Consider the following 55,980-nt stretch of genomic DNA (forward strand, 5'->3'; position numbering starts at 1 on the left):
CTGAGCGACGCTGCCCTGCGCACCGTCACCAAGGGCCGCGAAGTCATTCGCAACATTCTTGATGGCACCGACCACCGCCTGTTTGTTGTCATCGGGCCTTGCTCGATCCACGACATCAAGGCTGCCCACGAATACGCCGAGCGCCTGAAGGCGCTTGCGGCCGAAGTGTCCGATACCCTGTATCTGGTCATGCGTGTGTATTTCGAGAAGCCACGCACCACGGTCGGCTGGAAAGGTTTGATCAACGATCCGTACCTGGACGACTCCTTCAAGATTCAGGACGGTCTGCACATCGGTCGTCAATTGTTGCTGGACCTGGCCGAAATGGGCCTGCCGACCGCAACTGAAGCCCTCGACCCGATCTCCCCGCAGTACTTGCAGGACCTGATCAGTTGGTCGGCCATCGGTGCGCGTACGACCGAATCCCAGACTCACCGTGAAATGGCTTCCGGCCTGTCCTCGGCAGTCGGCTTCAAGAACGGCACCGACGGCGGCCTGACGGTCGCTATCAACGCCCTGCAATCGGTTTCCAGCCCTCACCGCTTCCTGGGTATCAACCAGGAAGGTGGCGTGTCGATCGTCACCACCAAGGGCAATGCCTACGGTCACGTGGTACTGCGCGGTGGCAACGGCAAGCCGAACTACGATTCGGTCAGCGTCGCGCTCTGCGAGCAAGCGCTGAACAAAGCGAAGATCAAGCCGAACATCATGGTCGATTGCAGCCACGCCAACTCCAACAAGGACCCGGCCCTGCAACCGCTGGTGATGGAGAACGTCGCCAACCAGATCCTCGAAGGCAACCAGTCGATCATCGGCCTGATGGTCGAAAGTCACTTGAACTGGGGCTGCCAAGCGATCCCGAAAGACCTCGCCGACCTGCAATACGGCGTGTCGATCACCGATGCCTGCATTGACTGGACCGCCACCGAAAACACCTTGCGCAGCATGCACGCCAAGCTCAAGGACGTGCTGCCGAAACGCGATCGCAGCTGATTCCTTTTCGCCGCACACAAAAACGCCGGGCTAAACCCGGCGTTTTTTTATGCGTTCGATTCGAGAAAGGTTACTGGCTCAGCTTGGCTGCATGCCGATGGTGGCGTTCCATGTAGCGTTCCACGTAGGAACACGATGGAATGACGGTGTAACCCATTTCATCAGCGTACTCCAACGCCTTCTCGGTCAAGGCTGCCGCAATGCCGCGGCCACGTAGCGCGTTGGGCACAAACGTGCGATAGATATCCAGGGTCTGTTTCCCCAGATCCATATAGGTCAGGTAGGCACGATGACCGTCCACATTGGTCTCGAACTGATGACCAGCCTGGTCATGGTGGATGGACAACGCCTCGCTCATCACTACTCCTCGCGGGTCTGGAATTCTGACCCCTACCTTACCGATGTTTTTCCGGCGAAGGAACATCTACGCCACCCCGTGCCTGAATGGACACCGAGAAGAACTGCACCATCTCGCGCAACCGAGCACGTATCAAATAGTAGGCACCTTTAGGCAAAAATGCTCAAGGTACGCTCGTCATCACGCTGGGGGGCGGGGGTGCTGCTCCGGGTTACGCAGAGACGGCTCGACCAGGATCTCTGAAGGTCGACTGCCTGAACATTGCCGGATGTTGAGACTTAAGACGAGCGCCCTTTGTTAAAGTCACCTGAACATGGAGAAAGATATGAGAGGCGCCACGCAAAATCCGAACAAAAGTGTGGACGAATCCATCTAGACAGACTTTAGCCAAGACTGGGAAAAGAGCTGTGAGCGCGCGGAACTTTTCTTCGGCGGCTCGCTCAGCTCGGGCCTCCCAGCTGGATATTTTTTAAACAATGCAGTTAAAAGTTGCTCGAAAAAGAATCAACGCCTACAATTTTTTTGGCTTCTTGCTTTACGTCAGTTTACTTACGACAAGTAATGGGTAGTATGTACGCCGGCTATTTCCTCACTCTGAGGAGACAGCTAACTTAATAGAAAGTCCTTGAAGGGGAACACGATGAACAACGTTCTGAAATTCTCTGCTCTGGCTCTGGCCGCAGTTCTGGCTACCGGTTGCAGCAGCGTATCGAAAGAAACCGAAGCACGTCTGACTGCTACTGAAGACGCAGCAGCTCGCTCCCAGGCTCGTGCAGACGAAGCTTACCGTAAAGCTGATGAAGCTCTGGCTGCTGCTCAAAAAGCACAACAGACTGCTGACGAAGCTAACGAGCGTGCTCTGCGCATGCTGGACAAAGCTAGCCGCAAGTAATAATCCTTCGGGATTGTTATCAAGCCGACCCATTTTTTGGGTCGGCTTTTTTATTGCCCGCTGTTTCGTACAGGCAATAAAAAACCCGCCGATGCGGTCAGCATCGGCGGGTTCCTTTCAAGCATTACTGCAACGGGTCGATCGGCGCAGTCGTCACCATCGCCGCCGAGGAATTCGGCACTCCGATTTCCACCGGCAGACCATCTTCGGCCGCAACCACGTCGCGGACCACATCCCAGTTCATGCGCAGGTTGTTGGTGATGTCCTCACGCTTGAGCATCGCGTTGATCACTGCGGTGTGTTTGTCGACCACCGAAGGGTTGCCCTTGTCGTCCAGCGGCGTGTGCGCTTCCAGATACACCTTGCCGCCACTGACACCGAACTTGTACGGGTCGCTGATAATACGCACCGACGTGCCTACCGGCACCATGCTCGCCATTTCCAGCACGTTGTTGTTGAACATGCGGAAGCAACCGTGGCTGGTGCGCATGCCGATGCCGAACTTCTTGTTCGAACCGTGGATCAGGTAGCCCGGCGTGCCCAGCGTGAACTTGAACGGCCCCAGCGGGTTGTCCGGGCCGGCCGGCACCACGTTCGGCAGTGGATCGCCATCGGCGGCGTGCTCGGCCTTGATCGACGCTGGAGGAGTCCAGGTCGGGTTCGGCGTCTTGGCGGTGATGCTGGTATGGGCAATCGGCGAGCCCCAGCCTTCACGGCCGATACCCAGCGGGAAGGTGTACACCACGTTCCGGCCTTTCGGGAAGTAATAGAGGCGGTACTCGGCCAGGTTGATGACGATGCCTTCACGCGGGCCCGGCGGCAGGATGAAACGCGTCGGCAGCACAATTTCGGTGCCTGCGCCCGGTAGCCATGGATCGACGCCAGGGTTGGCCGCGACCATTTCCGAATAGCCCAGATCGTAGGTGGTACCAAGGTCGGCGAAGGTATCTTCGTACTTGGCCTTGATCACCTGGACCTGACCGACGATGTCTTCACCGGGCGGTGGCAGGGGCAGCTCCAATGCTGCTACGGGACCCGCCACACAGAGGGCGGCGAGAGACAGGTAGCGGGTGACGGCAGGAAAGCGCGGCAACATCCGGAAAATCCTTCGCATGATCGACAAGGGTATAAAAATGGAATTGTACACCGACATCTGGAAAATCGGGGAGTTGACCGATAGCAAGCAATCTATCGGGCTTTAAAGCTCGAAACGCAGTTCCGGCCAGATCGGTGATGTGCCGCGTTTTTGCGATTCCAGAATGGCCCGGCATAGAGAACACAGGCGCTGGTCCTGGAACACACGGCGATCGACGCTCGACCAGCGCGGTTGTGCTGGCAACAGGCTGCCGCACAAGGTCCGGTCCGCCGAGCCGCCCAACTCCAGTTGACGGGTCACCAGATGTACCCGCACTTCCTGGCAGGCGAACAAATCCAGCTGTTCGTCAGGCTCGATCAGTTGGTAGGCAAAAAGTGACCAGGCAGGACGCGGCATCGGGGGCTCCAAATCGGGGGCGCCACCTTAGCCGAAACACCGCCGCTAGAAAAGCGTCAAAGCAGCGGTTTCAGTGTAGGCCAGACATTTTCCAGCAACTTGTCCTGAGCCCCGGCAGCCGGGTGCAAGCCGTCGGCTTGCATCAAGTCCGGGTGGCCGCCCACACCGTCGAGAAAAAACGGCACCAGCGGGATCTTTTTCTCCTCGGCCAGCGTGCTGTAGACCTTCGCGAAGGCCTCGGTATAACGAACGCCGTAGTTGGGTGGCAATTGCATGCCGAGCAGCAGCACCTTGGCGCCACTCGCGCGGGAGCTGTCGATCATTGCTGCAAGGTTTTGTTGCAATTGCGTTGGCAGCAATCCACGCAGCCCGTCGTTACCGCCCAACTCGAGGATTACCAGCTCAGGCTTATGCTCTGCAAGCAGCGCAGGCAGGCGCGCCTGGCCTCCGGCGCTGGTGTCGCCGCTGATGGACGCATTGACCACCTTGTCGTCGAAACCTTCGCGCTTGAGCCGTTGCTCGAGCAGCGAGACCCACCCCAACCGGGTATCCAGCCCGAAACCCGCGCTGATACTATCGCCAACGATCAGGACTGTACCCGCCGCTGCGTTCTGGGCCATGCACATCAAGGCCAGGCCAGTACTCAAAAACCACACACGCATCGGACTCTCCATGGGCGCAAGCATTCTCACCGCGAAGAACCTCAGCAAAGTGGTTCCCAGCGCGGAAGGTGAACTGACTATCCTGCACGAACTCAGCCTGGAACTGAACAAGGGCGACAGCCTGGCCATCGTTGGCGCCTCCGGTTCCGGCAAGTCCACCCTCCTCGGCCTGCTCGCCGGCCTCGACCTGCCGAGCAGCGGCGACGTCACCCTCGCCGGGCAAGCCCTGAGCAATCTCGATGAAGACCAGCGCGCCCGCATCCGCGCCGAGCACGTCGGTTTTGTGTTTCAGTCCTTTCAGTTGCTCGACAGTCTCAACGCCCTGGAAAACGTCATGCTGCCGCTGGAACTCGATGGCCGCAAAGACGCCCGCGAACGCGCCACTGAGTTGCTGCAACGGGTCGGCCTGGGCCAGCGGCTGACCCATTCACCACGCCAGCTTTCGGGTGGCGAACAGCAGCGCGTGGCGATTGCCCGTGCGTTTGCCGCCGAACCCGATGTGCTGTTCGCCGATGAACCCACCGGCAACCTCGACAGCCACACCGGCGAGCGCATCAGCGATCTGCTGTTCGAACTCAACCAGGAACGCGGCACAACCCTGGTGCTGGTCACCCACGACGAACGCCTGGCACATCGCTGCCGACGCCTGATCCGCCTTGAAGCCGGCCTGTTGGTCGCCCCTCTGGAGCCTTGATGGCACGCCTGCCACTGTTGCGCCTGTTCAGTCTTGCCTTCCGTCAACTCATGCGCGACGCCCGCGCCGGTGAGTTGCGCGTGTTGTTCTTTGCCTTGCTGGTGGCCGTGGCGGCGAGTACCGCCATCGGTTACTTTGGCGCTCGCCTGAACGGCGCCATGATGCTGCGCGCCACCGAGTTTCTCGGTGCCGACTTGCTGCTTGAAGGCAGCTCTCCCGCGCGGGCCGAACAGATCAAAAGCGGCACGGAGCTGGGCCTCGAACACGCTCAAGTGGTGGAATTCTCCAGCGTCATCGCTACTGACAATGGCATTCAGTTGTCCAGCATCAAGGCTGCCGACGACGTCTACCCACTGCGTGGTGAACTGAAAAGTGCCCCGGCGCCCTTCGCCCCGGAAGAACCCGGTGGCGGGCCGAAACCCGGTGAAGCCTGGGTCGAAGCGCGACTGTTGACTGCGCTGGACTTGAAGATCGGCGACAGCATCGACGTCGGCATGCGAACCCTCAAACTGGCGCGAGTACTGACTTACGAACCGGACCGCGCCGGCAATTTCTACAGCCTGACGCCGCGAGTGCTGATCAACCTCAGCGACCTCGCCGCGACCGGCGTGGTGCAACCCGGCAGCCGGGTCAGTTACCGCGAACTCTGGCGCGGTAAAGCCGAGGCGCTGGAAACCTATCGTCAATTGATCAAACCCGGCCTGGCCGCCAACCAACGTTTGCAGGATGCCCGCGATGGCAACCGACAGATCGGCGGCGCCTTGGGCAAGGCCGAGCGTTACTTGAACATGGCCAGTCTGGTGGCGGTTCTGCTGTCGGGTGTGGCGGTGGCGCTGTCAGCGACGCGCTTCGCCACCCGCCGATTCGATGCCAGTGCATTGCTGCGTTGTCTGGGATTATCGCGGCGGGAAACCATGGTGCTGTTCAGTTTGCAACTGACGGTGCTCGGATTGCTCGCCAGTATCAGCGGCGCCCTTATCGGCTGGTTCGCGCAGCTGGGACTGTTCGCGCTGCTGCATGATTTATTACCGACCGACGTTCCACCGGGCGGTCTGTTTCCTGCCATCGCCGGGATCGGCACCGGATTGGTGGCGCTGGCCGGTTTTGCCTTGCCGCCACTGGCGGCACTGGGTCGGGTACCGCCATTGCGGGTACTGCGCCGGGACATGCTGCCGATTCCATCCAGCACCTGGATGGTCTACGGCGCGGCATTGGGCGCCCTCGGGCTGATCATGTGGCGCCTGAGCCTGGACCTGGTATTGACCTTCGCCCTGCTCGGTGGAGGGGTGATCGCAGCATTGGTGCTTGGTGGCTTGCTGTTGCTGCTTCTGAAGAGCCTGCGTCGAATGCTGGCACGTGCCTCTTTGCCATGGCGCCTCGGGCTGGGCCAACTGCTGCGTCATCCGCTGGCGGCCGCAGGGCAAGCCCTGGCGTTCGGTTTGATTCTGCTGTCCATGGCGCTGATCGCATTGCTGCGCGGCGAGTTGCTGGACACCTGGCAGAACCAGCTGCCGAAAAACGCGCCCAACTATTTCGCGCTGAACATTCTGCCGGCGGACAAACAAGCGTTCATCGATCACCTGATCAAACTGTCGGCGCAATCGGCGCCGCTGTACCCGGTGGTACCGGGACGGCTGATCAGCGTCAACGGCGAGCCGGTGCAGGAAATCGTCAGCAAGGATTCGGCCGGTGATCGAGCGATCCAGCGCGACCTGAGCCTGACCTGGGCGGCGGATTTGCCGGCGGGCAACAAGCTCACGGCGGGCAACTGGTGGGCCGAACAGACGCCGGACGAAATACCCGGCGTATCGGTGGAAGGCAAAGTCGCCGAAAGCCTGAAGCTCAAGCTCGGCGATCACATGGTGTTTACCGTGGGCGGCGTCAATCGCGAAGCGAAAGTCACCAGCCTGCGGGAGATCAACTGGGACAACTTCCAGCCTAACTTCTTCATGATCTTCCAGCCCGGCACACTGAAGGATCTGCCGGCGACCTACCTGACCAGTTTTTATCTGGCGGCCGGTCATGATCAGCAGATCGTGGATCTGTCCCGGGCGTTCCCGGCGGTGACCATCTTGCAAGTCGAAGCCTTGCTCGAACAGCTGCGCAGCATCCTCGCCCAAGTCACCCTGGCGGTGGAATACGTGCTGTTGTTCGTGTTGGCGGCGGGGATGGCGGTGTTGTTTTCAGGCTTGCAAGCGACGCTCGATGAACGCATTCGCCAAGGCGCCTTGTTGCGAGCGCTGGGGGCCGAGCGGCAATTGCTGGTCAAGGCCCGGCGGATCGAGTTCGGTTTGCTTGGGGCGGTCAGCGGATTGCTGGCAGCGCTGGGTTCGGAACTGGTGAGTCTGGTGCTCTACCGCTACGCCTTCGACCTGCCGTGGCACCCGCATCCGTGGTTGCTGGTATTGCCGCTGATCGGCGCAGTGTTGATCGGGGGGGCCGGCGTGTTCGGCACACGTCGCGCGCTGAACGCCAGCCCACTGACAGTCTTGCGCGAGGGTTGATAGACTCAACCTCTCTCCACCACAAGAAGTTGCCATGAGCCGTTATCGCCCTCCCCGCACCGCTGGCACCGCGCTGATCACCCCCGAAGGTGAAGCGCGGATGCGGGCCGAGTTTCATGAGCTCTGGCATGTTCGGCGGCCGCAGGTGACACAGTCAGTCAGCGAGGCCGCGGCTCAGGGCGATCGCTCGGAAAACGCCGAATACACCTATGGCAAAAAGATGCTGCGCGAGATCGACAGTCGCGTGCGTTTTCTCACCAAGCGCCTGGAAGCGCTCAAAGTCGTCAGCGAAAAACCGAGCGATCCAAACAAGGTCTATTTTGGCGCCTGGGTCACGATTGAGGACGAAGACGGCAAAGAGTCGCGCTATCGCATCGTCGGGCCGGATGAACTGGATTTGAAACTGGGTCTGATCAGCATCGATTCGCCGTTGGCGCGCGCCTTGATCGGCAAAGCGCTGGACGCCGAGGTTCGGGTCCAGACACCAACCGGTGAGCAGTGCGTGTATATCGTGGCGATCGAGTATCTCTGAGCCGCAGCGCTCCAAGCCTCAACGGCGGGTGATCAGCCCCTGTCGGGCAACGCGAGTCAATTGCTTGATCACTTCGGGGGCGTCCTCGAGGCTGGGCGATTGAATCACCGCCAGATCGAAACTGTCGCTGGCAAATCGAGCCAGCGACTCACCCTCTTCGACAAACTGGATCAGGAAGGCTGCAGGCCCACCGGTGCGACGTGGCCAGCCATCGAGATAACGCAAAAGTGTCGGCTGATGTTTGCCGCCAAGCAGGATTTTTGGATTGCGCTGGGTGAGATGCGCCGTGATCGGCGCGGGGCGTATAACAGGGCTTAGTGCATTCATTGTGTCGTGTCTCTGCCTCAAAAGTCTGCATGGCAGGTGAGAGGCAACACCGAACCAGCGCTTTAGCGGTATTTCGAAGCCTGTTTCAAGCTTCTATCGGCAACTGAATGAGTCACCTGGCGCCCCGCAAGTAGCTGTTTAAATCGGCGCATGGACAGCATCCTAGAGAAGCCGACCGGACAGTGTCAAGAATGACGAGAACAAAAAAGGCCCGCGCAATGCGAGCCTTTTTATTGAGCCAGAGCGGTCAGCCGGCGATAGCGCGGTCAGCCGAGAGCTTGCCGGCGCCTTCGATCAGCACCGCGATGCTGCCACCGAGCAGGGCCAGGGCGAATTCATAACCGTTGTTGGCCATGAACAACCCGTTAGGCAGGTGCACCGAGAAGATTGCCACCAGCGAGAGGAAGGCCAGGCCCAGCGCTGCCGGGCGAACCAGCAGGCCAATGATCAAGGCCAGACCGGCGAAGAACTCGGTACCGCCCGCCAGCGTCGCCATCAGATAGCCCGGTGCCAGGCCGATGCTTTCCATGTACTGCGCGGTGCCCGCCAGGCCGTAACCACCGAACGCCCCGAAAAGTTTCTGCGAGCCGTGGGCAGCGAAGATGATGCCGACGAAAATCCGCAAGACAGTCAGGCCGTAGCCAGCGCGGGTAAACAGTACCTTGTTGATCAGTGTGCTCATGCTGTGTCATCCGTTGTCAGTGTGTGTTGGTTGGCCGCTATATTAATCAGTAAAGCTCATGTTAAAAGCGCAATTAATCCGCCATAACAATCAGTTTATTCGATTATTTCCGTGAGGCAACTTTCTGCCCCTGGGGCTCCAACGACTCCCGCTCCCGATCGAACGCCAGGTAATACTTGTTCACGCTATTAACATAGCTGACGGCGCCCATTCCCACCTGCTCCATGGCGATGCGTTCGACCTGGAAAAACCACTGATTGGGATTCAAACCGCGCCGACGAGCTTCGGCACGCATGCCCTGAACCCGCTCCGGCCCTATGTTGTAGGCCGCCAGCACGAACGCCATGCGCTCGCGCTCGTTGAGTTTGGGGCTGGCAAAGAACTTGCGGCGAATCATCGCCAGGTACTTCGCCCCGGCCTGCACATTGGCGTCGAGATTCTGAATGTTGTCGACCCCCACTCGCTGGGCGGCGGACGGGGTGATCTGCATCAAACCGGTAGGGCCGCTGCCACTGCGGGCATTGGGTTGCAGGGCCGATTCCTTGAACGCCAGGGCCGCCAGATTCAACCAGTCCATGCCTTGGGCTTCAGCGTGTTTCTGCAGCACCGGGCGAAGTTTCTCGAGGCGCTGGCGATCAGCCTTCGCCAATGGATAGTGCACTTGGTACAGGCGTCGATAGATCCGCAGGAACGCGGCATCCTGATCCGATGGTTGCTTGTAACCGGTCAGGAAGCGATCAATGCTCGCGCGCAACATTGAGGCGTCGCGGCGCACGAACCAGAATTCTTCGCCCGGTTCACTGATGAGCACCTGCCGATCGAAACGCAACTTTGGCAGAATCTTGCCCCAGCGCTCGGCAATGGGTTGTTCGACGATCGTCAGGTGAAAGATTCCGCCCTGGACCATTTCCAGCACATCCTCGACCGCCAGACTGGGATCGACCCACTCGATGGTCACCGGCGGCAGTTTCAGCAGCGCGAGCTTTTGATTGATCTGACTGACCGCGTCCCCGGCCGCACTGCCGGTGGGCAACGCCAGGGTTTTGCCGGAGAGTTGTTCGAGACGGGTATAACGTCGCTCGCCTTTGATCCCGACCAATATCAACGGGATGTTGCTGGCAATCGGTTCACTGGTGCTGACTGCGTGACCCGGTTGCAGGTCCAGCAGTTCGCCCGGCGCGACCAGATCACCCTCGCCACGCTGCAAAGCGCCGATCAGTTGATCCTTGGCCTTGGGAATGATCTTCAGGGTAATTTCCTGACCGTCACGGGCGTGACCGTTGAGGTACTGCTCGAAGGCACGCAAGCGATGGTATTCGACACCGATGGCCTGGCCCTGAACTTCGCCGGAGCTGTTGCGGCTCTGGTTGACCAACACCCGCAGTACACGACTGCTGCGGATTTCCGCCAGGTCGCGCGCTTTGGTCGAAGGCACGGCTTGCAGCGGCCCGGCCAGACGTGCAACCGCCGGCATCGGCAGCAGCAACGAACAACACAGCAGTAGCAAAACCGAGGGACGTGTCATCCACTCTCCAGAAAGAATACTGGGCCGATCTCAAGAATTTTCATGAAATCGAACGACAGAAACAGAGCGCCTTGAGCGCTGGCAAAGTGCGGAAGACTGGCACAGTGATGGCACCTAAGCCACCCTGACCTGTCTCGCGGCATCAAAAGACAGCTTTAACTCGTTGTAGTTCTTGGCTTTTCTTATAAATCTACAGCTCTGATATGCTTTCCGGCCTTTGGTCCGAGGTAGCACCATGCAACTCATCGATATCGGCGTCAACCTGACCAACCCCAGTTTTGCCGACAAACACCAGGCTGTACTCGACCGCGCCTACGCTGCCGGGGTCTGCCAATTGGTGCTCACCGGCACCAGTGTCGAGGGCAGCGAGCAGGCGCTGGAACTGTGCCGGCAACTGGACGAAACGGCTCAACGGCTGTTCGCCACCGCCGGCCTTCATCCCCACAGCGCCAGCGACTGGAACGCCGACAGCGCCCAGCGTCTGCGCAGTTTGCTCAAGGAGCCGAACGTCGTGGCGGTGGGTGAATGCGGGCTGGATTTCAATCGTGATTTCTCACCGCGCCCGCAGCAGGAAAAAGTCCTGGAAAAGCACTTGGAGTTGGCGGTCGAGCTGCAATTGCCGGTGTTCCTCCACGAGCGCGATGCCAGCCAGCGCTTGCTGGAAATCCTTCGTGATTACCGTGATCAATTGCCGGCCGCCGTGGTGCATTGCTTCACGGGCGAAAAGAAGGCGCTGTTCAGTTACCTCGATCTGGATTTGCACATCGGCATCACCGGCTGGATTTGTGACGAGCGCCGGGGCACGCACCTGCATCCACTGGTGAAAGAGATCAAGCAGGGACGGTTAATGCTGGAGAGCGATGCGCCGTATCTGTTGCCGCGCAGTCTGCGACCCAAGCCGAAGAATGGTCGCAACGAACCGGCGTATCTGACCGAAGTGTTGCGGGAAGTGGCGTTGCATCGCGGGGAGAGCGAGGAAGATCTGGCGGCCCACAGCACGGCGTGCGCGCGAGCGTTCTACGGGTTGCCGTCTGTTGATTAATGCAGCCTCAACGCTATCGCGGGCCTGGGTCAGGCCCGCGATACAAGCGTCGCGGTCTTAGTGACTGCTGCGCATCATCTCTTTAGGCACGTACTTGCCGATCTCGAACTTGCCGATCGCTGCGCGGTGCACTTCGTCCGGGCCGTCGGCCAGGCGCAAGGTGCGTTGCATCGCATACATGTAGGCCAGCGGGAAATCGTTGGAAACCCCTGCCCCGCCATGGATCTGGATCGCCCGGTCGATCACCCGTAAGGCCACGTTCGGTGCGACAACCTTGATCTGAGCGATTTCGCTCTTCGCAATCTTGTTGCCAACGGTGTCCATCATGTACGCCGCTTTCAATGTCAGCAGACGCGCCATGTCGATTTCCATCCGCGAGTCGGCGATCTTGTCGATGTTGCCGCCCAGACGTGCCAAAGGTTTACCGAACGCAGTACGGGTTACCGCCCGTTTGCACATCAGTTCCAATGCACGTTCGGCCATGCCGATTGAACGCATGCAGTGGTGAATCCGACCCGGGCCAAGGCGACCCTGAGCGATTTCAAAACCGCGTCCTTCGCCCAACAGGACGTTTTCGTACGGTACGCGGACGTTTTCGAACAGCACTTCGGCGTGGCCGTGTGGTGCGTCGTCGTAACCGAACACTGGCAGCGGACGAACGATCTTCACGCCAGGGGCATCCACCGGTACCAGAATCATCGAGTGCTGCGCATGACGCGGCGCGTCAGGATCGCTCAGGCCCATGAAGATCAGGATCTTGCAACGTGGATCGCAAGCGCCTGAGGTCCACCATTTTTTGCCGTTAATCACCCACTCATCGCCATCACGCACGGCGCGGGCGGCCATGTTGGTGGCGTCGGAAGAGGCCACGTCCGGTTCGGTCATGGCGAACGCCGAGCGGATTTCGCCGCGCAGCAGCGGTTCGAGCCAGCGTTGTTTCTGTTCTTCATTGGCGTAGCGCACCAGCACTTCCATGTTGCCGGTGTCTGGCGCAGAGCAGTTGAACGGCTCAGGGCCCAGCAGCGAACGGCCCATGATTTCGGCCAATGGCGCGTATTCGAGGTTGGTCAGGCCGGCGCCGAGTTCGGACTCAGGCAGAAACAAATTCCACAAACCTTCAGCCTTGGCCTTGAGTTTGAGCTCCTCCATGATTGCGGTCGGCTGCCAGCGATCGCCCTCGGCGACCTGGCGCTCAAACACCGCTTCAGCGGGATAAACGTAGGTGTCCATGAACGCGGTCACGCGCTCACGCAGTTCTTGCACCTTGGGCGAATAAGCGAAATCCATGGGCAGCTCTACCTTTTAACGGAGGGTTTTGATGAGTTGTTCAGGTCATGCAATCGATGCTAGAACAGCTACGAAAATTTACCTAGCCTATTCTCGGCGTGTATTAACATTCATCACCGATATATGATCGGCTGATCGAGAGCCCAACAATAAGAGTGCAGCGCAATGAATCTGAGCAAGGTCGACCTCAACCTTTTCATCGTCTTCGACGCGATCTACACCGAAGCCAACCTGACCCGCGCCGGGCAGATTGTCGGCATTACTCAACCGGCGGTCTCGAACGCGCTGGCCCGTCTGCGCGAGACCTTCAATGACCCGTTGTTCGTGCGCACCGCTCAGGGCATGGTCCCGACGCCCATGGCGCAGAACATAATCGGGCCGGTGCGTAACGCCCTCTCGCTGCTGCGGGTGTCGGTGCAGGAAAGCCGTATTTTCAACCCATTGCAGGCGGTCAAGACTTACCGCATCAGCATGACGGACCTCACCGAAGCGGTGATCCTGCCGCCACTGTTCCAGCGCCTGCGGCGCCTGGCGCCGACGGTGATCATTGAAAGCTTTCTGTCCAAGCGCCGGGAAACCACCAAGGAGCTGGCGGCCGGGCGTCTTGATTTCGCGGTCGATGCGCCGCTCAACACTGACCCGCAAGTGCGCCACGTCAAGTTGATGGAAGACCGTTATGTGTGCGCCATGCGCAAGGGCCATCCGCTGGCGGGTAAAGAGAAATTCACCCTCGATGATTACCTGTCGCTGACCCACATCCACATCTCCAGCCGCCGTAGCGGTCTGGGCCATGTCGACCTGGCTCTGGGCAAGATGGGCATCCAGCGCAAGATCGCCTTGCGATCCCAGCATTACTTGATGGCATCCCAAGTGTTGCAGCAGACCGACATGGTGATGACCGTGCCGGAACGCTTTGCCCGTCGCCATGACCTGTACTCGGTGAACCTGCCGGTCAACGATGTGCCGCCGGTGGAAACCCACCTCTACTGGCACGAAAGCACCGACCAGGACCCGGCCAACCGCTGGATGCGCGAGCAGATGATCGAGTTGTGCCAGCAGGTGACGGCACATGAGAAGAAGCTCGATAAGGTGTAGGAAACACCTGATAGTCGAAGGATCAGGGCGCGATGCTTGACGTAAACGTCAACCTGCCATTAGCTTAGCGCCATGACCTTTTTCGAGCGCTACCATGAGCAGCCAGACCTATAGCATTTCCGACCTCGCCCGCGAGCTCGACATCACCACCCGGGCCATTCGCTTTTATGAAGAGCAAGGCCTGCTCAGCCCTGAGCGACGCGGCCAGGAACGCATCTACTCGCCCCGTGACAAGGTCAGCCTGAAGCTGATCTTGCGGGGCAAGCGCATTGGTTTCTCCCTGGCCGAATGCCGCGAGTTGATCGAACTCTACGATCCCACCGGCGGCAATCAGAAACAGCTGCAAACCATGCTGACCAAAATCGCCGAACGTCGTGAACAGCTCGAGCAGCAAATGCTCGACATCGAGCAGATGAAACTCGAGCTGGACACCGCGCAGGAACGTTGCACCCAGGCGCTGGAGCAGACCATCCAGAACCAGAAGGTCGCCCAGTAAATCAACACAATCCCCTGTAGGAGTGAGCCTGCTCGCGATAGCGGACTGTCAGGCAGCATCAATGTTGAATGCAAGTCCGCCATCGCGAGCAGGCTCACTCCTACAGGGGTATTTGAACATTCAGACAATCAGCACAGGTCCATTGCCATGTCCCTACCCACTCACGTACGCCTGGTCGAAGTCGGCCCGCGCGACGGTCTGCAAAACGAAGCCCAACCCATCAGTGTTGCGGACAAGGTGCAACTGGTCGACGCGCTGACCGCCGCCGGCCTTGGCTATATAGAAGTCGGCAGTTTTGTGTCGCCCAAATGGGTTCCGCAAATGGCCGGTTCCGCCGACGTCTTCGCGCAGATCCAGCGCAAACCGGGCGTGACCTATGGTGCGCTTGCACCGAATATGCGCGGGTTTGAAGACGCCATCGCGGCCGGGGTCAAGGAAGTCGCGGTGTTCGCCGCCGCGTCGGAATCGTTTTCCCAGCGCAACATCAATTGCTCGATCAGCGAAAGCCTGGAGCGTTTCGTGCCGATCATGGACGCCGCCAGGCAACACGGTGTCAGCGTGCGCGGTTACGTGTCTTGTGTGCTGGGCTGCCCTTACGAAGGTAACGTCTCACCGGAACAAGTCGCTCGAGTCGCCCGAGAACTCTACGCGATGGGCTGCTATGAAGTCTCCCTGGGCGACACCATCGGCACCGGCACCGCTGGCGCGACCCGCAAGATGTTCGAGGTGGTGTCGGCCGACGTGCCACGTGAAAAACTGGCCGGGCACTTCCACGACACTTATGGCCAGGCCATGGCCAACATCTACGCCAGCCTGCTGGAAGGCATCTCGGTGTTCGACAGTTCCATCGCCGGCCTCGGTGGCTGCCCGTACGCCAAGGGCGCCAGCGGTAACGTCGCTACCGAAGACGTGGTTTACCTGCTCAATGGCCTGGGTATCGAGACCGGTATCGACCTGGACGCCTTGATTCTGGCCGGTCAGCAGATTTGCACAGTGCTGGGGCGACCGACCGGTTCGCGCGTGGCCAAGGCTCGTAGCGCTCAGTGAGTGCGCGGATGTGTCCGGGTGTTACCGCTGCGTCTGAAACGTGGGGCGCAAGCGAGTAACACGGAAACAAATTGTCGGGTTTTGACTGAACGAAAAACCCGACAAAAACTTAATACGTTGATTTTAAAGACATTTTAAAAGTTGGCACGCCTTCTGCTATCTCTACTGCATAACAAGAACAAAAAAAGCGGCAAACCTAATAAAAATAAGACGTAACGACTCTGACATAACAAAAACAACACGGCAGAGACGCAGCTAACAGATTTTTTTGGAGAGGATGTGCTTTTCAGGGTGCTTTTCGGAGTAACCCGCAACCGGGCAGAGAACAATAAAACTACCTTCAGGTAGCTCCCGAACTGGTTGGATCGCTTAGCGAAAAAGTAGATCAGCGCTCAAAAAAATACGTTTGCTCTTGATCCCGGATGGGGATCGACAAAAACAGCGGTAAAGGGCCACGGTTTCCAAAAACAACAACAGACCGCCCCTCAATAATAAAAAAAGAGCACGCGCAACGAAAAAATTAAAGGGGAGCTTCGGCTCCCCTTTGTGCTTTCTGGCGTTTGTAATTTGCAGCGCCACCCCATGTGGAAGCGATCTCGCTCCCACATGGGATTTTCGTCAAATGTTATTGGCCTTCAACTCCTCGATACTGATCTCGCGCATCCGGAACTTCTGGATCTTCCCCGTCACCGTCATCGGAAACTCATCAACGAACTTAAAGTAACGCGGTGTCTTGAAGTGCGCGATGCGTTCCTTGCACCACGTTTGCAGCTCCTGCTCGGTAGCGCTGTGGCCCGGATGGAACTTGATCCACGCGACAATCTCTTCGCCATACCGCGAGCACGGAATCCCGATCACTTGCACATCCGCCACCGCCGGATGGGTAAAGAAGAACTCTTCCAGCTCCCGCGGGTAAATATTCTCACCGCCGCGGATGATCATGTCTTTGTTACGCCCGGCAATGCATACGTAGCCTTCGTCGTTCATGCTCGCCAGATCACCGGTGTGCATCCAGCCGGCCTGATCGATGGCCTCGGCGGTGCCTTGCGGGTTGTTCCAATAACCGAGCATCACGCTGTAGCCGCGGGTGCACAGTTCGCCGATAGTGCCGCGTGGCACCAGGTTGCCCGCCTCGTCGATGATTTTGCTTTCCAGTTGTGGCTGGGTGCGGCCGACGGTGGTGACGCGCAACTCCAGTTCGTCTGACGGACCGGTCTGCAACGACACTGGACTTGTTTCCGTCATGCCGTAGGCAATCTGCACTTCGCTCATGTGCATTTCACTGATGACCCGACGCATCACTTCGATCGGGCAGGTCGCCCCGGCCATGATCCCGGTGCGCAGGCTCGACAGATCGAATTCAGCGCGTTTGGGCTGATCGAGCATGGCGATGAACATGGTTGGCACGCCGTAGAGCGCGGTGGCCTTTTCTTCGGCGACGGTGGTCAGGGTCTGCAGCGGATCAAACGCATCGTTGGGGTAAATCATGGTGCTGCCATGGGTCATGCAGCCGAGGTTGCCCATGACCATGCCGAAACAGTGATACAGCGGCACCGGGATGACCAGACGATCACTCGCGGTCAGGCCGAGGCTTTCGCCGACCATGTAACCGTTGTTCAGAATGTTGTAGTGACTGAGGGTCGCGCCCTTGGGGAAACCAGTGGTGCCGGAGGTGTACTGGATGTTCACCGCCTGATCGAAATGCAGGCTGTGTTGACGTTCGCTCAGTTGCTCGGCCGACACGCTTCCCGCAAGCTCGGTCAATTGCGACCACGGCAGGAAACCCGAGGGCGGCTGAGTATCAAGGCTGATGACACCGCGCAGTTCCGGCAGTCGTTCGCTCTGCAACTTTCCGATGGAGTGCTCAGCCAGCTCGGGAACGAGGCCTTGCAGCATTCCGTGATAGTCGGAGGTTTTGAAGGCTCCGGCGCAGACCAGCCATTGGCAACCGGATTGCTTCAACACGTATTCGAGTTCGGAGCTGCGGTAGGCCGGGTTGATATTGACCAGAATCACGCCAATTTTCGCGCTGGCGAACTGGCTGATACACCACTGGGCGCAGTTCGGCGCCCAAATGCCGAGACGGTCACCGGCCTGCAAACCCAGCGCCAACAGCGCTTTGGCATGCAGGTCTACGGCTTCGGCCAGTTGCTGCCAGGTGTAACGCAACTGTTGATGACGAACGACCAGCGCCTCCCCGGTCGGATACTTCGCGACGGTCTGATCGAACTTCTCGCCGATGGTCATCGCCAGCAAGGCTTTGTCCTGGGAACCACGGGTATAACTGTGCTGCGGGCTTGCACTGGGTTGATCCATGACGACCCCTATTGTCTTTATTAGTGGGTGTTACGGCGGCCCCCCTGTGGGTTGGCTCACCTACTATGAACTGGCTCTACTCTCGCTCAAGTTGACGTTAACGTAAAGGGTGATTGACAGCCATTCGTCCCAGGCTTACGTTAACGTAAAGGTGAGAACCAAATCACGGCCCTCCCTACCCTACAAAAAAGCCAAAAGGTGACCCATGAGCTACCCATCCCTGAACTTTGCCCTCGGTGAAACCATCGACATGCTGCGCGATCAGGTTCAGTCCTTCGTCGCCAAAGAGATCGCTCCACGCGCCGCTCAGATCGACATCGACAACCTGTTCCCTGCCGACCTGTGGCGTAAATTTGGCGACATGGGCCTGCTGGGCATTACCGTGCCGGAAGAGTACGGCGGTGCCGGCCTTGGTTACCTGGCCCACGTAGTGGCGATGGAAGAAATCAGCCGTGGCTCGGCCTCGGTTGCCCTGTCCTACGGCGCGCACTCCAACCTCTGCGTCAACCAGATCAACCGCAACGGCAATCACGAACAGAAAACCAAATACCTGCCGAAGCTGATCAGCGGCGAACACATCGGCGCCCTGGCCATGAGCGAACCGAATGCCGGTTCCGACGTGGTGTCGATGAAACTGCGCGCCGACAAACGCGGCGATCACTACGTCCTCAACGGCAGCAAGACCTGGATCACCAACGGCCCTGACGCCAACACCTATGTGATCTACGCCAAGACCGACCTGGAAAAAGGTCCCCACGGCATCACCGCGTTCATCGTAGAGCGTGATTCCAAAGGCTTCAGCCGCAGCAACAAATTCGACAAGCTCGGCATGCGCGGTTCCAACACCTGCGAGCTGTTCTTCGACGACGTCGAAGTGCCGGAAGAAAACATTCTCGGCGTGCTCAACGATGGCGTGAAAGTGCTGATGAGCGGTCTCGATTACGAGCGCGTTGTCCTGTCCGGCGGCCCGACCGGGATCATGCAGGCCTGCATGGACCTGATCGTGCCGTACATCCACGACCGCAAGCAGTTCGGCCAAAGCATCGGCGAGTTCCAGCTGATCCAGGGCAAGGTCGCCGACATGTACACCCAACTCAACGCCAGCCGCGCCTACCTCTATGCGGTAGCGCAAGCCTGCGAACGCGGCGAAACCACCCGCAAGGATGCCGCCGGGGTGATCCTTTACAGCGCCGAACGCGCCACACAAATGGCCCTCGACGCGATCCAGATTCTCGGTGGCAATGGCTACATCAACGAATTCCCGGCCGGTCGTCTGTTGCGTGACGCCAAGCTGTACGAAATCGGTGCCGGCACCAGTGAGATCCGTCGCATGCTGATCGGTCGCGAACTGTTCAACGAAACCCGCTAAACGGAGCTGTCCATGGCTATCCTGCATACCCAGCTCAACCCCCGTTCGGCGGAGTTCGCGGCCAACAGCGCGGCGATGCTCAAACAGGTCGACGCCCTGCACACCCTGCTCGCTAAAGTGCAGCAAGGTGGCGGCCCGAAGGCGCAAGAGCGCCACACCTCGCGGGGCAAACTGCTGCCTCGTGAACGGATCAATCGCCTGCTCGATCCGGGCTCGCCGTTTCTCGAGATCAGCCAATTGGCAGCCTACGAGGTGTATGGCGAAGACGTTCCAGCCGCTGGCGTGATTGCCGGGATCGGCCGTGTGGAAGGCGTCGAATGCATGATCGTCGCCAACGATGCCACCGTAAAAGGTGGCTCGTATTACCCGCTGACCGTGAAAAAACACCTGCGCGCCCAAACCATCGCCCAGCAGAATCGCTTGCCGTGCATCTACCTGGTGGACTCGGGCGGCGCCAACCTGCCACGTCAGGATGAAGTGTTCCCGGACCGTGAGCACTTCGGACGGATCTTCTTCAACCAGGCCAACATGAGCGCCATGGGCATCCCGCAAATCGCGGTGGTCATGGGTTCCTGCACCGCCGGTGGCGCGTACGTGCCGGCCATGGCCGACGAAGCAATCATGGTGCGTGAACAAGCGACGATTTTCCTCGCTGGGCCACCGCTGGTAAAAGCTGCGACCGGTGAAGTGGTCAGCGCCGAAGACCTCGGCGGGGCCGATGTGCATTGCAAGATTTCCGGGGTAGCCGACCATTACGCCGAGAGCGACGAACACGCCTTGGCCATTGCGCGACGCAGCATTGCCAACCTCAACTGGCGCAAACTCGGTGAACTGCAACAGCGCACGCCCATCGCCCCGCTCTACGCCAGCGACGAGTTGTACGGCGTGGTGTCGGCGGACGCCAAGCAGCCGTTCGACGTGCGCGAAGTCATCTCGCGGCTGGTCGACGGGTCGGTGTTCGACGAATTCAAAGCGCTGTTCGGGACGACCCTGGTGTGCGGCTTTGCCCACCTGCACGGTTACCCGATCGCGATCCTCGCCAACAACGGCATTCTGTTCGCCGAAGCCGCGCAGAAAGGCGCGCACTTTATCGAACTGGCCTGCCAGCGCGGCATTCCGCTGCTGTTCCTGCAAAACATCACCGGTTTCATGGTCGGCCAGAAGTACGAGGCCGGCGGCATCGCCAAGCACGGCGCCAAACTGGTGACCGCCGTGGCGTGCGCCAAGGTGCCGAAATTTACCGTGATCATCGGCGGCAGTTTCGGTGCCGGTAACTACGGCATGTGTGGGCGGGCTTACGATCCACGTTTCCTGTGGATGTGGCCGAACGCACGCATCGGCGTGATGGGCGCCGAGCAGGCGGCGGGTGTTTTGGTGCAGGTGAAACGCGAACAGGCCGAACGCAGTGGCCATGGTTTCAGCGCTGAGCAGGAAGCCGAGATCAAGCAACCGATCCTCGACCAGTACGAAGAACAGGGTCATCCCTACTACTCCAGCGCCCGGTTGTGGGACGACGGTGTCATCGACCCGGCGCAAACCCGCGATGTATTGGCCCTGGCCTTGTCGGCATCGCTGAATGCGCCTGTCGAACAGAGCCGCTTCGGCGTGTTCCGGATGTGATCGGGAGAAAATCATGAGCGACTTCAACACCCTTGAACTGCTGAGCGACCCGCGTGGCTTTGCCACCCTGTGGCTCAGCCGTGAAGAAAAGAACAACGCGTTCAACGCCGAAATGATCCGCGAACTGATCCTCGCGCTGGACAAAGTGTCGAGCGACACCAGCCTGCGGTTTCTGCTGGTGCGCGGACGCGGCAAGCATTTCAGTGCCGGCGCGGATCTGGCCTGGATGCAGCAATCGGCCGAACTCGATTACCACACCAACCTCGACGACGCCCGGGAACTGGCGGAGTTGATGTACAACCTCGCCAAGCTGAAGGTCCCGACGCTGGCGGTGGTGCAAGGCGCTGCATTCGGTGGTGCGCTGGGCCTGATCAGTTGCTGCGACATGGCAATTGGCGCCGATGACGCGCAGTTCTGCCTGTCGGAAGTGCGCATCGGCCTGGCCCCGGCGGTGATCAGTCCGTTCGTGGTGCAAGCCATCGGCGAACGCGCAGCACGTCGCTACGCGCTGACCGCCGAGCGTTTCGGCGGACAACGGGCACGGGAAATCGGTTTGTTGTCGGAGAGCTATCCGATCGCTGAGCTGGAACAGAAAGTCGAACAGTGGATCGACAACCTGTTGCTCAACAGCCCGGCCGCCATGCGCGCCAGCAAGGACTTGCTGCGCGAAGTCGGCCACGGCGCGCTGACCCCGGCGCTACGCCGCTACACCGAAAACGCCATCGCCCGCATCCGCGTCAGCCCCGAAGGTCAGGAAGGCTTGCGGGCCTTTCTGCAAAAACGTCCGCCGAGCTGGCAAGCCGAAACCACCACCAAGGAGCCGCGTTGATGAGCGCACCTGTTCTCACCACCCTGCTGGTGGCCAACCGCGGCGAAATCGCTTGCCGGGTGATGCGCACCGCCAAAGCCCTGGGCCTGACCACTGTGGCCGTTCATAGCGCCACTGACCGTGAAGCCCGACACAGCCGCGAAGCGGATATCCGCGTCGACCTCGGTGGCAGCAAAGCCGCCGACAGCTACCTGCAAATCGACAAACTGATAGCCGCCGCCAAGGCCAGCGGCGCTCAGGCGATTCATCCGGGTTATGGCTTCCTTTCCGAGAACGCCGGGTTCGCCCGTGCTATCGAAGAAGCTGGCCTGATTTTCCTCGGCCCGCCCGCCTCGGCCATCGATGCGATGGGCAGCAAATCTGCGGCCAAAGCCTTGATGGAGACGGCCGGCGTGCCGCTGGTGCCCGGTTATCACGGCGAAGCTCAGGACCTCGACACCTTCCGCGACGCCTGCGAACGCATTGGTTATCCGGTGCTGCTCAAGGCCACCGCGGGCGGTGGCGGCAAGGGTATGAAAGTGGTCGAGGATGTCAGCCAGTTGGCCGAAGCTTTGGCCTCAGCCCAACGTGAAGCGAAATCCTCGTTCGGCGACTCGCGGATGCTGGTGGAGAAGTACCTGCTCAAACCGCGCCACGTGGAAATCCAGGTTTTCGCCGACCAGCACGGCAACTGCCTGTACCTCAACGAACGTGATTGCTCGATCCAGCGTCGACACCAAAAAGTCGTTGAAGAAGCACCTGCTCCAGGCTTGAGCCCGGAACTGCGTCGCGCCATGGGCGAAGCCGCCGTGCGTTCGGCGCAAGCCATCGGTTATGTCGGCGCCGGCACCGTGGAGTTTCTTTTGGATTCGCGCGGGGAGTTCTTCTTTATGGAGATGAACACCCGTCTACAAGTCGAACACCCGGTCACCGAAGCCATCACCGGCCTCGACCTGGTGGCCTGGCAGATTCGTGTGGCCCGCGGCGAAGCGCTGCCGATGACTCAAGATCAGGTTCCGCTGATCGGCCATGCCATCGAAGTGCGGTTGTATGCCGAAGACCCGGGCAATGATTTCCTGCCGGCGACCGGTCGACTGGAGCTGTATCGCGAATCCGCGCAAGGTCCGGGACGACGGGTGGACAGTGGCGTAGAAGAAGGCGACGAGATCTCGCCGTTCTACGACCCGATGCTCGGCAAACTGATTGCCTGGGGCGAGGATCGTGAACAGGCGCGACTGCGGCTGCTGAGCATGCTCGATGAGTTTGCCATTGGCGGTCTCAAGACCAACATCAACTTCCTGCGCCGGATCGTCGGCCATCCGGCGTTTGCTGCGGCCGAACTGGATACCGGGTTCATTCCGCGTTATCAGGAAGAACTGCTGCCAGTCGCCTCGGACCTCAGTGACGATTTCTGGCAAGCCGCCGCTCAGGCGTTTGCCCAAAGTCAGCCGAGTTCTCCACGAGCCGATGACCCGGTTTCACCTTGGGCCAACAGCAATGGTTTCCGTGCCGGACTGCCGACAGAAATCACCCTGCATTTGAGTTGTGAAGGCCAGGATCGTGCACTGACGTTGGGCGACACTGATGCCCACACCGCTCAACTCAAGGGTGAGCAACTGCTGACCGAGCACAATGGCCTGCGCCGCCAGCATCGGGCAATCCGCCATGGCGACGTTGTGTATCTGCAATGGGAAGGTGAATTGCGCCGCATCGAGTCCTACGACCCGATCAGTGCCGTCGAAGCCAGTCATAGCCATCACGGCGGGCTGACCGCCCCCATGAATGGCAGCATCGTGCGGGTATTGGTGGAAGCCGGGCAAACGGTCGAAGCCGGAGCGCAATTGGTGGTGCTGGAGGCGATGAAGATGGAGCACAGCATTCGTGCGCCACACGCCGGGGTGATCAAGGCGCTGTATTGCCAGGAAGGCGAGATGGTCAGTGAAGGCAGTGCGTTGGTCGAGTTTGAAGAAGCATGAAATGAAGATCGGTCCTACGCCTTGCGGGGACCGATCTGATTAGAACCTGGCTGTCGCCTGAACCACCACGCCGATAATTCGGCACTCTTTGGTGTAAAGGGCTTTCGGATAGGTCGGATTGAGCGGGACCAGGTAACGCTGCCCGCCCTCTTCTATCAGTTTGCGAAAAGTCGCCTCGGCGCTGTCCGGCCACTGGGCGATCACCAGCTTTCCGGGCTCCGGCACAATGGCCGGGTCCACCAGGATCATCATGCCCTCGGCGATGCTGATTCCCGTGGGCGCGGTCATCGCATCGCCCACCACACTCAGCCAGAAGGCCGGGCCCTGGGCGTGGTAGTCGGTCAGCTCGAAGCGTTCCTCCTTGCGATACACCGTCAGCTCACCATCGCGCAGCTGCGCCGGCTCCTTCCAGTCACTGACCGGGTAGCGGAAGTACGGGTTGTACTTTAGCGCCAGAGGCAACTCCTCCTCTTCCAGGATGAGTGGTTCGCGGATCACCAGCGCCACTTCGAGAAAGTCCATGCCCAGCGCCTTCAACACACGGTTCATGTTGACGACGCCGGGGTCGCGGCGTTTGTTTAGCCAGTGGCCGACGCCGCCCTGGGACATCCCGAGGCGATCTGCGAGTTCGTCTTGAGTGACTTTGAGTTCACTCATCTTGGCCTTGACCAATTCAATCCATTTATCCATGTGCGGCACGATACGTGGGCGCCTCCGGCCGTCAAAACACAAATTGTAGTATTTAATCTCTCGTCATAAATACAGTACGTACTAGGATGGGTTCACGGATCTGAATCTATCACGGAGTTTGCCATCGCCATGTCCATCCCCTGCAACGACCTGCCTGACATGCAAATCGACACGTCCCTCACCTCGCCAAAAGGCTCTGCCGCCGCGCAACGAGCGCTGGACTATTACTTGAAACCAGCTGTTTCAGAGGAAGCGGTCGAAGAACGTTTCTTTGACGTAAACCGCAACATCAGTGGCGAAGAGGCGCTGGTCCATGCCACGGATTTGCTACGTTGTGCCGCCGCCATCGCGTACGAGTCAGCCAGCAATTTGCAGGGCGCAAGTCGGGACCTGGCGTTTTCGGCGGTGCACATGATCGACATGGCCAGGGCGATGGTGGATCGATCCCTGGAGGGCGATCAGAACGGGTGACACACGGGTGCTTGCGAGGAGGACGGGAAAGATTTTTCCAATCGCGCAGATAAAAGCATTTGACTTGCAAACGAGAATGATTATTATTGCATGCAACTGATCGCGAGATCAGTCGATTGTCCAAGTAACCTTAGGTCGGTCTCCTGGACTATCTCCTCATCAGGCTAATCACGGTTTTTGACCCGGCTTTTTGCCGGGTCTTTTTTTTGCCAGTTAATCTGGCTTTACCTTCAGGCTAATGAAGTCTTTAGTGCTGCAAATTCGAATGGCGCGGATGATATCAAAAGAATATTCGTTAGCAAGAGAAGCCCGGCATCATTGGCCCAAACTAATAAAAAATAGCGCTTGAGAATCAATCACACAGTCTCTAAGCTGCGTCGGCGTCAAGGAGGACGCCCCCCGCTTCAGCCCAGAATTTCCCCCTGTTTTTCCCTTCCCAGCGTGTAAAGTAGCAGCCATAAAATCATATTCAGGAATCGACTATGACCGTGGCTAAATCCTCTTTCGACATCAGTGCCGACTTCGACAGTGGCAACATTGAAGTGCTGGACATCAGCAATCCGTTGCAAGCCCTGCTGGCCATCAAGCCAGACACCCGCAGCCAGCACTTTCAGTGGTTCCACTTCAAGGCCAGCGGTCTGCACGTCGGTCAGGAACACTGGTTTCGTCTGAACAATGCCAGCAAGTCCTCCTACAACAAAGCCTGGGATGGTTATCAGGCGGTGGCGTCCTACGACCACGTCAACTGGTTCCGGGTGCCGACCATTTTCGAAGGTGACTGCCTGCGCTTCAGCCTTGAAGCCACCGCCACCCATGCCTGGTTTGCTTACTTCGAACCCTACAGCCGCGGTCGCCATGACTGGTTGATCGAGCAAGCGCTGACCAAGGCCGGCACCGAACTGCTGGCCACCGGCAAAAGTGTCGAAGGTCGGGACATCCAGCTGCTGCGTAAAGGCACGGGCGCCGAAGGTCAGCGCAAGGTCTGGATCATCGCCCAGCAACACCCCGGCGAACACATGGCCGAGTGGTTCATGGAAGGCGTGATCGAACGTCTCGAAAAACACGACGATCCGGTATTGAACAAACTACTGGCCAGTGCCGATCTGTACCTGGTTCCGAACATGAATCCGGACGGCGCTTTCCACGGTCACCTGCGCACCAACGCCATGGGCCAGGACCTGAACCGCGCCTGGCAGAGCGCCAGCCAGGAAGTCAGCCCGGAAGTGCTGTTCGCTCAGCAGCAGATGGAAAAATACGGCGTGGACCTGTTCCTCGACGTCCATGGCGATGAAGAAATCCCCTACGTGTTCACCGCCGGTTGCGAAGGTAACCCGGGGTACACGCCACGGATCGAAAAACTCGAAGAGCATTTCCGCAGTCATCTGAAGCACCTGACCAAGGACTTCCAGACCAAGCACGGCTACACCCGCGACGAACCGGGCAAAGCCAACATGACCCTGGCGTGCAATGCCGTCGGCGAGAAATTCGACTGCCTGTCGCTGACCCTCGAAATGCCCTTCAAGGACAACAATGATGCGCCGAATGCGCTGACTGGCTGGTCTGGCAAGCGCTCGAAGCAGTTGGCCAAGGATGTGCTGACCACCGTGGCTGACATGATCAATACCTTGCGTTGATCACGTTCGATGGCTGCATGCACGGCATGCAGCCATGCTTCACTCGGCGGCGATCCGCACGCAATCCTCAGGTCCCAGCAAGCGCCCATCCTCGGCGCGTAATTCCAGCGTCTGCACCGGTCGGCCGTTCTCTCGGTCAACAACCCGCGAGTGCGCCTCCCCTGCCTCATAGAAAAACGCTTCGCCCCATTGGCGCAGTCCGATGATCAACGGGAACAGGCCTTTGCCTTTCTCGGTCAGCACATATTCCTGATACGCACTGCCGTCCGATGCCGGCACCAGGTCGAAAATGCCGTGGGCCACCAGGGTGCGCAGCCGCACAGACAAAATATTCTTGGCCATGCCCAAACTGCGCTGAAACTCCCCGAACCGGCGCATGCCGTCAAATGCATCGCGCACGATCAGCAACGACCACCAATCACCAATGGCATCCAGGGAACGGGCAACCGGGCATTCGGCGTTTTCCATGCTTGTACGTTTAGCCATGAGCGCGCTCACATCCATCAAATGTAGTTGCAATATAAAACCAGCTTCCTTACCGTACAACTGGTTTCAATTTGAAACCACATAAGGAAGCCCGTCATGAAACCTGATCATCCATTGAGCGGCGCCGTGGTGCTGCTGTTTGCCATCGCCTGTGGCTTGGCCGTCGGCAATGTTTACTACGCACAGCCGCTGCTCGATGCCATGGCCGAGGCCTTCGCCATGGACCCCGCCGCCATCGGCATCGTCGTCACGCTGACTCAAGTCGGTTACGGCGCAGGCCTGGTGTTGCTGGTGCCGCTGGGTGACCTGTTCAATCGCCGACGCCTGATCGTTACGCAAACGGTGCTTTCGTCGCTGGCCTTGCTCGCGATTGCACTGGCGCCTAATAACATCTGGCTACTGATCGGCATGACATTGACCGGTTTTTTGGCTGTCGTAACCCAAGTGCTGGTGGCCTACGCCGCGACATTGGCCATCCCGGAACAGCGAGGGCGTGTGGTCGGAGTGGTCACCAGCGGCATCGTCGTCGGCATTCTGCTCGCCCGGACAGTGGCTGGCGGCATGGCTGACCTCGCCGGTTGGCGTTCGATTTATCTGTTGTCCGCAGGTTTGACGCTGGTGATGGCGTTGCTGCTGTTTCGTGTGTTGCCCAAACATGAAGATGTGCAACCCGCCAGTTCCTACAGCGCCTTGCTGGGCTCGGTGTTCACGCTGTTCAAGGAAGAACCGGTGCTGCGCCAGCGGGCGGTGCTCGCGCTACTGACCTTCGCCAGCGCCATGGTGTTGTGGACGCCCATGGTGCTGCCGCTGAGCGCCCCGCCGCTGTCGTTGTCCCACACACAAATCGGATTATTCGGACTGGCAGGTGCCGCCGGTGCACTGGCCGCCGCTCGCGCCGGGCATCTGGCTGATCGTGGCCTGGGACAATGGACCAGCGGTTTGTCACTCTTGTTGATGCTGGTTTCCTGGCTGCCGATTGCCTTCACCCAGTCCTCATTGTGGGCCTTGCTGCTTGGCGTGATTACCTTGGATCTGGGTCTGCAGGCCGTGCACGTCACCAGCCAGAGCATGATCTACAGCGTGCGCCCCGAAGCCCAAAGCCGACTTACCGCCGGCTACATGCTGTTCTATTCAATTGGCAGCGCCTTGGGGTCAATCGGTTCGACGGCAATGTACGCGTGGGCCGGGTGGCTCGGCGTATGCCTGCTGGGAGCAGGCATCAATGCTGTGGCGTTGATTTATTGGTGGCTGACACTCGCCCCCCAGACACTTGAATCCTGTGGCGAGGGAGCTTGCTCCCGCTCGCCTGCGTAGCAGGCGCAAAACCTGTATCTGCGTGGTTTCCGACACTACTGTGTTGCAATTGATGGGGCTGCTTCGCAGCCCAGCGGGAGCAAGCTCCCTCGCCACAATGTTGTGCCAACCTTTAGATCAGCCGCGATCCTTGCCCCGCAACATGCTGTCCAGCACCTCATCGCGGCGCACCCAGCCGTGAAACAACGCCGCCGCCAAATGCAGCAGCACCGTCAGGAACAGCAAGTACGCCAGGTACCCGTGAGCCTTGCGCAGGAACGCAAACACTTGCGCATTCGCCGGGACAATCGACGGCAACTGCAAGGAGCTGCTGAGCATCACCGGATCCCCCGCCGCCGAAATCATTGCCCAACCCAGCAACGGCAGAATCAGCATCAATGCGTACAGCAAGACATGCGAAGCCTTGGCTGCCAGTGCTTGCCAACCCGGCAGATCTGCCGGCAGCGGTGGCTGTTGCGTGGAAAAGCGCACGGCCAGGCGCACGATCACCAGCAACAGAATCGCGACGCCCAAAGGTTTGTGCAGATGAATCAGCCACTCATGACGCTCGGACACTGAAGCGGCCATGCCCGCGCCGATAAACAGCATGGCAATGATCATCAGCGCCATCAGCCAGTGCAGCAATCGCGCTAAAGGCGCGAAATGGTTCGGTTGAGCGCTCATTGATGAGACTCCTGTTTATTAGCGGCGGGCAACTGGCTGACTTCACTGGTACGACGCAAGTAGGAAGTGGCGTACCCCGCCGAACGAGCGGCGAGCAATGGGTCGTCGGAACCTTCTATGCCGGCGGGCAGTACCAGCGGGTCGTAGTTGATATCACGGCATTCGCCATTGAGTTGCGGCTGGGTGCTTTCGAGCACCAGGGTGCCGGCGTTCAACACTTTGCGACCCTCGGGCCAGGACTTGCTGGCGTCGTTGACTGGATCACCGGGATTGGCCAGTGTGATGTTCAGCTGCCAACGCAGCGGCCCTGCGGAAATCCGCTGAACCAGGTCCTTTTCCAGGAAATCTCCACCCTCAGGCGCCGTAGCACCTGCGGCATCCTGAGCGACGGGCACCATGCTCCAGCGCACCGCTTGCCGTTGCCCGGCCGCGTTCACCAGGTAAAACGCATTGACGCTGTTGTAGGTTTCCGTCACGTAACTGGCCGACGGCTTGGCGGTTTTGATCCAGGCCAGGAACGGTCCAGCTTCCGGGTGCGAGCCGAAGAACGCCGGCACCGCAGCCGGGTTCGGCTTGCCGGTGGCCGGGTCCGGTGACTGGGCTTGTTGCAATTGGTAGAACGCTTCGGGCGTACCCACCGGGAACACCGGCATGCTGTTCATCCCGGTGCGCCATTGCTGGCCGTTGGCCTGGGTGAATCGCAACGCCAGGCTACGGATCGGCACGCTGTTGTCCGGCGCATAAGGATTACCGGCCGGCAATGCGAAACGCCCGACCACCGGGGTCCGCGCTACATTGAACACTTGAGCGCTGGAATAGCTGCGCGCCTCACCGCTGCTCTCGAAATGCCCGATCACGCACACGCCTTTGGAGTGGTTACGCCGGAAACCCGGGTGCACGCCGTTGTTGGTCTCCAGCACATTGATCAGTTTTTTCGGCGTCAGGCGCTGTGGGTCGAAGGTGCCGTTAACGTAGGCAAAAGCCCCGGCCAGGACGGCAACCACCACAGCGATACCGGCCAGACGTAATGTCAGGCTCGCCGCACTCAAGGGTGGCCGGGTGGGCGGTGATGAGCGATCTACCATGAAAGACTCCAGGGCCATCGGCCACAAGTGAGAAGGATCAAGCAGACGAACCCCATGGCGGTTTATTCCATCGCGCGGTGTTTATTTTTTCGGGCGTGGAATAACCTCGCATGCCGGGCGTCTTCCTAGTCCACAGCGTAGTGACTAGCCAGAATTTCATGAACGATATCGACGAACAGCTGCGAGAAATCATTCCCCGATTGCGCCGGTTTGCCCTGTCGTTGACGCGCAATCCCAGCAGCGCCGACGACCTGGTGCAATCTTGCCTTGAGCGCGCGCTGTCGAGTTGGGGCGACAAACGCCCCGAGGGCGACTTGCGCGCCTGGTTGTTTTCGATTCTGTATCGGCAGTTTCTCGATGCTCACCGGCGCTCCCGGCGTTATGCGCGGATGCTCGAATTCTTTACCGGGCGAGACGATTCACAGCCGTCGGTGGAACGCACCGTGATCGCCCAATCGACCCTGAAAGCCTTCGATCAACTCACCACTGAACAGCGCGCCCTGCTGCTCTGGGTCTCGGTCGAAGGCTTGAGTTACAAAGAGGTCGCCGAGATTCTCGACGTCCCTACCGGCACCGTAATGTCCCGCCTGTCCCGTGCCCGCCAGGCCTTGCGCCAGTTGAGCGACGGCGAAATCACCCGCCCTTCTCTGCGGAGACTCAAATGATCAGCCTGCCCCCAAGCGAGCGTGACCTGCACGCTTATGTCGACCAGCAACTCAGCGAGGCCGACCGACGTCTGGTGGAGACTTTTCTGGCCAGCAACGCTGAGGTGGCTGCCCAAGTGCGCGCCTGGCAGCAGGACGCCCAGCAATTGCGCGCGGCATTGAGCGGCGCCCTGCAGCAACCGGCCAACCCGAACCTCGACCCGGCGCTGATTCGTCAACGCCTCAAACGACAATCCCGCCGTCACCTGGCCAGCGCCGCGGTGTTGCTGATCGCGGTCAGCGTCGGCGGGCTCGGCGGTTGGCAAGCCCGGGAGATGATGCTCATCAGTGCCATGCCGCCGATGACCGATGCCCTGCAGGCCTATCGCCTGATTGCCCAGCAAGGCATCCTGCCGGCTGATTACAAAGTCAGCGACGACGGCGACATGCAGGGTTGGCTCGACCGCTATTTCACTCAAGCCAATCGCTTGCCTGACCTCTCGGGCGCCGGTTTCAAACCGGTCAGCGGGCGCTTGCTGAGCACCGAGCAAGGGCCGGCGGCGATGGTGGTCTACGAGGATCAAAGCGGCCATAAAGTCAGCTTCTACGTCCGTCCACCGGGTCCGAAAAACTACCTGTTGCCGAGGGGCAGTCGCAGCGATGGCGAGTTGCAGGCCGAGTACTGGTCAGGGGGCGGATACAACTACGCGATGGTCAGCCCGAGTGATACGCCGGCGGCGCAGATGCTCAAGCAAACCTCCCAGTTCTGATCACACCACTAATCCCCTGTAGGAGTGAGCCTGCTCGCGATGAGGCCGGTACATCCAATATTGATGTCGACTGACCCACCGCTATCGTCGGAACGCCGCCCGGAGCCGGCTCACTCCTACAAAGGGGCTCTGCGATTACTTGTCGATGTGTTCAGCCCTGCCCGAACACTTGCGAAGGCCTGCGCAGCAACGGGTCGAACGGGTTGATCCGCGGCCCGATCAGTGCCGCTTCGCGCTTGAGCAATTCCACCACCGTCGGCAAGCGATCCGGCCCCAGCCGATCACTCACGGTCGCCACACTCAGTGCCGCGACTGCCCGCCCTTCACGATCCAGAATCGGCACCGCCACCCCGGCCATGCCCTGCAACACGCCCGTGTTGCGCCCGGCATAACCGAGCTTGCGCACGTTCTCGACTTCCGAGCGCAGGAACACTTCGTCGTACAGGTGGAAATCCTTGAGCCGCGGCAAGTTGTAGTGAATCACCGTGTCGCGCTCTTCTTCCGGCAAAAACGCCAGAATCGCCAGGCTGCCCTGCCCCACGCCCAGCGCCACCCGCCCGCCGATGTCACCGGTAAAGGTGCGGATCGGAAACGGCCCTTCGCTGCGATCCAGGCAGATCGCATCAAACCCACTGCGCGCCAGCAAGAACAACGAATCCCCCAACGACGCTGACAGCCGCAGCAGCGCCGGACGCACCAGTTCGCGCAGGTTTCCGGTGTTCCCGGCGCGGGCCGCCAGAGCAAAGAACTCCAGACTCAAGCGATAGCGTTTGCTGCGCGCATCCTGCTCGACCATGCCCTCATCCATCAGGCTGCGCAGCAATCGGTGCGTGGTCGGTTGCGACAGGCCAATGCGCTGGGCCAGTTGCGTCACGCGTTCCCCGCCCTCGACGGTGTCACCCAGACTGCGCAGCACGGCAAACAGTCTGGAGACCGCGCCAACACCGACATCACTTTTACTTTCATTCCGCTCAATGGAATCTGTCATGGGTTTTCCCGAGTATTAATTTACTCACCGAATGAAACTGAAAATAGTCATCGCTTCAGTGAAATAGGCCATTGAGCCCATCCTATTCTTCGTCCTACTCTGCGTCCAGACAGGGGCGATTCGAACAACAGCGGCAGCCGACAGAAGTCGAGCGCCAACGCACCCAGAAACATTTTTTCGTATCTGCCCATACAAAAAAGCGCGCCTTCGGGCGACGCATAACAATCTCAGGTGGAGCGCAGTTATGGCTTTTGTGCAACTTGAAGGACTCGGCAAACGTTACGGTGAAATCGACGCCGTCGTTGCCACCAACCTCTCGGTCGAGAAAGGCGAGTTTGTCTCGCTGCTCGGCCCTTCCGGATGCGGTAAAACCACCACCCTGCAAATGATCGCCGGCTTCGTCGAAGTCACGAGCGGTCGCATTGTGCTGGACGGTCGCGACATCACCCACGCCAAACCCGCCAGCCGTGGTCTGGGCGTGGTGTTCCAGAGCTACGCGCTGTTCCCGCACATGACCGTGAAAGACAACGTCGCCTTCGGCCTGCGCATGCGCAAAGTGCCCGGTGCCGAGTTGCAGCAGCGAGTGGAGCGGGTGCTGAAACTGGTACGCCTCAACCAGCATGCAGAGCGTTACCCCCGAGAACTCTCCGGCGGTCAGCGTCAACGCGTTGCATTGGCTCGGGCCCTGGTGATCGAACCGCCGGTGCTGCTGCTCGATGAGCCGCTGTCCAACCTCGACGCCAACCTGCGCGAAGAGATGCAATTCGAGATCCGCCGCATTCAGCGCGAAGTCGGAATCACCACACTGATGGTCACCCATGACCAGTCCGAAGCGCTGTCCATCAGCGACCGCGTGGTGGTGATGCAGGCCGGGCGCATCACCCAAATCGACGCGCCCTACACCCTCTACGAACACCCACGCACCGAGTTCATTTCCGGTTTCGTCGGCAAAGCCAATCTGCTGCCGGGTGAGCGTGATGGCGCGGGAGTGGTCCAGGTTCGCAGTGGCGGCGAACTGACCCTGAGTCTGCGTCCGGAAAAAATCGATCTGCGGGACAAAGGTCAGGGTCGCTTGCAAGGCAACATCGTCAGCCGCTTCTTTCTAGGCAGCCAATGGCTGTACGGCGTATCGACCACTCTGGGCGAACTCAGCGTAGTACGCCGCAACGACGGTTCGGCACCGCTGACTGAAGGCACGGCGGTCGGCCTCGATTGGGACGCGGCGCTGTTGCGGGTACTGAGTGTCGACGAGGTGCCGGCATGAGTACGCTTGTCGCCATTCGTCAGGGACGCCAGGGTTACTGGCTGTCGGCACCGGCCCTGGCCTTATACCTCAGCCTGCTGGTTATCCCGCTGCTGCTGACCTTGGTGCTGTCGTTCAACGTCTTCGACTACAGCTCGGGGATCAACGGCGACGCCTTCACCCTCGATCATTACAGCAGCCTGTTGGGTGACTCGTACTTCTACGAAATCTTTTTGCGCACGATGTGGATCAGCGCCCTGACCACCCTGCTCTGCGTGGTGATCGGCGTACCCGAGGCCTACATCCTCAGCCGCATGGGCACGCCGTGGCGCTCGATTTTCCTGATTCTGATCCTCACCCCGCTGCTGATTTCGGTGGTGGTGCGCGCCTTCGGCTGGAGCCTGTTGCTCGGCGCCGACGGCCTGGTCAACCAGACCCTGCAAGCCTTCGGCGGCTCGCCGATGAAACTGCTCTACACGCCGTTCGCGGTGGTGATTGCGCTGGTCCACGTGATGCTGCCGTTCATGATCATTCCGGTCTGGACCTCGTTGCAAAAACTCGACCCGGCCGCCGAGCAGGCCGCGATGTCCCTCGGTGCCAGCCACTTCACCGTGATGCGCCAAGTGGTGTTGCCGCAAATCATGCCCGGCGTGCTCTCGGGCACCTTGATCGTGTTTGGCCTTGCCGCCAGCTCCTTCGCGATCCCCGGCCTGCTCGGCGGACGCCGGATAAAAATGGTCGCCACGCTGATCTACGACCAATACCTGTCGGAGCTCAACTGGCCGATGGGCGCGGCCATCGCCGTGGCCCTGCTGTTGCTCAACCTGCTGATCATGCTGTCGTGGAACCGGATGATCGAAGGCCGCTACAAGAAGTCATTGGGATAACTCGTCATGTCCAAGAACGGTCCTTTCGCCCTGCTGTTCCATACCCTGGTGGTGCTGTTCATGCTGGCGCCGCTGGTAGTGGTCTGCCTCGTGGCCTTCACCCCGGAAAACACCCTGAGCCTGCCAACCACCGAGTTTTCCCTGCGCTGGTTCCGCGCGGTGTTCGAGCGTGCTGACTTTGTCGATTCGTTCTACAACAGCCTGATCCTGGCCTTTTGCGCGGCCAGTCTGGCGACGTTGATTGCGGTGCCGGCGGCGCTGGCGATCACGCGCTTCGAGTTCCCCGGCCGGGATTTTCTCAACGGTCTGTTCCTGTCGCCGATCATCATTCCGCACTTGGTGCTGGGGGTGGCGTTACTGCGCTTGTTTGCGTTGATGGGCGTCAACGGCAGCTTCGCCTGGCTGATCTTCGCCCATGTGCTGGTGATCACGCCCTATGTGCTGCGGCTGGTGCTGGCGTCGGCCATCGGCCTGGATCGCAGCGCCGAACACGCCGCGCAATCCCTCGGTGCCGGGCGCTTCACACTGTTCAGGGAAATCACCTTGCCGATGATTCTGCCGGGGGTGGCCGGTGGCTGGCTGCTGGCGTTCATCAACAGTTTCGATGAGGTCACGCTGTCGATTTTCGTCACCTCGCCGGCCACGCAAACCTTGCCGGTGCGGATGTACGTTTACGCCACCGAATCCATCGATCCGATGATGGCGGCGGTGTCGGCACTGGTGATTGGGCTGACCGCGCTGACGATGATTTTGCTCGACCGGGTCTACGGCCTCGATCGGGTTCTGGTGGGCAAACAATGAGGGCGCCATGGCTCTGCTGAAACGACTGGCCGAAGGCGACCGCCCGGCCCTGGACTTTACCCTCGATGGCCAACCGGCCACCGGCCTGCTTGGCGACACCTTGCTGACGGCGGTGCTGACCTGCAGCGAACACTTGCGCGGCAGCGACTTCAGCGCCGAACCCCGCGCCGGGTTTTGCATGATGGGTGCCTGTCAGGACTGCTGGGTTCGACTGGGCGACGGTCGACGCGTGCGCGCCTGCTCGACGTTGCTCGAAGCCGGGCAGCAGATCAGCCGCGAACCGGGGCGACACTTATGAGCACACCCTTGGTGGTCATCATCGGCGCCGGTCCGGCCGGTATACGTGCGGCGCAGACGCTGGTTGCACATGGCATTCGCCCGATTTTGCTGGACGAAGCAGCACGCGGTGGCGGGCAGATTTATCGACGCCAACCGGCAAACTTCAAGCGCTCACCGGTCAAGCTGTATGGCTTCGAAGCCGGCAAGGCCAGCGCGTTGCATCAGACGATTGATGAGCTGCGCGAGCACCTCGACTACCGCCCCGAAACCCTGGTATGGAACGCCGAGGACGGCGCGCTCGACACCTTGCATGAGGGCCGCGCCGCGCGGCTGGCGTTCTCTCGAGTGATCGTCGCCACAGGCGCCACCGACCGGATTCTGCCGGTACCGGGCTGGACCCTTCCGGGGGTCTACAGCCTTGGCGCCGCGCAGATCGCCCTCAAGTTTCAAGGCTGCGCCATCGGTGAACGGGTGGTGTTCGCTGGCAGCGGGCCGTTGCTGTACCTGGTGGCGTATCAATACGCCAAGGCCGGTGCGAATGTCGTCGCGGTGCTCGACAGTTCGCCCTTCCGCGCTCAGGCCCGCGCCCTGCCCGGCCTGCTCTCGCAACCGGCCACCCTGGCCAAAGGCATCTATTACCGCAGCTGGCTGACCGCCCACGGCATCCCGGTGCATCAGGGTGCCAGCCTGAAACGCATCAATGGCGAACAACGTGTGCAATCGCTGAATTGGTCCAACTCCAAGGGTGAACAGCAATTCGATTGCGACGCCGTCGCCTTCGCCCACGGCCTGCGCAGTGAAACCCAACTCGCCGACCTGCTCGGCTGTGAATTCACCTGGAACCCGCTCAACCGTGCCTGGCTGCCGCAACGTGACAGCGCCGGTCGCAGCAGTGTCGCCGAGGTCTACCTGGCCGGTGACGGCGCCGGCATCATGGGCGCCGACGCGGCGGAAATGGCCGGTGAACGCGCGGCCCTGGCGTTGCTCGAAGACATCGGATACCTGATCCCAGCGCAACGTGGGGCGCAATTGGAGCAGGCGCTGGGACGGATCGATACCTTCCGCCAAGGTCTGGAGCGGGCCTTCATCTTTCCCGAGCATTGGGCCGCCGATGCGCCGAATGACGTGATGATCTGCCGCTGCGAAGAAGTGCGGGCCGGCGACATCCGCCAGGTCGTGCGCGAGGGCCATTGGGAGATCAACCGGGTCAAGGCGCATTGCCGGGTCGGCATGGGGCGTTGCCAGGGGCGGATGTGTGGCGCCGCCGCTGCGGAAATCATTGCCTGCGAAAGCCAGCGCTGCGTGTCCGACATCGGCAGGCTTCGGGCTCAGGCGCCGATAAAACCCCTGCCGTTTGGTCTGGAGGTCGAGCCATGATCGAAGTCGATGCCGTCATCATTGGCGGCGGTATTGTCGGTGCCTCTGCCGCGCTTTTTCTGAGCAAGGCCGGGCGTCGCGTGGCGCTGCTGGAGCGGGACTTCTGTGGCTCGCATTCCAGCGGCGTGAACTACGGCGGCGTACGGCGTCAGGGGCGACCGTTGTCGCAACTGGCGCTGTCGCAACGGGCCCACGACCTCTGGGGGCAACTGCCGCAGCTGATTGGCATTGACGGTGAATATCAGCGCAGCGGCCACCTGAAACTGGCCCGCAGCCTCAACGACCTGCACGCCTTGCAAGACTATGCCGCCAGCAGTCGGGGCTTTGGCCTCGACTTGCAGGTACTCGAACGCAGTGAATTGCGCGCACGTTTTCCGTGGGTCGGCGAGGTGGCGGTCGGTGCCTCGTTTTGCCCCGATGACGGTCATGCCAACCCGCGACTGGTCTCCCCGGCGTTTGCCCGGGCGGCGCGGCGACATGGCGCACAAGTCCTTGAACAATGCCCGGTGACGACGGTGGAACACGACGGGCGACGCTTTCGCGTCAGCACGCAAACCGGTCTGGCGTTGCAGGCGCCCTGGCTGCTGAATTGCGCCGGAGCCTGGGCCGGCAGCCTCGCAGAACAGTTCGGTGAGGGGGTGCCGATGCACGCCGGGCACCCGGCGATGCTGGTCACCGAGCCGTTGCCACTGGTGATGAATGCCAGCACCGGGGTCGAGGGTGGCGGTATCTATGCCCGCCAGGTCGCGCGCGGCAATTGTGTGTTGGGTGGCGGTCAGGGTTTTGCCCTCGACGGCGCCCGCGCCCGGCCGGGTCAGCACGCGGTGATCGAGATCCTGCGTCAGGCCGTCGAGCTTTATCCGTTTCTTGAAGGCGCCCAGGCGATTCGCACCTGGAGCGGCACCGAAGGTTACCTGCCCGATCGCCAACCGGTGATCGGCCACAGCGGCACTCAACCCGGTCTGTTGCACGCGTTCGGCTTTGCCGGCGCAGGTTTTCAGATCGGCCCTGCGGTGGGCCAGGCGCTCACCGAGATCATCTGTAGCGGCGCGTCAAAGACGCCGCTGGATGTGTTTTCCATCACCCGTTTTCACTCCATCTCCGTAGCTTGATAGAGGAAGGTCGCGCCAATGAATAACCTCAAACGCACTGCACTGCTCGGTTTGTCCTGCATGAGCGCCCTGCTCACGGTCACCCAGGCCCACGCCGAACCGACGCTTTACCTGGGCATGAACGGCGGAACCATGGAGCGGCTCTACGCCGACAAGGTGCTGCCGGTTTTCGAGAAGGCCAATAACGTCAAAGTGGTGATTGTGCCCGGCACCTCCGCCGACATTCTGGCCAAGGTCCAGGCCAGCAAAGGCAACCCGCAGATGCACGTGATGTTCCTCGACGACGGCATCATGTACCGCGCCATCGCCATGGGGCTGTGCGACAAACTCGAAGACAGCGCACCGCTGGCGCAGATTCCGGCCAAGGGCCGCATCAAGGATCAAGCGGTGGCGGTCAGCCTCGGCGTGACCGGGCTGGCGTACAACACGCGGTTGTTCAAGGAGAAAGGCTGGACCGCGCCGACCTCGTGGATGGACATGGCCGACCCGCGTTTCAAGGACAAACTGGTGTTCCAGTCGATGGCATCGTCGACCTTTGGCCTGCACGGGTTCCTGATGTTCAACCGGATTCAGGGCGGCAGCGAAACCGACGTCGAGCCGGGCTTCAAGGCGTGGCCGAACACCGTCGGGCGCAACGTGCTGGAGTACATCCCGAGTTCGGCGAAGATTTCCGAAATGCTTCAGACCGACGAAGCCGCGCTGTTCCCGCTGACGCCGACCCAGGTCACCGCCCTGAAACTCAAGGGCATGCCGGTGGAGTATGCGCAACCGAAGGAAGGCGCCGTGGTGCTCAACGTGGCCGAATGCGCCATCGCCAACAACACTCAGCCGGAACTGGCGCAGAAACTCGCAGCCTTCTTGCTGACGCCTGAAGCGCAGGCCGCCGCGCTTGAAGACGGCGACCAGATCCCGTCCAACCCCAATACCCCGACCACCGACAAGACTCGCGGTCAGGTCGAGGCAATGAAGCAGTACCTGACCACTGCCATTGCGATCGATTGGGATCAGGTCAACGAACAGCGCCCGGCGTGGAATGCGCGGTGGAATCGCAGTATCGAACGCTAACTGACAAACGCCCAACGCAACCGATGTAGCAGCTGTCGAGCCTGCGAGGCTGCGTTCGGCTGCGAAGCAGTCGTAAAACCAAACACCGCGGTGCATCAGATAGACCGTGCGTTCAGGTTTTACGACTGCTTCGCAGCCGAACGGGGATAAATCCCCTCGCCACAGCGCAGCTGCTACAGGTTGGAGGGTGCACAGGCCGACGCAACTGGAATGGAAATTCCCCCTTTGGTTACACTACGTCGCGGCAACTCGGGGAGCTGCCTGACGATTACGGGGTAACCTCACAGTGGCCGTTCGACCGCCCAACCGTTCGCGACTCACACCACGCTGGCCTGCGCTACGCCGCTTGTTCGGCAAGTCATCGGCGGCATCCGCCGGTGCCACCGCGACCGGTCGAGTCATCCACGACTACTTCCACCGCAAGGCCCACTCCCAGGGCTACACCCTCAGCCATAGCCAACTGCGCGTCATCGACTGCATGGCACAACACGCCGCAGCACTGGTGGGCACCTCGGCAAAAACGCTTCCCGGCTTATACCTGCACGGCGCTGTGGGTCGCGGCAAGAGCTGGCTGCTCGACGGGTTTTTCCAGGCCCTCCCCATCGCGGAAAAACAGCGCCTGCATTTTCATCAGTTTTTTGCGCACCTTCACCAAGGAATGTTCAGTCATCGCGATCAATCCGACGCGCTGGAAATCACCCTCGACGAACAGCTGCGCGATTGCCGGGTGCTGTGTTTCGACGAGTTTCACGTCCATGACATCGGCGACGCGATGCTCATCAGCCGGCTGTTCAAGGCATTGTTCCGCCGAGGCATCCTGCTGTTGGTCACTTCCAACTATCCACCGGAGGGACTGCTGCCCAACCCGCTGTACCACGCGCGCTTCAAACCAGTGATCGACCTGATCAACGCTCGCATGCAGGTCATGGAGGTCGGCGGCCCCCACGACTACCGCAGTCAGGTCAGAACCCATGCCCAGCAGCTGTTTACCCAGGGACAGTACGTCTGGCCCGCTACCGCAACGCAGCGTCAATCGTTGAACCTGCCCGAACGCGCCGCGCCGGCCATTCAACTGCCCGTCGGGACACGCCACCTTCAGGCCCGACACTGCGAAGGGCGAACCATCGGTTTCACCTTCGGCGATCTGTGCGACCACCCCACTGCGGTGATGGATTACCTGGAGCTGTGCCAACGTTTCGATCACTGGTTCATCGATGAACTGCCCAACCTCGCCGATTGTTCCATCGCCGCCCAACAGCGGTTCATCAATCTGGTCGACGTCCTGTACGACCAGGACAAGCACCTGATTCTGCTCGGCCATCAGTCTTTGCGCGAAAGCCTGGGTGGCGATGCCATCGATCTGACGCGCACCCGCAGCCGCTTGGGGCAGTTGGTCGAAGTCAGGGAACCGGTCTGACACGTCCCCGGCCTTTGCCGGTATCATGTCGCCCGTTTCCAGGCCTCCGCGCCCTCCTCCCGATCAAAGTGAATCTGTTCATGGATACCCTTGCCCAACTGCGCGCCGGCCAACTGTCGGGCGTTACCCGCCTGGACCTCACCGGCGGCCTGACGGAGTTTCCGCGAGAAATCTTCGACCTGGCGGACTCGCTGGAAGTCCTCGAACTCAGCGGCAATGCCTTGAGTAGCCTGCCGGACGACTTGTACCGCCTGACCCGTTTGCGCGTGCTGTTCTGCGCGGACAATCTGTTCACCGAACTGCCCGACTGCCTGGGCCAATGCGCTGCACTGACGATGGTCAGTTTCAGGGGCAACCGCATCGAACGCGTGCCCGGCGCCGCCCTGTCACCGTTGCTGCGCTGGCTGATCCTGACCGATAACTGCATCACTGAATTGCCGGCCGAGCTGGGTGAACGCCCGAACCTGCAAAAACTCATGCTCGCCGGCAACCGTTTGCAAGGTTTGCCCGAGAGCTTGCGTCATTGCCATCGACTCGAACTGATCCGCATCGCCGCCAACCAGTTGACCGAGTTGCCCGAGTGGCTGCTGACCCTGCCGAGCCTGGCTTGGCTGGCGTACGCCGGTAACCCGCTGGAGACCGAAGCCGATGCGGCCGCCCTCGAAGCCACGCCTCACATTCCCTGGACCGAACTGCGTCTGGCGCAGCAACTGGGCGAAGGCGCGTCGGGGGTGATTCATCGGGCTGATTGGGATCGACAGGGCCAACCGGCCACTCAGGTCGCGGTCAAACTCTACAAAGGCGAAATGACCAGCGATGGCTCGCCGTTGCACGAAATGAACGCCTGCATCACCGCCGCTAGTCACCCCAACCTGATCCGGGTTGAAGGGCGCGTCGTCGGGCATCCGCAAGCCCAGGCCGGGCTGGTGATGCAACTGATCGATCCGAGCTATCGCAATCTGGCCGGGCTGCCGAGCCTGGCGTCATGTACCCGCGACGTTTACGCCAATGACACCCGGCTCAGCGCTGGCGTGGCATTGCGCATCGCCTGTGGCGTCGCCTCGGCAGCCGAGCATTTGCACCAGCATGGCATCACCCACGGCGACCTCTACGGTCACAACATTCTGTGGAACGAGCACGGTGATTGCCTGCTGGGGGATTTTGGCGCGGCGTCGTTCCATGCCACCTCGGACAGCCTTGAAAGCCGTGCGCTGCAACGGATCGAAGTGCGGGCGTTTGGTATTTTGCTGGGGGAATTGTTGGAGCGGATCGACTCGGGGTTGAGCGATGAGGGTCGTGTGCAGCTGGAGCAATTGCAGCAGCGCTGCTGTCAGCCGCAGGTGCTGACGCGACCGGGGTTCGGCGAGATTATTCAGGCGCTGGCGGTAATCAACACAAATCTTTAGAGAAAAACGAAACCTGTGGCGAGGGAGCTTGCTCCCGCTGGACGGCGAAGCCGTCTCCAAAAGCGACGGCTGCTGCGCAACCGAGCGGGAGCAAGCTCCCTCGCCACAAGTCAGATCACAAACAGTCCGGTTTAACCCGCCAACCCGACAAACATGTCCTGCACGTCATCGTGGTTATCGAGGCCTTCGAGGAAGGCTTCGACTTCAGCCATCTGCTCATCGCTCAGGCCGCTGACCGGGTTTTTCGGCTGGTAACCCAACTTGGCCGACAACACGGTGAACCCTTGCTCGGGCAGGGCTTTCTGCACGGCGTCCAGGTCCCCAGGCTCGGTCAGGAACAGGGTCGCGCCCTCTTCTTCGCCCGGTTCGAAATCCTGGGCGCCGGCTTCGATGGCGGCCATTTCCGGATCGGCGTCAGGGCTGTCCGGGGACGCCTCGATCATGCCGACATGGTTGAAGTCCCACGCCACCGAACCGGAAGCGCCCAACTGGCCCTTGCGGAACGCCACGCGGATTTCCGCCACGGTGCGGTTGATGTTGTCGGTGACACACTCGACGATCACCGGCACCTGATGCGGAGCGAAACCTTCGTAAGTCACGCGATGGTACTGAACGGTCTCACCCAGCAGGCCCGCGCCTTTTTTGATGGCGCGATCCAGGGTTTCCTTGGGCATCGAGGCTTTCTTGGCCTGTTCAACCACCAGACGCAGGTGTGCGTTGGTAGCGACATCGGCACCGTTACGGGCAGCGATGGTGATTTCTTTTACCAGTTTGCCGAAGATCTTGCCCTTGGCGTTAGATGCCGCTTCTTTGTGTTTAACCTTCCACTGTGCGCCCATTACTCACTCTCTTGATCTATGGCGCCGAGACATCTATTGGCCGACGCATGGCGCAAGTTTATACGCCCTAAAGTTGGCAATCGACCAAAAAATCCACCCTGTTCACCCCATGACCAATCGACATCTTCACCGGCAGTTGTAGGGCGATTCTGAAACTTCGATTTGCGGTGACCATAAAGGGCTGTGGTTTCGTACCCTCTGCGCCCGAATTCCATGGCAGAAGCGCGCTCGATGCACAACGACAAGGAAAGTCCCTTCACCCTGACACTCCTCGACGGCGATTTGAGTTTGCAGGTGTTGCAGTTCAGTGGCCGAGAAGCCCTCAACCAGCCCTATCGATTCGACATCGAAGTCATCGGCCTCGCACCGGCCATGAGCCTCGACCGATTGCTGCAACAGCCGGTGTTCCTCAGCCTGACGGAGGGCCAGGGTATTCACGGCGTCCTTCACAGTGCCAGTCGCGAGCATCGCGGCCCCCACCGGATCGGCTACAAACTGGTGCTGGTGCCCTACCTTCAATGGCTCGACCGGCAGCGTTCACGTCGCGTGTTTCATCACCTCAGCGTACCGATGATCCTGCGCCAACTGCTGGAGGAACATGATGTGCCCGAGGGGAGCTATCGCTTCGAATTATCCAACGGCCACTATCCCGTCCGGCCTTTTTGCATTCAGTACGAGGAGAGCGATCTGGCATTGCTGCAACGGCTGTGCGAAGAAGAAGGCATTCACTATCACTTCGAACATCAGCGCGACAGGCATGTGCTGGTCCTGGCCGATGACAGCCTGAGTTTCCCTCAGGAACCGGTCCTTACGCCTTTCCAGGGCAACGCGCCCGAAGGCAATGACGTGCCGGTGATCAGTGAGTTGTTCCAGCGCCATGACTCGCCGCCCTTTCCCTCACGACGGGAGGCCAGGAACCGTGGCTCGCAAAAACCCGACAAGGGCGCGGCCAACCACGCTTTCAGCAAACCATTGCCGGTGATGGTCCGGCCCGCGGCCGAGCACCTCTATCACGATCAGTTGAGCCGACGACACCTGGAACGTCTGCGTTGCCGGCACTTGCAGATCCACGGTCAAAGCAACCAGAGCGCACTGCGCAGCGCACGGATAGTGCAAGTGTCAGAACATCCACTGCCGAATTTCAATGATCAGTGGCTGCTCACCGAAACCCGACACCAGGGGCAACAACCTTCGATTCTTGCCACCGACAAACCCGTCACTGTTCGCCATTACCGCAATCAGTTCACCGCCATTCCCTGGTCAACGGTGTTCAGGCCGGCGCTCAAACAGACCCGGCCGAGCATCCCGGGCTATCAGCCCGCCCGGGTGCTGGGCCCTGCCGGGCAGCCGGCGACGCTGGATGATCGAGGTCGAATACAGGTTGGGTTGTGGCCAACAGCGCAAGCGGATCCGCTTGAATCTGCCGGTATCTGGTTACCGGTGGCCCTGACAGCGCCGGATGGCCGGATTGACCCGTCCAGCCTGCCAACGGCCGGCAGCGACGTACTGATCAGTTTTCTCGACAGCCACCCGGACCGGCCAGTGCTGTGCGTCGGCATGGGTCATCACCCGCGCACTCGGCCGGTTCCCGCGCCACGCCGTGATAGCCACTTGCTGCTCGACTGGCTGGTCAATCGCTCGGACCTCTCGCCCTGACATTCAGCCCTTGTCGGCCTTGCCTGCCGCCGCCGCGAATTTCGCCAGACGCACATCCAGATGCCGTGGCCGGTGTCCGTGATCCTCGGCGCGTTCCTTGCGGCGGATGGCGTTGCGCACCATCAATGAGCCGAGGTAACGAATCGGTTCCGGCGGAAAGTAGCCCAAGGGGCCGTTGACCAGAGGCGAACGGGTCCAGGCGTTGTCCAGTCCCTGAACCATCGAGGCGAGAATCTGCCCGCCCATGTGACACGGGCCAACCCCGCTGCCGGAGTACCCGAAACCGTAGAACACATTGCCGCTGGCACTCATCTGACCGAAGAACGGCAAACCGGTGACCGAGCGATCAGACGGACCGTTCCAGGTTGCCTCGACCTTGACCTGGGTAAACGCCGGAAAGAATTCGCTCAGGCTGTGCTGCAACAAACCGGCATAGGGTGATGGCTGATCGAATACCGGCAACATTCGCCCGCCGTAAGCAAAGGTATTGCCGCCCTTGCCGAGCATGATTCGGCCGTCCGGGGTGTTGTGGTAGTAGTGCACGAAAATCCGCGAATCGAGCACGGTGACGCCGCTGGTCAAACCGATCTCATTGAGCAGATCGGGTCGCGGTTCGGTGATCAGCATGTCACTGGAAACGATCGCCACACTGCGCTCGAACTGTGGAAACGCCCGGGCCATCCAGGCGTTCATTGCCAGCACCACGCGATCCGCGCGGACGGTGCCGTTGGGGGTTTGAATCCCCGCAGTCTGGCCCTCCTGCAACCCGGTCATGGCGGTGTGCTCATGAATCCTCACCCCGAGTTGCAACGCGACCTGGCGCAAGCCGCGCACCAGTTTGCCCGGCTGCACACTGGCCGCCGCCGGGGAAAACCAGCCTTCCAGATGTTTGCTGGAACCGGCCATACGCTGTACATCCGCTACCGGCCGCTGGGTGAAGGAGTTGATGCCATTGCGCTCCAGCGCCGCGATCACGGCGTCGGTCGAACCGCATTGGGCACGGTTGGTGGCAGTGTAGAGCGTCCCGTCGAGGCGGTAATCGGCGTGCACCGCGTACTGCTCGCAAAAGGCGCCGATGGCATGGATGCTGCGCTCCGACTCCTTGACCAGCCGCACGGCTTCTTCGACGCCGAACAGCCTTTCAAGGGTGAAGTACTTGGCCGACCACGACAGTGCACAACCACCGTTGCGGCCACTGGCACCGGCGCCGCAGATATCGGCCTCGATCAGCAACACGTCGAGCTCAGGGTTCTGCTCCTTGAGCATGATCGCGGTCCAGAGTCCGGTGTAGCCGCCACCGACGATGCAGACATCGGCGCGGGTGTCGCCCGCCAAGGGTTCGCATGACGCGCAGGACTCGGCCGCCAGCGCCTGTTCCAGCCAGAAAGGTCTCATGGGTCAATCCTTAAGTACGCAGAGGTTTTACGGTGATCGGTTGATTAGGCACGAAAGCTCTTTCGGCACGCAGGCCAGCCGGGCGGCTGTTCCAGTGCGGGATCAGCACCAGGGCTGAAAACATCGCGCAACCGGCGAAGACGATGAAGACGGTGACCGAGTCGAAGTAGCCCGGCAGCAATCCGCCGAGAATCGCCCCGACCGAGCCGCAACCGTTGACGAAACCGGCCGCTGTGGCCCCTGCCTTGGCAGTGCCGAAATCGATCGCGGCGGCGCCGCTGATCATCGAGTCCGGTCCGTACAAGGTCAGGCCCATGACAAACAGCAGCGCCACCACCAGCATCACGCTGCCGGTATGCAGGGCGCCCATGAACAAGGCCAGGGTCACGGTCAGCGCCAACAGGCTGAGCACACACGCCGGCATGCGTCGGGCGCCGAACAGTTTGTCCGAAGCGAGCCCCAGCAGAATCGGACCGAGCAACCCGGCCAGCTCAAACGCGGTCGGAATGATTGCCGCGCCCACCTTGCCCACCGAGGGCATCTGTTCGAAGACGATCACCGGTCCCCAGAGCAGAATCGCGTAGCGCGCCGGTTTCAGCAGAAAGTACGCCAGGCCCAGAACCAGCACGGTGCGGTTGCGCAGAATTTCTTTTAACGGTTCCAGCATGCTGATCTTGCTTTGCGCGTCGGCCTCTTGCGCCGTCAGTTGCGGCTCCGGCTCCACCGCTGGCAAGCCAACGTCTTCGGGTTTGTTACGCTGAAAAATAAAAAACAGCACGGCGACCAGCCCAACCACCGCCGCACTGGAAAAGAACGCCGCATGCCAGGTGCCGATCAGCGTATACGCCCACCAGCCAGCAAACGGCGACGCCACCAACCCACCAAAGGCGTAGCAAGAACTCCACAACCCCAGCACCCGCCCGCGCTGTTCGGCGGGAAAGAAACTGCCGAGGTTCTTGCACAGCCCGGACCAGCCGGTGGACTGGGCAAACCCTTGAATCAACATGCAGGTCGCGAAAATTGGCAACGTCGCAAAACTGCCCATCACCAAGGCGGCCGCCGCTGAAATCAGCAACCCGCCCAACACTACGACCCTTGGGCCAAAGCGGTCGGCCAGGATGCCCCAGGTGAATTGCCCGATGGCGTAAGCCGTGAGGTAGATGGCGTCGAGGTTGGCCATGGCCATTTTGTCGAGCATGAAGGTGGGGTCTTCGGCGATCCCCAGTTTTGCCACGGAAAAGGCTTTGCGGGTGAAGTAGAAAGCGGCGTAAGCGAGCCAGGTGATCGCGAAGATCTGCACGCGCCAACGCTTGATAGTGCCGATGTGCTTGTTCATGGTGGTTCTGACCTCAGGGTGTGAGTGTGCCGGCAGAAATTGAGAAATAACGCCTGTTTTTTTATTGTTGAGCACTTCGATATCGCAGCTTCCCTTTGGCGATATCGGTCAGATGAGCCCTGCTGTTGCACGCACAGGCTCATGGCCGCCGATGCTGTTCGACTGACCAGTCACCGGGGCTGAGGTCGATAAAAACAATTACTGATTAATAAGTGAAATCGATTTATCGTATTTCCAATATAAGCTCAGCTTGTTACTGGAGGTTTCGATGTCGGTTTCCCACGCCCAGCTCAAAGCCTTCCACGCCGTCGCCGTGCACGGAAGCTTTACCAAAGCCGCCGAGCGGCTATTCCTCACGCAACCGGCGATTTCCGACCAGGTGCGCAAGCTCGAAGAGCGTTTCGGTGTGCTGCTGTTCCACCGCAACAAACGCTCGGTACGCTTGACCGATCTGGGCGAGCGGTTGCTGAGCATTACCCAGCGATTGTTCGTTATCGAGGCCGAGGCGCAGGAGCTCTTGCATGACTCCAGGGCCTTGCAGACCGGCAGCCTGATTCTCGCGGTGGATGCGCCAGTGCACGTACTGCCGCAGATTGCTCGCTTTTGTGAGCGCTACCCCGGCATCAGCGTGAAGATCGAAACCGGCAACACCGACGAATCGCTGTTTCGCCTGTTCAACTATCAGGCCGACCTGGCGTTGCTGGGCCGGGAGGTGAGTGACGAACGCCTGATCTCGTTGCCGCTGCGCAACGACCCGATGGTGGCGTTCGTGTCGCGCAATCATCCGTGGGCCGACCGCGAGTCGATTTGCCTCGCGGATCTGGATGACACGCCTTTGGTGCTGCGGGAAATCGGCTCGGTGACGCGCCAGACGCTGGAAGAAGAAATGGCCCAGGCAGGCTTTCGCATCCGCCCGGCGATTCAGGTTGAAGGCCGGGAAGCGGCGCGTGAAGCGGTGGTCGTGGGGATTGGCGTCGGTGTGGTATCGGCTGCCGAGTTCGGTGCGGATTCGCGGGTGTGCGCGTTGCCGATTACCGACTGCAAACGAAGGCTGACGGAAACGCTGGTGTGCTTGCGCGAACAGAGTTCGCGGCGGGTGGTGGCGACGTTTCTGGAGATGGTTCGCGAGAGTCTTGTGTAGGCAGGTCTGGCCCCTTCGCGGGCAAGCCTCGCTCCTACAGGAGGTAACGCCATTCCTGTAGGAGCGAGGCTTGCCCGCGAAGGCCGCGCCTCGGTCTATGGGGTGGGCGCCAACTCGAAAAACGCCTGTATCAAACGCAAATCCCGCCGCCGCTCCATGCAGCCAATCATGTGTCGGTTAACCAGTCCTTCACCCATAATCGGCACCGCCGCCACCCGCGGGTCATGACTGACCTCCACCGACGACACCACGCCAACCCCCAACTCTGCAGCCACGGCTTCGGTCACCGCCTCGCGACTGTCCAGTTCCAGTAACACCCGTGGACTGACCGACGCCGTCGCGCAGGCTTCGTCGAAGGTGCGCCGGGTGATCGAACTGGGCTCGCGCAACACCATGATCACCTGGTCCAGCGCCTTGAGCGGCACCCCCTTGGACATCCGCGCCCAGGGATGACCGGCAGGCACCAGCGCACAAATCCGTGATTCGCTCAAGTCTTGCAAATGCAGGCCCTTGCGCGGTTCGACCTCGGTCAGCACCGCCACGTCGGCGTGCTCCGACAGCAACGCCGCCAAGGTTTCCTGAGCATTGCCCAGGCGCAGGTTCACGGTAATGCCGGGATACCGCGCGCGCAGGCTGGCGAGCATCGGCATGACCATGTGCGGCCCATCCGCCGCAACCTCCAGACGCCCGGTGAGCAACTGCCGGTTGGCCTCGAGCATCACCTGCGCCTCTTCGGCCAGACCGAACATTGCCCGGGTGATCGCGGCCAGTTTGGTGCCCTCCTCCGTCAGCTCCACCCGTCGTGCGGTGCGCCGCAACAGGGTGATCTGGTAGTGCTCCTCCAGCGCCTTGATGTGCCCGGTGACCGCCGGTTGGCTGATGAACAGTCGCGCGGCGGCCCGGGTGAAGCTGCCCTCGCGGGCCACCGCATCGAATGCGCGGAGCTGGAACAGGTTCATGAATAACCCTCACTGATGACTGGCATAACAACAAACAATTTGATTGATAGCACGGCAAATTGCAATTTAGGCCCCGTAGCTTCATCCCATCGATTGCGAGGACACGAGAATGAGTACTGCCGAACCCATCCTGCTCACCCCCGGCCCACTGACCACATCGGCCCGCACCCGTCAGGCGATGATGGTCGACTGGGGTTCATGGGATGACCGCTTCAATCAACTGACCGCCAGCCTGTGCGAACAACTGCTGGCAATCATCAACGGCAGCGACAGCCACCACTGCGTGCCCCTGCAAGGCAGCGGCACGTTTGCGGTCGAAGCGGCGATCGGCACGCTGGTGCCTCGCGACGGCAAAGTCCTGGTGCTGATCAACGGCGCCTACGGCAAACGCCTGGCGAAAATCTGCGAAGTGCTCGGTCGCTCCTTCAGCACCTTTGAAACCGCTGAAGATGAACCGACCACCGCCGCCGACGTCGACCGCCTGCTGCGGGCCGACGCCAGCATCACCCACGTCGCGCTGATTCACTGCGAAACCAGCACCGGCATCCTCAACCCGCTGCCGGAAATCGCCCACGTCATCGCGCAACACGGCAAACGCCTGATCATCGACGCCATGAGCTCTTTCGGCGCGCTGCCGATCGACGCGCAACAGGTGCCGTTCGACGCGCTGATCGCCGCCTCGGGCAAATGCCTGGAAGGCGTGCCGGGAATGGGCTTTGTCTTCGCTCGCAAAGAAGCGCTGGCCAATGCCGCCGGCAACTCGCACTCGCTGGCGATGGACCTTTTCGATCAACACACCTACATGGCCAAGACCGGCCAATGGCGCTTCACCCCGCCAACCCACGTGGTCGCCGCGCTGCACGAAGCACTGCTGCAATACAACGAAGAAGGCGGCTTGCCCGCCCGGCATCAGCGCTATGCCAACAACTGCAAAGTGCTGCTCGATGACATGGCCAAACTGGGGCTGCGCAGCTTCCTGCCCGCCGCGATTCAGGCGCCGATCATTGTCACGTTCCACGCGCCGAAAGACCCGCGTTACCAGTTCAAGGAATTCTACGAACGCGTCAAGGCCAAGGGTTTCATCCTCTACCCCGGCAAATTGACCCAGGTCGAAACCTTCCGCGTCGGCTGCATCGGCCACGTCAACCAGGCCGAGATGCACGCGGCGGTAGCGGCGGTCGCCGAAGTGCTGCGCGAGATGGAAGTCCTCGAAATCTAAGCCACACCAAAATCCCCTGTAGGAGTGAGACCGGCTTGCCGTCGATAGCGGTCTTGCATTCACCGACGATGTCGACTGACACACCGCCATCGCGAGCAGGCTCACTCCTACATTGAACCGTATTGCCAACTCAGGAATTTGATCACCATGAACTACGCAAACCCAACCAAGCTGCAAGCCGCCATCCTCGACTGGGCCGGCACCGTGGTCGACTTCGGCTCCTTCGCGCCGACTCAGATTTTTGTCGAAGCCTTCGCCGAGTTCGACGTCCAGGTGTCCATCGAAGAAGCCCGCGGCCCGATGGGTATGGGCAAGTGGGACCACATCCGCACCCTGTGCGATCAGCCGGAAGTGGCCGAACGTTATCGCCAGGTGTTTGGCCGTACGCCGACCGACGATGACGTCACCGCCATCTACAAACGCTTCATGCCCCTGCAAATCGAGAAAATCGCCGAACATTCGGCGCTGATTCCGGGCGCACTGGACACCATCGCCAATCTGCGCCAGCAAGGGATCAAGATTGGTTCCTGCTCCGGCTATCCAAAACAGGTCATGGACAAAGTTGTCGAGCTGGCCGCCACCAACGGTTACGTCGCCGACCACGTGGTCGCCACCGACGAAGTGCCCAACGGCCGCCCATGGCCGGCCCAGGCGCTGGCTAACGTGATAGCCCTCGGGATCGATGATGTCGCGGCCTGCGTGAAGATCGACGACACCGTGCCGGGCATTCTCGAAGGTCGCCGTGCCGGCATGTGGACCGTGGCGTTGATCTGCTCGGGTAACGCGCTGGGCCTGGACTACGAAGGTTATCGGGCCTTGGGCAGCGACAAACTGGCCAGCGAACGCAAGCGTATCCACGCCATGTTCGAAGGCTCGCGGCCGCACTACATGATCGACACCATCACCGATTTGCCGGAAGTGATCGCCGATATCAACCAGCGCCTGGCCAAGGGCGAGATGCCACAAACCAACTGATTGCACCTGTCGCCGCATTAAAAAGCGCCAGCTCCTTAACGGAACTGGCGCTTTTTTGTGGCCAACCTCCTGATCCAGAGCATTGAACGCCCAAATAGCCACAGGCAAATCCATCAAAGCGGATTACAGTTAAAGCACACCGTCAAACAAGAACGGTGGTCTGGACCTGACCTGTGAGGAACACCGTATGCCCTGGAAGAATTCCGAATCACGCTACAGCACCGTATCGATCGCGCTGCATTGGTTGATGCTGGTCCTGCTGGCGCTGGTTTACGCCTGCATCGAATTTCGTGGAATCTTTCCAAAAGGCAGTGGCGGCCGGGCGCTGATCACCGAATCGCACTTCTTGCTGGGCTTGACGGTGTTTGTATTGGTCTGGCTGCGGCTGTTTGCTCGCAGCCTTGGCCCCGCACCGCAAATCTTCCCGGCCTCGCCTCACTGGCAGACCGTGTTGGCCAAACTGATGCACTGGGCGCTGTACATTTTCATGATCGCCATGCCGATTCTGGGCTGGCTGGTCACCAGCGCAAAAGGTCACCAAGTGATGTTCTACGGCTTCGACCTGCCGCTGCTGATCGCGGAGGACAAGGTGCTGGCCAAGCAGATCGAGGGTTGGCATCAACTCGGCGGCACCATTGGATACTGGCTGATCGGCCTGCACGCCGTGGCGGGGATTTATCACCACTATGTCGTGGGCGATAACACCTTGCTGCGGATGATGCCCAAGCGCGGGTGAATCCCGCCGCTCACTGGAACCCCCGGCGGCCCTGCAATCCGCCGGTATGGACGAAGATCAGGCGCGTGCCTTTTTCAAATCTTCCCGCTTCTACTTGCTGCTTGAGCGCCAACAGGGCTTTGCCGGTGTACAGCGGTTCGAGGGGAATGCCGCTGGCCTGTTCGGTCTGATCGATGAATTCGAGCAACAGCGGATCGACTTTGGCAAAGCCGCCACGGCTGGCGTCGATCAATTCATAGGCGCGATGGTGTAAACCCGCCTCTTGCACAATTGATTCGACGTGCTGCGCCACTCCATGATCGTCGGGCACCGCCAGCGCGCCATACACCGGGTGTTCACCTGCTTCGGCCAGCACCAGACCGGCCAGGGTCGTGCCCGTTCCGCAGGCCAGCCACCAGCCGTCGTAGTCACTCCAGCCCAGAGCGTTCAGTTGCTCGCTGACCATTGTCCTCAACTGCCGACAGCCCTTGGCGCCCTGTAAACCGCCGCCACCTTCCGGCACCGGATGCAGATCGGGATACTGCGCCTGCCATGGCAACCAGAAACCCGGCTCGTGCCGCGCTCGATAACCGCCATAACCCAGCCAATGCAACTGCATGCCAAACGCCTGCAAGTCTTTTACCGTTGGCGTTTCTTGCGGATGACCGCGCAGCAGGCCAACGGTGCGAAAACCAAAACGCTTACCCGCTGCGGCCAGTGCATGCAGATGATTGGAGTGGGCACCGCCCAGACTGATGATGCCTTTGGCACCGATCTGGTCAGCGGCTTTCAGGTGCTCGATGAGTTTGAACCACTTGTTGCCGCTGATCAGCGGGTCGATCTGGTCGAGGCGCAGGATCGCGACTTCGATGCCAGCGTTGGTCAGCCAGCCGAGATGAAGGGGTTCAAGGGGGGGAATAGGTAGCCAGTTGGCTGGAGGAGAAAGCATCGGCTCTGCGCAGACGGAAAAGACGCCAGTCTATCAGCCAACGCAAACCCTGTAGCAGCTGCCGAAGGCTGCGTCCGGCTGCGCAGCAGTCGTCAATCCTGCCATCCTCGTTTACCTGAATCACCGCGGTGGCCGATTTTACGACTGCTGCGCAGCCGGACGCAGGCTGCGCCAGCTGCTATGTATGGACTCGCCCCCACTGTCTACCCGCTTCTGAAAAACCGTCGCCCCGTTGCATCTATGTATCAGGCCTATTCGTGGAAGCCGTCTTCGGCCTCTGGCCAAAATTGGAAAAGCTCGTGGTATGCCGATTACAGTCAGGCCTCGAAGGCCAGTAGCAGCTTAGGCATCAATCCACGCCGGTCTTACCTGGGGTCAATTTTTTTTCAGCAAAGGGTCGGACAGTTAGTACCTCGGTGGCAGAACTCTGTCGCTCAGTGGCTCATCGTCGCTTGCTGGCCATCACCCGCGTGGCGACGATAAGTCTGGTCATTCTGTAAAAGCACCCAGACGATTCGCAGGTTGCGGTTGGCTAGCCTGATCGCCGCCTCCTTACGGCCCAGCCGGCTCATCCAGCGCAACAAGCGACGGTCATCGGGTTGCTGGGAATCAGGTCGTAGTTGTTGCAGCACCGCATGGGCTCCCTGGATCATCAGGCTGCGTAAATAAACATCACCTCGCTTGGTCATGTCCCCCAGCCGGACCGTGTTCCCGCTGCTGTGCTGGTCAGGCACCATGCCAAAGTACGCGGCAAACTTGCGGGCATTGGGAAATCGTTCAGGCTTGGTTTCCTTGGCCACCAGTGCAGTGGCAGTGACTGGGCCGATGCCGCGCACCGTCATCAGTCGCTTCGCCGTCATGTCGGCGTTGGCGGCCACTTCCAGGCGTCCCGTCAGCACGCTGATGCGCTCGCCCAAATGGCGCCACTCGGCCAACAGTTCGTCGATCAGTTCACGCAGCAGCCCCGGCACCGGCTGGGTAGCATCTTCCAGTACCCGCGGAATTTTCTGGCTGATTGCAACATCGCCCTGCGCCAGGGCCACGCCGTGTTCGAGCAGCAGGCCGCGCATCTGATTACTGACTGCCGTGCGTCGACGCACATAGCCCTGACGGGTGCGATGCAACGCCTGCATTGCCAGCGCTGCAACGCTTTTGACCGGTACTGCGCAGATTTTTTCATCGCGATCAGCCCGCAGAATCGCCAGCGCATCGTTACGATCATTTTTAGGTCCGCTGCGATGTGTAGCCACCAAACCGGCTGGAAGAATCCGCACCGGATTGCCTTGGTCTTGCAGCTGCCGGGCCCAGGCTTGAGCACCCGGACCGGTCTCCATCAAAACCACGACATGAGGTGGCAACTGTTGGAGAAACTCATAAAACGCCTCACGCGACTTGATCCGCTGCTCGTAGCGCACTTGGCCGAGGACATCTTCACCGGCGACCTGAAAGACCTGCTTGGCCAGATCGACCGCCAAGGTTGTGCAGACCGACAAATCGGAAGAAGACAGGGATTGATCAATCGAACTATGATTTTTCATGGACTCGCCCTCGCTGTCGTTGGCTGCTTAGACTGCCACCGTGGCGCATTGACGCCTCGGCTTGGGCGAGTCCATCCAATTACAGGACGTGTGAGCTTTAGAGTTCAGCCGCCAGACGCGAACCCTGGTTGATCGCGCGCTTGGCATCCAGCTCTGCCGCCACATCCGCGCCGCCAATCAAATGCACGTTCTGCCCGGCCGCCACCAGCCCCTCGTGCAATTCACGCAGCGGATCCTGACCGGCGCAGATCACGATGTTGTCCACCGGCAGCACTTGCGGCTCGCCGGTTTCGCCGATGCGGATGTGCAAACCTTCGTCGTCGATCTTCAGGTACTCGACGCTGTTGAGCATCTGCACCTGCTTGTTTTTCAGACCGGTGCGGTGAATCCAACCCGTGGTTTTACCCAGGCCGTCGCCGACCTTGGATTTCTTGCGTTGCAGCAGGAACACTTCACGCGCCGGTGCATGGGGTTCAGCCTTGATGCCGGCGACACCGCCGCGCGCTTGCAGATTCGTATCGATGCCCCACTCCTTCCAGAACGCTTCGCGATTCTGGCTGGTGGCCACGCCCTGGTGAACCAGGAACTCCGAGACATCGAATCCGATACCACCGGCGCCGATCACCGCGACGCGCTTGCCCACCGGTTTGCGCTCAAGGATCACGTCCAGGTAGCTCAGCACCTTGGCGTTTTCGACACCCGGAATCGCTGGCGTTCTTGGCGCGATGCCGGTGGCGAGAATGATCTCGTCGTAACCGCCCTCAACCAGTTTCGCCACGTCGACGCGGGTGTTCAGGCACACCTCAACGTCGGTGGTCTGCAGTTTGCGGTTGAAGTAGCGCAGGGTTTCGAAGAACTCTTCCTTGCCCGGCACACGCTTGGCGATATTGAACTGGCCGCCGATTTCGCTGGCCGAATCAAACAGCGTCACCTGATGACCACGCTCAGCTGCCACGGTCGCCGCAGACAGGCCCGCAGGGCCGGCACCGACCACCGCGATTTTCTTGATCTGCTGCACCGGCAAGTAATTAAGCTCGGTTTCATGACAGGCGCGCGGGTTCACCAGACAACTGGTCAACTTGCCGCCGAAGGTGTGGTCCAGGCAGGCCTGGTTGCAACCGATGCAGGTGTTGATTTCATCGCCGCGACCTTCAGCGGCCTTGTTGACGAAGTCCGGGTCGGCGAGGAACGGCCGCGCCATGGACACCA

The 55,980-nt window shown here is 60.4% G+C and carries 53 protein-coding genes (2 of these 53 cut by a window edge); 32 read left to right on the plus strand and 21 right to left on the minus strand.

What is annotated here, in order from left to right; genetic code table 11:
- On the plus strand, positions 1-993 hold the 3' portion of the coding sequence (locus ABH912_RS10490) for a 3-deoxy-7-phosphoheptulonate synthase (RefSeq protein ID WP_007899930.1). 84 nt of this gene lie to the left of the window's left edge; only the last 993 of its 1,077 coding nucleotides appear in the window; the start codon falls outside the window, past its left edge; the stop codon is at positions 991-993.
- Between the two features lie 70 nt (positions 994-1,063).
- Here ABH912_RS10490 and ABH912_RS10495 read toward each other — a convergent pair whose 3' ends face one another.
- Positions 1,064-1,351: a GNAT family N-acetyltransferase gene (locus tag ABH912_RS10495; RefSeq protein ID WP_033057190.1), complete on the minus strand. Its 288-nt coding sequence runs from the start codon at positions 1,349-1,351 to the stop codon at positions 1,064-1,066.
- A gap of 640 nt (positions 1,352-1,991) precedes the next feature.
- Here ABH912_RS10495 and oprI point away from each other — a divergent pair.
- Positions 1,992-2,243, plus strand: a complete 252-nt coding sequence (oprI, locus tag ABH912_RS10500; RefSeq protein WP_002553018.1) for an outer membrane lipoprotei OprI — start codon at positions 1,992-1,994, stop codon at positions 2,241-2,243.
- Positions 2,244-2,367: 124 nt separating this feature from the next.
- Here oprI and ABH912_RS10505 read toward each other — a convergent pair whose 3' ends face one another.
- The 3 genes from ABH912_RS10505 to ABH912_RS10515 form a co-directional block, all read right to left on the minus strand.
- Entirely contained in the window at positions 2,368-3,339 is a 972-nt protein-coding gene (locus tag ABH912_RS10505) for a L,D-transpeptidase family protein (protein WP_033057192.1), read from the minus strand.
- Positions 3,340-3,441: 102 nt separating this feature from the next.
- Complete coding sequence (locus tag ABH912_RS10510) at positions 3,442-3,735, minus strand: hypothetical protein (RefSeq protein WP_003226812.1); 294 nt, start codon at positions 3,733-3,735, stop codon at positions 3,442-3,444.
- 56 nt (positions 3,736-3,791) lie between these two features.
- Entirely contained in the window at positions 3,792-4,397 is a 606-nt protein-coding gene (locus ABH912_RS10515) for an arylesterase (protein ID WP_033057201.1), read from the minus strand.
- A 10-nt stretch (positions 4,398-4,407) separates the two neighbouring features.
- On the opposite strand from ABH912_RS10515, the gene ABH912_RS10520 reads away from it, so the two are divergent.
- Genes ABH912_RS10520 through greB form a run of 3 tightly spaced genes read left to right on the plus strand, consistent with a single transcriptional unit; the run spans position 4,408 to position 8,127 of the window.
- Positions 4,408-5,091: an ABC transporter ATP-binding protein gene (locus ABH912_RS10520; RefSeq protein WP_033057202.1), complete on the plus strand. Its 684-nt coding sequence runs from the start codon at positions 4,408-4,410 to the stop codon at positions 5,089-5,091.
- Positions 5,091-7,595, plus strand: a complete 2,505-nt coding sequence (locus tag ABH912_RS10525; protein WP_429510594.1) for an ABC transporter permease — start codon at positions 5,091-5,093, stop codon at positions 7,593-7,595. The genes ABH912_RS10520 and ABH912_RS10525 overlap by 1 nt, the downstream gene beginning before the upstream one ends.
- Before the next feature lie 34 nt (positions 7,596-7,629).
- On the plus strand, positions 7,630-8,127 hold the full coding sequence (greB, locus tag ABH912_RS10530; protein WP_033057207.1) for a transcription elongation factor GreB: 498 nt from the start codon (positions 7,630-7,632) through the stop codon (positions 8,125-8,127).
- Between the two features lie 18 nt (positions 8,128-8,145).
- Here the strand turns inward: greB and ABH912_RS10535 are convergent, their stop codons facing one another.
- From ABH912_RS10535 to ABH912_RS10545, 3 genes are all read right to left on the minus strand, one after another.
- Complete coding sequence (locus ABH912_RS10535) at positions 8,146-8,454, minus strand: hypothetical protein (protein ID WP_046056997.1); 309 nt, start codon at positions 8,452-8,454, stop codon at positions 8,146-8,148.
- A gap of 247 nt (positions 8,455-8,701) precedes the next feature.
- Positions 8,702-9,136, minus strand: a complete 435-nt coding sequence (locus ABH912_RS10540) for a DoxX family protein (protein ID WP_033057209.1) — start codon at positions 9,134-9,136, stop codon at positions 8,702-8,704.
- Between the two features lie 103 nt (positions 9,137-9,239).
- Entirely contained in the window at positions 9,240-10,661 is a 1,422-nt protein-coding gene (locus ABH912_RS10545; protein WP_429510595.1) for a transglycosylase SLT domain-containing protein, read from the minus strand.
- Between the two features lie 235 nt (positions 10,662-10,896).
- Here ABH912_RS10545 and ABH912_RS10550 point away from each other — a divergent pair, with 235 nt between their 5' ends.
- Positions 10,897-11,703 (plus strand): TatD family hydrolase, encoded by an 807-nt coding sequence (locus ABH912_RS10550; protein WP_033057211.1) that lies wholly within the window; start codon positions 10,897-10,899, stop codon positions 11,701-11,703.
- Between the two features lie 57 nt (positions 11,704-11,760).
- On the opposite strand, the gene ABH912_RS10555 is transcribed toward ABH912_RS10550, so the two are convergent.
- On the minus strand, positions 11,761-12,990 hold the full coding sequence (locus ABH912_RS10555) for an acyl-CoA dehydrogenase (protein ID WP_033057213.1): 1,230 nt from the start codon (positions 12,988-12,990) through the stop codon (positions 11,761-11,763).
- 165 nt (positions 12,991-13,155) lie between these two features.
- On the opposite strand from ABH912_RS10555, the gene ABH912_RS10560 reads away from it, so the two are divergent.
- From ABH912_RS10560 to ABH912_RS10570, 3 genes are all read left to right on the plus strand, one after another.
- The gene (locus ABH912_RS10560) at positions 13,156-14,085 is read left to right on the plus strand and encodes a LysR family transcriptional regulator (RefSeq protein ID WP_008148497.1); all 930 of its coding nucleotides are present in this window, start codon (positions 13,156-13,158) and stop codon (positions 14,083-14,085) included.
- Between the two features lie 94 nt (positions 14,086-14,179).
- Positions 14,180-14,581 (plus strand): MerR family transcriptional regulator, encoded by a 402-nt coding sequence (locus tag ABH912_RS10565; RefSeq protein ID WP_033057215.1) that lies wholly within the window; start codon positions 14,180-14,182, stop codon positions 14,579-14,581.
- A 147-nt stretch (positions 14,582-14,728) separates the two neighbouring features.
- A complete protein-coding gene (locus tag ABH912_RS10570) occupies positions 14,729-15,628 on the plus strand; it encodes a hydroxymethylglutaryl-CoA lyase (RefSeq protein WP_429510596.1) in 900 nt (299 codons plus the stop codon).
- A 618-nt stretch (positions 15,629-16,246) separates the two neighbouring features.
- Here the strand turns inward: ABH912_RS10570 and ABH912_RS10575 are convergent.
- The gene (locus tag ABH912_RS10575) at positions 16,247-17,944 is read right to left on the minus strand and encodes an AMP-binding protein (RefSeq protein ID WP_429510597.1); all 1,698 of its coding nucleotides are present in this window, start codon (positions 17,942-17,944) and stop codon (positions 16,247-16,249) included.
- 205 nt (positions 17,945-18,149) lie between these two features.
- Between ABH912_RS10575 and ABH912_RS10580 the strand changes: the two genes are divergently transcribed.
- Genes ABH912_RS10580 through ABH912_RS10595 form a run of 4 tightly spaced genes read left to right on the plus strand, consistent with a single transcriptional unit; the run spans position 18,150 to position 23,717 of the window.
- Positions 18,150-19,313 carry an isovaleryl-CoA dehydrogenase gene (locus ABH912_RS10580; protein WP_429510598.1) on the plus strand — a complete coding sequence of 388 codons (1,164 nt, stop codon included), beginning with the start codon at positions 18,150-18,152 and terminating at the stop codon, positions 19,311-19,313.
- Positions 19,314-19,325: 12 nt separating this feature from the next.
- Positions 19,326-20,933, plus strand: a complete 1,608-nt coding sequence (locus tag ABH912_RS10585) for a carboxyl transferase domain-containing protein (RefSeq protein ID WP_429510599.1) — start codon at positions 19,326-19,328, stop codon at positions 20,931-20,933.
- A 13-nt stretch (positions 20,934-20,946) separates the two neighbouring features.
- Complete coding sequence (locus ABH912_RS10590) at positions 20,947-21,762, plus strand: gamma-carboxygeranoyl-CoA hydratase (protein ID WP_033057223.1); 816 nt, start codon at positions 20,947-20,949, stop codon at positions 21,760-21,762.
- Positions 21,762-23,717, plus strand: coding sequence for an acetyl/propionyl/methylcrotonyl-CoA carboxylase subunit alpha (locus ABH912_RS10595; RefSeq protein ID WP_429510600.1), 1,956 nt, complete (start codon positions 21,762-21,764; stop codon positions 23,715-23,717). The genes ABH912_RS10590 and ABH912_RS10595 overlap by 1 nt, the downstream gene beginning before the upstream one ends.
- A 39-nt stretch (positions 23,718-23,756) precedes the next feature.
- Here ABH912_RS10595 and ABH912_RS10600 read toward each other — a convergent pair whose 3' ends face one another.
- Positions 23,757-24,407 carry a LexA family protein gene (locus ABH912_RS10600; RefSeq protein ID WP_429510601.1) on the minus strand — a complete coding sequence of 217 codons (651 nt, stop codon included), beginning with the start codon at positions 24,405-24,407 and terminating at the stop codon, positions 23,757-23,759.
- A 129-nt stretch (positions 24,408-24,536) separates the two neighbouring features.
- Between ABH912_RS10600 and ABH912_RS10605 the strand changes: the two genes are divergently transcribed.
- Both ABH912_RS10605 and ABH912_RS10610 read left to right on the plus strand, forming a co-directional pair.
- Positions 24,537-24,878 (plus strand): DUF6124 family protein, encoded by a 342-nt coding sequence (locus ABH912_RS10605; protein WP_033057228.1) that lies wholly within the window; start codon positions 24,537-24,539, stop codon positions 24,876-24,878.
- A gap of 482 nt (positions 24,879-25,360) precedes the next feature.
- Entirely contained in the window at positions 25,361-26,512 is a 1,152-nt protein-coding gene (locus tag ABH912_RS10610) for a M14 family metallopeptidase (protein ID WP_429510602.1), read from the plus strand.
- A gap of 39 nt (positions 26,513-26,551) precedes the next feature.
- On the opposite strand, the gene ABH912_RS10615 is transcribed toward ABH912_RS10610, so the two are convergent.
- Positions 26,552-26,998 (minus strand): winged helix-turn-helix transcriptional regulator, encoded by a 447-nt coding sequence (locus ABH912_RS10615; protein WP_429510603.1) that lies wholly within the window; start codon positions 26,996-26,998, stop codon positions 26,552-26,554.
- Between the two features lie 96 nt (positions 26,999-27,094).
- On the opposite strand from ABH912_RS10615, the gene ABH912_RS10620 reads away from it, so the two are divergent.
- On the plus strand, positions 27,095-28,312 hold the full coding sequence (locus ABH912_RS10620; RefSeq protein WP_429510604.1) for an MFS transporter: 1,218 nt from the start codon (positions 27,095-27,097) through the stop codon (positions 28,310-28,312).
- 117 nt (positions 28,313-28,429) lie between these two features.
- Here the strand turns inward: ABH912_RS10620 and ABH912_RS10625 are convergent, their stop codons facing one another.
- Both ABH912_RS10625 and ABH912_RS10630 read right to left on the minus strand, forming a co-directional pair.
- A complete protein-coding gene (locus tag ABH912_RS10625; RefSeq protein ID WP_046047551.1) occupies positions 28,430-28,975 on the minus strand; it encodes a cytochrome b in 546 nt (181 codons plus the stop codon).
- Positions 28,972-30,060, minus strand: a complete 1,089-nt coding sequence (locus tag ABH912_RS10630) for a catalase family peroxidase (protein ID WP_429510605.1) — start codon at positions 30,058-30,060, stop codon at positions 28,972-28,974. Before ABH912_RS10630 ends, ABH912_RS10625 begins: the two co-directional genes overlap by 4 nt.
- A 158-nt stretch (positions 30,061-30,218) precedes the next feature.
- Here ABH912_RS10630 and ABH912_RS10635 point away from each other — a divergent pair, with 158 nt between their 5' ends.
- Together ABH912_RS10635 and ABH912_RS10640 are read left to right on the plus strand one after the other, a co-directional pair.
- The gene (locus ABH912_RS10635; protein ID WP_033057236.1) at positions 30,219-30,725 is read left to right on the plus strand and encodes an RNA polymerase sigma factor; all 507 of its coding nucleotides are present in this window, start codon (positions 30,219-30,221) and stop codon (positions 30,723-30,725) included.
- Positions 30,722-31,474, plus strand: a complete 753-nt coding sequence (locus ABH912_RS10640) for an anti-sigma factor family protein (protein ID WP_033057238.1) — start codon at positions 30,722-30,724, stop codon at positions 31,472-31,474. The genes ABH912_RS10635 and ABH912_RS10640 overlap by 4 nt, the downstream gene beginning before the upstream one ends.
- A 151-nt stretch (positions 31,475-31,625) precedes the next feature.
- On the opposite strand, the gene ABH912_RS10645 is transcribed toward ABH912_RS10640, so the two are convergent.
- Positions 31,626-32,462 carry an IclR family transcriptional regulator gene (locus tag ABH912_RS10645; RefSeq protein WP_429510606.1) on the minus strand — a complete coding sequence of 279 codons (837 nt, stop codon included), beginning with the start codon at positions 32,460-32,462 and terminating at the stop codon, positions 31,626-31,628.
- 244 nt (positions 32,463-32,706) lie between these two features.
- Here ABH912_RS10645 and ABH912_RS10650 point away from each other — a divergent pair, with 244 nt between their 5' ends.
- From ABH912_RS10650 to ABH912_RS10690, 9 genes are all read left to right on the plus strand, one after another.
- The gene (locus ABH912_RS10650) at positions 32,707-33,726 is read left to right on the plus strand and encodes an ABC transporter ATP-binding protein (RefSeq protein ID WP_429510607.1); all 1,020 of its coding nucleotides are present in this window, start codon (positions 32,707-32,709) and stop codon (positions 33,724-33,726) included.
- Entirely contained in the window at positions 33,723-34,592 is an 870-nt protein-coding gene (locus ABH912_RS10655) for an ABC transporter permease (protein ID WP_033057241.1), read from the plus strand. Before ABH912_RS10650 ends, ABH912_RS10655 begins: the two co-directional genes overlap by 4 nt.
- Positions 34,593-34,598: 6 nt before the next feature.
- Positions 34,599-35,393, plus strand: a complete 795-nt coding sequence (locus ABH912_RS10660; RefSeq protein ID WP_429510608.1) for an ABC transporter permease — start codon at positions 34,599-34,601, stop codon at positions 35,391-35,393.
- 7 nt (positions 35,394-35,400) lie between these two features.
- Positions 35,401-35,691, plus strand: a complete 291-nt coding sequence (locus ABH912_RS10665; protein ID WP_033057244.1) for a (2Fe-2S)-binding protein — start codon at positions 35,401-35,403, stop codon at positions 35,689-35,691.
- Complete coding sequence (locus tag ABH912_RS10670) at positions 35,688-37,049, plus strand: FAD-dependent oxidoreductase (RefSeq protein ID WP_429510609.1); 1,362 nt, start codon at positions 35,688-35,690, stop codon at positions 37,047-37,049. Before ABH912_RS10665 ends, ABH912_RS10670 begins: the two co-directional genes overlap by 4 nt.
- On the plus strand, positions 37,046-38,161 hold the full coding sequence (locus ABH912_RS10675; protein ID WP_429510610.1) for an NAD(P)/FAD-dependent oxidoreductase: 1,116 nt from the start codon (positions 37,046-37,048) through the stop codon (positions 38,159-38,161). Before ABH912_RS10670 ends, ABH912_RS10675 begins: the two co-directional genes overlap by 4 nt.
- Before the next feature lie 18 nt (positions 38,162-38,179).
- Positions 38,180-39,226, plus strand: coding sequence for an ABC transporter substrate-binding protein (locus ABH912_RS10680; protein WP_429510611.1), 1,047 nt, complete (start codon positions 38,180-38,182; stop codon positions 39,224-39,226).
- 286 nt (positions 39,227-39,512) lie between these two features.
- Positions 39,513-40,643, plus strand: coding sequence for a cell division protein ZapE (zapE, locus tag ABH912_RS10685; protein ID WP_429510612.1), 1,131 nt, complete (start codon positions 39,513-39,515; stop codon positions 40,641-40,643).
- Positions 40,644-40,723: 80 nt separating this feature from the next.
- Complete coding sequence (locus tag ABH912_RS10690; RefSeq protein ID WP_429510613.1) at positions 40,724-42,049, plus strand: leucine-rich repeat-containing protein kinase family protein; 1,326 nt, start codon at positions 40,724-40,726, stop codon at positions 42,047-42,049.
- Positions 42,050-42,180: 131 nt separating this feature from the next.
- Here the strand turns inward: ABH912_RS10690 and ABH912_RS10695 are convergent, their stop codons facing one another.
- A complete protein-coding gene (locus tag ABH912_RS10695) occupies positions 42,181-42,888 on the minus strand; it encodes a YebC/PmpR family DNA-binding transcriptional regulator (protein ID WP_033057256.1) in 708 nt (235 codons plus the stop codon).
- Positions 42,889-43,119: 231 nt separating this feature from the next.
- Between ABH912_RS10695 and ABH912_RS10700 the strand changes: the two genes are divergently transcribed.
- Positions 43,120-44,544: a type VI secretion system Vgr family protein gene (locus ABH912_RS10700; protein ID WP_429510614.1), complete on the plus strand. Its 1,425-nt coding sequence runs from the start codon at positions 43,120-43,122 to the stop codon at positions 44,542-44,544.
- Positions 44,545-44,547: 3 nt separating this feature from the next.
- On the opposite strand, the gene ABH912_RS10705 is transcribed toward ABH912_RS10700, so the two are convergent.
- The gene (locus tag ABH912_RS10705; protein ID WP_429510615.1) at positions 44,548-45,939 is read right to left on the minus strand and encodes an FAD-dependent oxidoreductase; all 1,392 of its coding nucleotides are present in this window, start codon (positions 45,937-45,939) and stop codon (positions 44,548-44,550) included.
- A gap of 10 nt (positions 45,940-45,949) precedes the next feature.
- The gene (locus tag ABH912_RS10710) at positions 45,950-47,275 is read right to left on the minus strand and encodes an MFS transporter (protein WP_429510616.1); all 1,326 of its coding nucleotides are present in this window, start codon (positions 47,273-47,275) and stop codon (positions 45,950-45,952) included.
- Between the two features lie 268 nt (positions 47,276-47,543).
- On the opposite strand from ABH912_RS10710, the gene ABH912_RS10715 reads away from it, so the two are divergent.
- Entirely contained in the window at positions 47,544-48,416 is an 873-nt protein-coding gene (locus ABH912_RS10715) for a LysR family transcriptional regulator (protein ID WP_056740259.1), read from the plus strand.
- Between the two features lie 95 nt (positions 48,417-48,511).
- Here the strand turns inward: ABH912_RS10715 and ABH912_RS10720 are convergent, their stop codons facing one another.
- Positions 48,512-49,375, minus strand: coding sequence for a LysR substrate-binding domain-containing protein (locus ABH912_RS10720; protein WP_429510617.1), 864 nt, complete (start codon positions 49,373-49,375; stop codon positions 48,512-48,514).
- Positions 49,376-49,484: 109 nt separating this feature from the next.
- Here ABH912_RS10720 and ABH912_RS10725 point away from each other — a divergent pair, with 109 nt between their 5' ends.
- The 3 genes from ABH912_RS10725 (at position 49,485) to ABH912_RS10735 (ending at position 52,305) form a co-directional block, all read left to right on the plus strand.
- Positions 49,485-50,594: a 2-aminoethylphosphonate--pyruvate transaminase gene (locus ABH912_RS10725; RefSeq protein ID WP_429510618.1), complete on the plus strand. Its 1,110-nt coding sequence runs from the start codon at positions 49,485-49,487 to the stop codon at positions 50,592-50,594.
- A gap of 147 nt (positions 50,595-50,741) precedes the next feature.
- Positions 50,742-51,569 (plus strand): phosphonoacetaldehyde hydrolase, encoded by an 828-nt coding sequence (gene phnX / locus ABH912_RS10730; RefSeq protein WP_429510619.1) that lies wholly within the window; start codon positions 50,742-50,744, stop codon positions 51,567-51,569.
- 187 nt (positions 51,570-51,756) lie between these two features.
- Positions 51,757-52,305, plus strand: a complete 549-nt coding sequence (locus ABH912_RS10735) for a cytochrome b (protein ID WP_429510620.1) — start codon at positions 51,757-51,759, stop codon at positions 52,303-52,305.
- 10 nt (positions 52,306-52,315) lie between these two features.
- Here the strand turns inward: ABH912_RS10735 and ABH912_RS10740 are convergent, their stop codons facing one another.
- The 3 genes from ABH912_RS10740 to ABH912_RS10750 form a co-directional block, all read right to left on the minus strand.
- Positions 52,316-53,233, minus strand: a complete 918-nt coding sequence (locus ABH912_RS10740; RefSeq protein ID WP_429510621.1) for a 1-aminocyclopropane-1-carboxylate deaminase/D-cysteine desulfhydrase — start codon at positions 53,231-53,233, stop codon at positions 52,316-52,318.
- A 434-nt stretch (positions 53,234-53,667) separates the two neighbouring features.
- Positions 53,668-54,726, minus strand: coding sequence for an IS110 family transposase (locus tag ABH912_RS10745; RefSeq protein ID WP_080932109.1), 1,059 nt, complete (start codon positions 54,724-54,726; stop codon positions 53,668-53,670).
- A 142-nt stretch (positions 54,727-54,868) separates the two neighbouring features.
- Positions 54,869-55,980, minus strand: partial view of an FAD-dependent oxidoreductase gene (locus ABH912_RS10750; RefSeq protein WP_429510622.1) — the 3' portion only. It continues 928 nt past the right edge of the window; only the last 1,112 of its 2,040 coding nucleotides appear in the window; the start codon falls outside the window, past its right edge; it ends in the stop codon at positions 54,869-54,871.

This window comes from Pseudomonas sp. BT76 TE3572 (assembly GCF_050435365.1).
Taxonomy (GTDB): domain Bacteria; phylum Pseudomonadota; class Gammaproteobacteria; order Pseudomonadales; family Pseudomonadaceae; genus Aquipseudomonas; species Aquipseudomonas fluorescens_W.

Excerpts from the sequence above, each read along its gene's own strand:
- ABH912_RS10495 (WP_033057190.1), bottom strand. The coding sequence starts at position 1,351 with ATGAGCGAGGCGTTGTCCATCCACCATGACCAGGCTGGTCATCAGTTC.
- oprI (WP_002553018.1), top strand. The coding sequence starts at position 1,992 with ATGAACAACGTTCTGAAATTCTCTGCTCTGGCTCTGGCCGCAGTTCTG.
- ABH912_RS10505 (WP_033057192.1), bottom strand. The coding sequence starts at position 3,339 with ATGTTGCCGCGCTTTCCTGCCGTCACCCGCTACCTGTCTCTCGCCGCC.
- ABH912_RS10510 (WP_003226812.1), bottom strand. The coding sequence starts at position 3,735 with ATGCCGCGTCCTGCCTGGTCACTTTTTGCCTACCAACTGATCGAGCCT.
- ABH912_RS10515 (WP_033057201.1), bottom strand. The coding sequence starts at position 4,397 with ATGCGTGTGTGGTTTTTGAGTACTGGCCTGGCCTTGATGTGCATGGCC.
- ABH912_RS10520 (WP_033057202.1), top strand. The coding sequence starts at position 4,408 with ATGGGCGCAAGCATTCTCACCGCGAAGAACCTCAGCAAAGTGGTTCCC.
- ABH912_RS10525 (WP_429510594.1), top strand. The coding sequence starts at position 5,091 with ATGGCACGCCTGCCACTGTTGCGCCTGTTCAGTCTTGCCTTCCGTCAA.
- greB (WP_033057207.1), top strand. The coding sequence starts at position 7,630 with ATGAGCCGTTATCGCCCTCCCCGCACCGCTGGCACCGCGCTGATCACC.
- ABH912_RS10535 (WP_046056997.1), bottom strand. The coding sequence starts at position 8,454 with ATGAATGCACTAAGCCCTGTTATACGCCCCGCGCCGATCACGGCGCAT.
- ABH912_RS10540 (WP_033057209.1), bottom strand. The coding sequence starts at position 9,136 with ATGAGCACACTGATCAACAAGGTACTGTTTACCCGCGCTGGCTACGGC.
- ABH912_RS10545 (WP_429510595.1), bottom strand. The coding sequence starts at position 10,661 with ATGACACGTCCCTCGGTTTTGCTACTGCTGTGTTGTTCGTTGCTGCTG.
- ABH912_RS10550 (WP_033057211.1), top strand. The coding sequence starts at position 10,897 with ATGCAACTCATCGATATCGGCGTCAACCTGACCAACCCCAGTTTTGCC.
- ABH912_RS10555 (WP_033057213.1), bottom strand. The coding sequence starts at position 12,990 with ATGGATTTCGCTTATTCGCCCAAGGTGCAAGAACTGCGTGAGCGCGTG.
- ABH912_RS10560 (WP_008148497.1), top strand. The coding sequence starts at position 13,156 with ATGAATCTGAGCAAGGTCGACCTCAACCTTTTCATCGTCTTCGACGCG.
- ABH912_RS10565 (WP_033057215.1), top strand. The coding sequence starts at position 14,180 with ATGAGCAGCCAGACCTATAGCATTTCCGACCTCGCCCGCGAGCTCGAC.
- ABH912_RS10570 (WP_429510596.1), top strand. The coding sequence starts at position 14,729 with ATGTCCCTACCCACTCACGTACGCCTGGTCGAAGTCGGCCCGCGCGAC.
- ABH912_RS10575 (WP_429510597.1), bottom strand. The coding sequence starts at position 17,944 with ATGGATCAACCCAGTGCAAGCCCGCAGCACAGTTATACCCGTGGTTCC.
- ABH912_RS10580 (WP_429510598.1), top strand. The coding sequence starts at position 18,150 with ATGAGCTACCCATCCCTGAACTTTGCCCTCGGTGAAACCATCGACATG.
- ABH912_RS10585 (WP_429510599.1), top strand. The coding sequence starts at position 19,326 with ATGGCTATCCTGCATACCCAGCTCAACCCCCGTTCGGCGGAGTTCGCG.
- ABH912_RS10590 (WP_033057223.1), top strand. The coding sequence starts at position 20,947 with ATGAGCGACTTCAACACCCTTGAACTGCTGAGCGACCCGCGTGGCTTT.
- ABH912_RS10595 (WP_429510600.1), top strand. The coding sequence starts at position 21,762 with ATGAGCGCACCTGTTCTCACCACCCTGCTGGTGGCCAACCGCGGCGAA.
- ABH912_RS10600 (WP_429510601.1), bottom strand. The coding sequence starts at position 24,407 with ATGGATAAATGGATTGAATTGGTCAAGGCCAAGATGAGTGAACTCAAA.
- ABH912_RS10605 (WP_033057228.1), top strand. The coding sequence starts at position 24,537 with ATGTCCATCCCCTGCAACGACCTGCCTGACATGCAAATCGACACGTCC.
- ABH912_RS10610 (WP_429510602.1), top strand. The coding sequence starts at position 25,361 with ATGACCGTGGCTAAATCCTCTTTCGACATCAGTGCCGACTTCGACAGT.
- ABH912_RS10615 (WP_429510603.1), bottom strand. The coding sequence starts at position 26,998 with ATGGCTAAACGTACAAGCATGGAAAACGCCGAATGCCCGGTTGCCCGT.
- ABH912_RS10620 (WP_429510604.1), top strand. The coding sequence starts at position 27,095 with ATGAAACCTGATCATCCATTGAGCGGCGCCGTGGTGCTGCTGTTTGCC.
- ABH912_RS10625 (WP_046047551.1), bottom strand. The coding sequence starts at position 28,975 with ATGAGCGCTCAACCGAACCATTTCGCGCCTTTAGCGCGATTGCTGCAC.
- ABH912_RS10630 (WP_429510605.1), bottom strand. The coding sequence starts at position 30,060 with ATGGTAGATCGCTCATCACCGCCCACCCGGCCACCCTTGAGTGCGGCG.
- ABH912_RS10635 (WP_033057236.1), top strand. The coding sequence starts at position 30,219 with ATGAACGATATCGACGAACAGCTGCGAGAAATCATTCCCCGATTGCGC.
- ABH912_RS10640 (WP_033057238.1), top strand. The coding sequence starts at position 30,722 with ATGATCAGCCTGCCCCCAAGCGAGCGTGACCTGCACGCTTATGTCGAC.
- ABH912_RS10645 (WP_429510606.1), bottom strand. The coding sequence starts at position 32,462 with ATGACAGATTCCATTGAGCGGAATGAAAGTAAAAGTGATGTCGGTGTT.
- ABH912_RS10650 (WP_429510607.1), top strand. The coding sequence starts at position 32,707 with ATGGCTTTTGTGCAACTTGAAGGACTCGGCAAACGTTACGGTGAAATC.
- ABH912_RS10655 (WP_033057241.1), top strand. The coding sequence starts at position 33,723 with ATGAGTACGCTTGTCGCCATTCGTCAGGGACGCCAGGGTTACTGGCTG.
- ABH912_RS10660 (WP_429510608.1), top strand. The coding sequence starts at position 34,599 with ATGTCCAAGAACGGTCCTTTCGCCCTGCTGTTCCATACCCTGGTGGTG.
- ABH912_RS10665 (WP_033057244.1), top strand. The coding sequence starts at position 35,401 with ATGGCTCTGCTGAAACGACTGGCCGAAGGCGACCGCCCGGCCCTGGAC.
- ABH912_RS10670 (WP_429510609.1), top strand. The coding sequence starts at position 35,688 with ATGAGCACACCCTTGGTGGTCATCATCGGCGCCGGTCCGGCCGGTATA.
- ABH912_RS10675 (WP_429510610.1), top strand. The coding sequence starts at position 37,046 with ATGATCGAAGTCGATGCCGTCATCATTGGCGGCGGTATTGTCGGTGCC.
- ABH912_RS10680 (WP_429510611.1), top strand. The coding sequence starts at position 38,180 with ATGAATAACCTCAAACGCACTGCACTGCTCGGTTTGTCCTGCATGAGC.
- ABH912_RS10690 (WP_429510613.1), top strand. The coding sequence starts at position 40,724 with ATGGATACCCTTGCCCAACTGCGCGCCGGCCAACTGTCGGGCGTTACC.
- ABH912_RS10695 (WP_033057256.1), bottom strand. The coding sequence starts at position 42,888 with ATGGGCGCACAGTGGAAGGTTAAACACAAAGAAGCGGCATCTAACGCC.
- ABH912_RS10700 (WP_429510614.1), top strand. The coding sequence starts at position 43,120 with ATGCACAACGACAAGGAAAGTCCCTTCACCCTGACACTCCTCGACGGC.
- ABH912_RS10705 (WP_429510615.1), bottom strand. The coding sequence starts at position 45,939 with ATGAGACCTTTCTGGCTGGAACAGGCGCTGGCGGCCGAGTCCTGCGCG.
- ABH912_RS10710 (WP_429510616.1), bottom strand. The coding sequence starts at position 47,275 with ATGAACAAGCACATCGGCACTATCAAGCGTTGGCGCGTGCAGATCTTC.
- ABH912_RS10715 (WP_056740259.1), top strand. The coding sequence starts at position 47,544 with ATGTCGGTTTCCCACGCCCAGCTCAAAGCCTTCCACGCCGTCGCCGTG.
- ABH912_RS10720 (WP_429510617.1), bottom strand. The coding sequence starts at position 49,375 with ATGAACCTGTTCCAGCTCCGCGCATTCGATGCGGTGGCCCGCGAGGGC.
- ABH912_RS10725 (WP_429510618.1), top strand. The coding sequence starts at position 49,485 with ATGAGTACTGCCGAACCCATCCTGCTCACCCCCGGCCCACTGACCACA.
- phnX (WP_429510619.1), top strand. The coding sequence starts at position 50,742 with ATGAACTACGCAAACCCAACCAAGCTGCAAGCCGCCATCCTCGACTGG.
- ABH912_RS10735 (WP_429510620.1), top strand. The coding sequence starts at position 51,757 with ATGCCCTGGAAGAATTCCGAATCACGCTACAGCACCGTATCGATCGCG.
- ABH912_RS10740 (WP_429510621.1), bottom strand. The coding sequence starts at position 53,233 with ATGCTTTCTCCTCCAGCCAACTGGCTACCTATTCCCCCCCTTGAACCC.